At 66.9% G+C, this 57,671-nt stretch carries 41 protein-coding genes and 2 rRNA genes (2 of these 43 running past the window's edge); 25 read left to right on the forward strand and 18 right to left on the reverse strand.

Annotation, left to right across the window (positions count from 1 at the left end):
• Positions 1 to 2,622: ribosomal RNA gene (locus tag C4F17_RS02035) — 23S ribosomal RNA — on the forward strand; it begins 249 nt to the left of the window's first position.
• 131 nt (positions 2,623 to 2,753) lie between these two features.
• Positions 2,754 to 2,866: ribosomal RNA gene (rrf, locus tag C4F17_RS02040) — 5S ribosomal RNA — on the forward strand.
• A 304-nt stretch (positions 2,867 to 3,170) separates the two neighbouring features.
• Here rrf and C4F17_RS02045 read toward each other — a convergent pair.
• Positions 3,171 to 3,596 carry a DUF1801 domain-containing protein gene (locus tag C4F17_RS02045; protein WP_106934095.1) on the reverse strand — a complete coding sequence of 142 codons (426 nt, stop codon included), beginning with the start codon at positions 3,594 to 3,596 and terminating at the stop codon, positions 3,171 to 3,173.
• A 320-nt stretch (positions 3,597 to 3,916) separates the two neighbouring features.
• Between C4F17_RS02045 and hglS the strand changes: the two genes are divergently transcribed.
• Positions 3,917 to 5,296, forward strand: a complete 1,380-nt coding sequence (gene hglS, locus C4F17_RS02050; RefSeq protein WP_106934096.1) for a 2-oxoadipate dioxygenase/decarboxylase HglS — start codon at positions 3,917 to 3,919, stop codon at positions 5,294 to 5,296.
• On the forward strand, positions 5,293 to 6,711 hold the full coding sequence (locus tag C4F17_RS02055; protein ID WP_106934097.1) for an FAD-binding oxidoreductase: 1,419 nt from the start codon (positions 5,293 to 5,295) through the stop codon (positions 6,709 to 6,711). Before hglS ends, C4F17_RS02055 begins: the two co-directional genes overlap by 4 nt.
• A 136-nt stretch (positions 6,712 to 6,847) precedes the next feature.
• On the opposite strand, the gene C4F17_RS02060 is transcribed toward C4F17_RS02055, so the two are convergent.
• The 5 genes from C4F17_RS02060 to C4F17_RS02080 all read right to left on the reverse strand — a co-directional run bounded on the left by C4F17_RS02060 (position 6,848) and on the right by C4F17_RS02080 (position 11,724).
• Complete coding sequence (locus tag C4F17_RS02060; protein WP_106937412.1) at positions 6,848 to 7,543, reverse strand: substrate-binding domain-containing protein; 696 nt, start codon at positions 7,541 to 7,543, stop codon at positions 6,848 to 6,850.
• A 106-nt stretch (positions 7,544 to 7,649) separates the two neighbouring features.
• The gene (locus C4F17_RS02065) at positions 7,650 to 8,630 is read right to left on the reverse strand and encodes a Bug family tripartite tricarboxylate transporter substrate binding protein (RefSeq protein ID WP_106934098.1); all 981 of its coding nucleotides are present in this window, start codon (positions 8,628 to 8,630) and stop codon (positions 7,650 to 7,652) included.
• A gap of 35 nt (positions 8,631 to 8,665) precedes the next feature.
• A complete protein-coding gene (locus tag C4F17_RS02070) occupies positions 8,666 to 9,976 on the reverse strand; it encodes a gallate dioxygenase (RefSeq protein WP_106934099.1) in 1,311 nt (436 codons plus the stop codon).
• A 15-nt stretch (positions 9,977 to 9,991) separates the two neighbouring features.
• A complete protein-coding gene (ligK, locus tag C4F17_RS02075) occupies positions 9,992 to 10,693 on the reverse strand; it encodes a 4-carboxy-4-hydroxy-2-oxoadipate aldolase/oxaloacetate decarboxylase (RefSeq protein ID WP_199851908.1) in 702 nt (233 codons plus the stop codon).
• Between the two features lie 2 nt (positions 10,694 to 10,695).
• Entirely contained in the window at positions 10,696 to 11,724 is a 1,029-nt protein-coding gene (locus C4F17_RS02080) for an amidohydrolase family protein (RefSeq protein ID WP_106934100.1), read from the reverse strand.
• A 168-nt stretch (positions 11,725 to 11,892) separates the two neighbouring features.
• Here C4F17_RS02080 and C4F17_RS02085 point away from each other — a divergent pair, with 168 nt between their 5' ends.
• A complete protein-coding gene (locus C4F17_RS02085; protein WP_106934101.1) occupies positions 11,893 to 13,170 on the forward strand; it encodes a LysR family transcriptional regulator in 1,278 nt (425 codons plus the stop codon).
• Between the two features lie 6 nt (positions 13,171 to 13,176).
• Here the strand turns inward: C4F17_RS02085 and C4F17_RS02090 are convergent, their stop codons facing one another.
• From C4F17_RS02090 to C4F17_RS02100, 3 genes are all read right to left on the reverse strand, one after another.
• The gene (locus tag C4F17_RS02090; protein WP_106934102.1) at positions 13,177 to 13,626 is read right to left on the reverse strand and encodes a GNAT family N-acetyltransferase; all 450 of its coding nucleotides are present in this window, start codon (positions 13,624 to 13,626) and stop codon (positions 13,177 to 13,179) included.
• A 64-nt stretch (positions 13,627 to 13,690) separates the two neighbouring features.
• The gene (locus C4F17_RS02095; RefSeq protein ID WP_106934103.1) at positions 13,691 to 15,340 is read right to left on the reverse strand and encodes a methyl-accepting chemotaxis protein; all 1,650 of its coding nucleotides are present in this window, start codon (positions 15,338 to 15,340) and stop codon (positions 13,691 to 13,693) included.
• Positions 15,341 to 15,496: 156 nt separating this feature from the next.
• Complete coding sequence (locus C4F17_RS02100) at positions 15,497 to 16,330, reverse strand: alpha/beta hydrolase (protein WP_106934104.1); 834 nt, start codon at positions 16,328 to 16,330, stop codon at positions 15,497 to 15,499.
• 145 nt (positions 16,331 to 16,475) lie between these two features.
• Between C4F17_RS02100 and C4F17_RS02105 the strand changes: the two genes are divergently transcribed.
• On the forward strand, positions 16,476 to 18,377 hold the full coding sequence (locus C4F17_RS02105) for a GspE/PulE family protein (RefSeq protein ID WP_106934105.1): 1,902 nt from the start codon (positions 16,476 to 16,478) through the stop codon (positions 18,375 to 18,377).
• Between the two features lie 133 nt (positions 18,378 to 18,510).
• The gene (locus C4F17_RS02110) at positions 18,511 to 19,338 is read left to right on the forward strand and encodes an HDOD domain-containing protein (RefSeq protein ID WP_106934106.1); all 828 of its coding nucleotides are present in this window, start codon (positions 18,511 to 18,513) and stop codon (positions 19,336 to 19,338) included.
• A gap of 12 nt (positions 19,339 to 19,350) precedes the next feature.
• Here C4F17_RS02110 and kdsA read toward each other — a convergent pair whose 3' ends face one another.
• The 4 genes from kdsA to C4F17_RS02130 form a co-directional block, all read right to left on the reverse strand.
• A complete protein-coding gene (kdsA, locus tag C4F17_RS02115; protein WP_106934107.1) occupies positions 19,351 to 20,196 on the reverse strand; it encodes a 3-deoxy-8-phosphooctulonate synthase in 846 nt (281 codons plus the stop codon).
• Between the two features lie 73 nt (positions 20,197 to 20,269).
• Entirely contained in the window at positions 20,270 to 21,229 is a 960-nt protein-coding gene (locus C4F17_RS02120; RefSeq protein WP_106934108.1) for a S1C family serine protease, read from the reverse strand.
• Positions 21,230 to 21,326: 97 nt separating this feature from the next.
• Entirely contained in the window at positions 21,327 to 23,576 is a 2,250-nt protein-coding gene (locus C4F17_RS02125; RefSeq protein ID WP_234382493.1) for a hypothetical protein, read from the reverse strand.
• 283 nt (positions 23,577 to 23,859) lie between these two features.
• On the reverse strand, positions 23,860 to 25,560 hold the full coding sequence (locus C4F17_RS02130; RefSeq protein WP_106934109.1) for an alpha/beta hydrolase: 1,701 nt from the start codon (positions 25,558 to 25,560) through the stop codon (positions 23,860 to 23,862).
• Between the two features lie 207 nt (positions 25,561 to 25,767).
• On the opposite strand from C4F17_RS02130, the gene C4F17_RS02135 reads away from it, so the two are divergent.
• The 9 genes from C4F17_RS02135 (at position 25,768) to C4F17_RS02175 (ending at position 43,978) form a co-directional block, all read left to right on the forward strand.
• Entirely contained in the window at positions 25,768 to 26,034 is a 267-nt protein-coding gene (locus C4F17_RS02135; RefSeq protein WP_081269608.1) for a hypothetical protein, read from the forward strand.
• Positions 26,035 to 26,218: 184 nt separating this feature from the next.
• Positions 26,219 to 28,129 carry a 1,4-alpha-glucan branching protein GlgB gene (glgB, locus tag C4F17_RS02140; protein ID WP_106934110.1) on the forward strand — a complete coding sequence of 637 codons (1,911 nt, stop codon included), beginning with the start codon at positions 26,219 to 26,221 and terminating at the stop codon, positions 28,127 to 28,129.
• Positions 28,126 to 30,192, forward strand: a complete 2,067-nt coding sequence (locus C4F17_RS02145) for an alpha-1,4-glucan--maltose-1-phosphate maltosyltransferase (RefSeq protein ID WP_106934111.1) — start codon at positions 28,126 to 28,128, stop codon at positions 30,190 to 30,192. The genes glgB and C4F17_RS02145 overlap by 4 nt, the downstream gene beginning before the upstream one ends.
• Positions 30,193 to 30,206: 14 nt before the next feature.
• A complete protein-coding gene (gene treS / locus C4F17_RS02150) occupies positions 30,207 to 33,551 on the forward strand; it encodes a maltose alpha-D-glucosyltransferase (RefSeq protein WP_106934112.1) in 3,345 nt (1,114 codons plus the stop codon).
• A 33-nt stretch (positions 33,552 to 33,584) separates the two neighbouring features.
• A complete protein-coding gene (locus C4F17_RS02155) occupies positions 33,585 to 34,346 on the forward strand; it encodes a mechanosensitive ion channel family protein (RefSeq protein ID WP_081269604.1) in 762 nt (253 codons plus the stop codon).
• Positions 34,347 to 34,386: 40 nt separating this feature from the next.
• The gene (glgX, locus tag C4F17_RS02160; RefSeq protein ID WP_106934113.1) at positions 34,387 to 36,549 is read left to right on the forward strand and encodes a glycogen debranching protein GlgX; all 2,163 of its coding nucleotides are present in this window, start codon (positions 34,387 to 34,389) and stop codon (positions 36,547 to 36,549) included.
• A complete protein-coding gene (treZ, locus tag C4F17_RS02165) occupies positions 36,546 to 38,414 on the forward strand; it encodes a malto-oligosyltrehalose trehalohydrolase (RefSeq protein WP_106934114.1) in 1,869 nt (622 codons plus the stop codon). Before glgX ends, treZ begins: the two co-directional genes overlap by 4 nt.
• Complete coding sequence (locus C4F17_RS02170; protein WP_234382496.1) at positions 38,407 to 43,581, forward strand: malto-oligosyltrehalose synthase; 5,175 nt, start codon at positions 38,407 to 38,409, stop codon at positions 43,579 to 43,581. Before treZ ends, C4F17_RS02170 begins: the two co-directional genes overlap by 8 nt.
• A gap of 70 nt (positions 43,582 to 43,651) precedes the next feature.
• Positions 43,652 to 43,978 (forward strand): cell envelope biogenesis protein TolA, encoded by a 327-nt coding sequence (locus tag C4F17_RS02175; protein WP_106934116.1) that lies wholly within the window; start codon positions 43,652 to 43,654, stop codon positions 43,976 to 43,978.
• Position 43,979: 1 nt separating this feature from the next.
• On the opposite strand, the gene C4F17_RS02180 is transcribed toward C4F17_RS02175, so the two are convergent.
• Together C4F17_RS02180 and C4F17_RS02185 are read right to left on the reverse strand one after the other, a co-directional pair.
• A complete protein-coding gene (locus C4F17_RS02180) occupies positions 43,980 to 44,222 on the reverse strand; it encodes a hypothetical protein (protein ID WP_106934117.1) in 243 nt (80 codons plus the stop codon).
• A gap of 72 nt (positions 44,223 to 44,294) precedes the next feature.
• A complete protein-coding gene (locus C4F17_RS02185; RefSeq protein WP_106934118.1) occupies positions 44,295 to 44,528 on the reverse strand; it encodes a hypothetical protein in 234 nt (77 codons plus the stop codon).
• A 177-nt stretch (positions 44,529 to 44,705) separates the two neighbouring features.
• Here C4F17_RS02185 and C4F17_RS02190 point away from each other — a divergent pair, with 177 nt between their 5' ends.
• The 5 genes from C4F17_RS02190 to C4F17_RS02210 all read left to right on the forward strand — a co-directional run bounded on the left by C4F17_RS02190 (position 44,706) and on the right by C4F17_RS02210 (position 48,529).
• Positions 44,706 to 44,984 (forward strand): hypothetical protein, encoded by a 279-nt coding sequence (locus C4F17_RS02190; protein ID WP_106934119.1) that lies wholly within the window; start codon positions 44,706 to 44,708, stop codon positions 44,982 to 44,984.
• Between the two features lie 57 nt (positions 44,985 to 45,041).
• On the forward strand, positions 45,042 to 46,715 hold the full coding sequence (locus C4F17_RS33695; protein WP_275892585.1) for a methyl-accepting chemotaxis protein: 1,674 nt from the start codon (positions 45,042 to 45,044) through the stop codon (positions 46,713 to 46,715).
• A gap of 343 nt (positions 46,716 to 47,058) precedes the next feature.
• Positions 47,059 to 47,310 (forward strand): hypothetical protein, encoded by a 252-nt coding sequence (locus tag C4F17_RS02200; protein WP_159053592.1) that lies wholly within the window; start codon positions 47,059 to 47,061, stop codon positions 47,308 to 47,310.
• 92 nt (positions 47,311 to 47,402) lie between these two features.
• Complete coding sequence (locus C4F17_RS02205; protein WP_106934122.1) at positions 47,403 to 47,741, forward strand: hypothetical protein; 339 nt, start codon at positions 47,403 to 47,405, stop codon at positions 47,739 to 47,741.
• 65 nt (positions 47,742 to 47,806) lie between these two features.
• On the forward strand, positions 47,807 to 48,529 hold the full coding sequence (locus C4F17_RS02210; protein ID WP_234382499.1) for a hypothetical protein: 723 nt from the start codon (positions 47,807 to 47,809) through the stop codon (positions 48,527 to 48,529).
• A 92-nt stretch (positions 48,530 to 48,621) separates the two neighbouring features.
• On the opposite strand, the gene C4F17_RS02215 is transcribed toward C4F17_RS02210, so the two are convergent.
• Genes C4F17_RS02215 through metE form a run of 3 tightly spaced genes read right to left on the reverse strand, consistent with a single transcriptional unit; the run spans position 48,622 to position 53,476 of the window.
• Entirely contained in the window at positions 48,622 to 50,466 is a 1,845-nt protein-coding gene (locus C4F17_RS02215) for an ABC transporter ATP-binding protein (protein ID WP_106934124.1), read from the reverse strand.
• Between the two features lie 14 nt (positions 50,467 to 50,480).
• Positions 50,481 to 51,128, reverse strand: coding sequence for a DNA oxidative demethylase AlkB (gene alkB / locus C4F17_RS02220; protein ID WP_106934125.1), 648 nt, complete (start codon positions 51,126 to 51,128; stop codon positions 50,481 to 50,483).
• Positions 51,129 to 51,184: 56 nt separating this feature from the next.
• Positions 51,185 to 53,476, reverse strand: coding sequence for a 5-methyltetrahydropteroyltriglutamate--homocysteine S-methyltransferase (metE, locus tag C4F17_RS02225; protein WP_106934126.1), 2,292 nt, complete (start codon positions 53,474 to 53,476; stop codon positions 51,185 to 51,187).
• Positions 53,477 to 53,584: 108 nt separating this feature from the next.
• Between metE and C4F17_RS02230 the strand changes: the two genes are divergently transcribed.
• From C4F17_RS02230 to C4F17_RS02245, 4 genes are all read left to right on the forward strand, one after another.
• Positions 53,585 to 54,502, forward strand: a complete 918-nt coding sequence (locus C4F17_RS02230; RefSeq protein ID WP_081269591.1) for a LysR family transcriptional regulator — start codon at positions 53,585 to 53,587, stop codon at positions 54,500 to 54,502.
• Between the two features lie 79 nt (positions 54,503 to 54,581).
• Positions 54,582 to 54,812, forward strand: a complete 231-nt coding sequence (locus tag C4F17_RS02235) for a hypothetical protein (RefSeq protein WP_106934127.1) — start codon at positions 54,582 to 54,584, stop codon at positions 54,810 to 54,812.
• Between the two features lie 80 nt (positions 54,813 to 54,892).
• Positions 54,893 to 56,521 carry a phospholipase D family protein gene (locus C4F17_RS02240; protein WP_106934128.1) on the forward strand — a complete coding sequence of 543 codons (1,629 nt, stop codon included), beginning with the start codon at positions 54,893 to 54,895 and terminating at the stop codon, positions 56,519 to 56,521.
• Between the two features lie 118 nt (positions 56,522 to 56,639).
• On the forward strand, positions 56,640 to 57,671 hold the 5' portion of the coding sequence (locus C4F17_RS02245; RefSeq protein WP_159053593.1) for a hypothetical protein. 879 nt of this gene lie beyond the right edge of the window; 1,032 of the gene's 1,911 nt are visible here — the first part of the coding sequence; it begins with the start codon at positions 56,640 to 56,642; the stop codon falls past the right edge of the window.

Genomic DNA, 57,671 nt, shown 5'->3' on the forward strand with positions numbered 1-57,671 from the left:
TCGGAGAAGCCTGTTAGTGATAGCACAAGACATAACGGAACAGCTTGGAAAGGCTGGCCATAGCGGGTGATAGCCCCGTACGTGAAATGACCTGTGTGGTACTGAGCTAACGACAAGTAGGGCGGGACACGAGAAATCCTGTCTGAATATGGGGGGACCATCCTCCAAGGCTAAATACTCATCATTGACCGATAGTGAACTAGTACCGTGAGGGAAAGGCGAAAAGAACCCCGGGAGGGGAGTGAAATAGATCCTGAAACCGCGTGCTTACAAAAAGTAGGAGCCCGCAAGGGTGACTGCGTACCTTTTGTATAATGGGTCAGCGACTTACATTCAGTGGCAAGGTTAACCGAATAGGGAAGCCGTAGAGAAATCGAGTCCGAATAGGGCGATCAGTCGCTGGGTGTAGACCCGAAACCAAGTGATCTATCCATGGCCAGGATGAAGGTGCCGTAACAGGTACTGGAGGTCCGAACCGACTAGTGTTGCAAAACTAGCGGATGAGCTGTGGATAGGGGTGAAAGGCTAAACAAACTTGGAAATAGCTGGTTCTCTCCGAAAACTATTTAGGTAGTGCCTCAAGTATTACCATCGGGGGTAGAGCACTGTTTTGGCTAGGGGGTCATGGCGACTTACCAAACCAAGGCAAACTCCGAATACCGATGAGTACAGCTTGGGAGACAGAGCACCGGGTGCTAACGTCCGGACTCAAGAGGGAAACAACCCAGACCGCCAGCTAAGGTCCCTAAAATTGGCTAAGTGGGAAACGAAGTGGGAAGGCTAAAACAGTCAGGATGTTGGCTTAGAAGCAGCCATCATTTAAAGAAAGCGTAATAGCTCACTGATCGAGTCGTCCTGCGCGGAAGATGTAACGGGGCTAAGCCAGTTACCGAAGCTGCGGATTTGCAATTTATTGCAAGTGGTAGGAGAGCGTTCTGTAAGCCTGTGAAGGTGCGTTGTAAAGCGTGCTGGAGGTATCAGAAGTGCGAATGCTGACATGAGTAGCGTTAAAGGGGGTGAAAAGCCCCCTCGCCGTAAGCGCAAGGTTTTCTACGCAACGTTCATCGGCGTAGAGTGAGTCGGCCCCTAAGGCGAGGCAGAGATGCGTAGCTGATGGGAAACAGGTCAATATTCCTGTACCGATATATAGTGCGATGTGGGGACGGATCTTAATAGGTCATCCGGGTGTTGGATATCCCGGTTTAGTTGGATGTAGGCGTGCATTAGGCAAATCCGGTGCACATATACCGAGGCCAACGATCGAGCCAGCTTGCTGGTGAAGTGACTGAACGAGGTTCCAGGAAAAGCCACTAAGCTTCAGCTATATACGACCGTACCGCAAACCGACACTGGTGCGCGAGATGAGTATTCTAAGGCGCTTGAGAGAACTCAGGAGAAGGAACTCGGCAAATTGACACCGTAACTTCGGAAGAAGGTGTGCCCTATTAGTGTGAAGTGAACAACGGAGCATGAATGGGTTGCAAAAAATCGGTGGCTGCGACTGTTTATTAAAAACACAGCACTCTGCAAACACGAAAGTGGACGTATAGGGTGTGACGCCTGCCCGGTGCTGGAAGATTAAATGATGGGGTGCAAGCTCTTGATTGAAGTCCCAGTAAACGGCGGCCGTAACTATAACGGTCCTAAGGTAGCGAAATTCCTTGTCGGGTAAGTTCCGACCTGCACGAATGGCGTAACGATGGCCACACTGTCTCCTCCTGAGACTCAGCGAAGTTGAAATGTTTGTGATGATGCAATCTCCCCGCGGAAAGACGGAAAGACCCCATGAACCTTTACTGTAGCTTTGTATTGGACTTTGAACAGATCTGTGTAGGATAGGTGGGAGGCTTTGAAGCAGGGTCGCTAGATCTTGTGGAGCCAACGTTGAAATACCACCCTGGTGTGTTTGAGGTTCTAACCTAGGTCCATTATCTGGATCGGGGACAGTGCATGGTAGGCAGTTTGACTGGGGCGGTCTCCTCCCAAAGCGTAACGGAGGAGTTCGAAGGTACGCTAGTTACGGTCGGACATCGTGACGATAGTGCAATGGCATAAGCGTGCTTAACTGCGAGACTGACAAGTCGAGCAGATGCGAAAGCAGGACATAGTGATCCGGTGGTTCTGTATGGAAGGGCCATCGCTCAACGGATAAAAGGTACTCTGGGGATAACAGGCTGATACCGCCCAAGAGTTCATATCGACGGCGGTGTTTGGCACCTCGATGTCGGCTCATCTCATCCTGGGGCTGTAGCCGGTCCCAAGGGTATGGCTGTTCGCCATTTAAAGAGGTACGTGAGCTGGGTTTAAAACGTCGTGAGACAGTTTGGTCCCTATCTTCCGTGGGCGCTGCAGATTTGAGGAAGCCTGCTCCTAGTACGAGAGGACCGGAGTGGACACACCTCTGGTGTATCGGTTGTCACGCCAGTGGCATTGCCGAGTAGCTAAGTGTGGAAGAGATAACCGCTGAAAGCATCTAAGCGGGAAACTCGTTTCAAGATGAGATCTGCCGGGGCCTTGAGCCCCCTGAAGAGTCGTTCAAGACCAGGACGTTGATAGGTCAGGTGTGGAAGCGCAGTAATGCGTTAAGCTAACTGATACTAATTGCTCGTGCGGCTTGACCCTATAACTTTGATCAAAATACAGATCAAGGTGTTATGCCAAGTTGACGCATTCAAAACAATTCGCCAAAAGCTGATTCCAAACTCTATGAATTCGTCCGGTTGATCTCCCGATCAACCAGACAACCCTTTATGCCTGATGACCATAGCGAGTTGGTACCACTCCTTCCCATCCCGAACAGGACAGTGAAACGACTCAGCGCCGATGATAGTGCGGGTTCCCGTGTGAAAGTAGGTCATCGTCAGGCTCTTACAGCCCAGAAAACCCCAGTCAGTCATGACTGGGGTTTTTTGCTTTATGCGAGCGGCAGCCGCAAATTGGCCGTCATCCAAAATGGGTTTGCAATGCCCAAAGAACGCCGATAACCACTACGAATAGCACCGCGAACAGAATCCAAGCTTGTGTGAATGCTCGGGTCTCTGTAATTTCAACGGGAGTGACTGCGGCAGGCGGCGCAGATGTAGCAGGCGTATGTGAAGTCATTACCGACTGTACTCCCTGTGGCCCCAGTACTGTTCAGCTTTGCATTCAGCGATGGTAAACAAGCAAGCTCAGCTCTTCGCCTTCTTCGAAGACTTCGATTTGCCGGCTTTATTGAGTTCGATGGCCTCTCGAACGAGCGACTTGAAGGCGGGCCCGGCAACTTCCTCTCCTTCATGGATGTCAATAGCGCGGCGAGTGTTCCCGTCTAGGCTCGCGTTGAAGAGTCGAGCAGGGTCCTTCAGTGACGCACCCTTGGCAAACGTGAGCTTCACCGCGCTCTTGTAAGACTCGCCGGTGCAGATGATGCCGCCGTGCGACCAGACTGGCGTGCCCATCCACTTCCATTCTTCGATGACTTCAGGATCGGCTTCCTTGATGAGCTTGCGTATCCTGGCGAGCGTTTCACCGCGCCAGTCGCCAAGCTCGGCGATTTTGTTCGAAATGAGCTCCGAGGCCGATGGGCTCGGGTCCGCGTCGTCCGATGACTTTTTCATGTCTTCCTCCTGGAGGGTTGCCTCGACGGTGATGCGAATGGTAGCCGCCGAAGGCGGCGCGGATCCGCGCAGACCTGCCTGGCCCCCAATCAAGATCGCTGCCTCCCCTGCCCATGGCTTCACGCCTGCGTGGCTATCAATGTCAATGCCGAGTCAACAAGGACGCGACGGGAGCGGCAAGTTCATGCGCTGAAGGAATGACATCAGGCGAGAAGATCGTTTGACCCGACTGCCCGCGCTACCGAAAATTTTGGCTGCGCACTCGGCCGATGCGCTCCGGGAATGCCGGGCGCATCGCGACACTTCAAGATCACTCCCCAATGAACGACACCACCTTCCTCTCCAGCGACGAGATCCGTTCGCTGTTCTCCCGCCGCATGTCCGAGATGTACCGCGCCGAGGTGCCGCTGTACGGCGATCTGCTCGACGTCGTTGCCGACGTCAACGCGGACAGCATGCGCGAGCCGACGCTGCTGGCACAGCTGCGCAGGAACGGCGAGCTGGAGCGCATCGACGTCGAGCGCCACGGCGCCATCCGCTTGGGCAAGCCCGAAGAGCTGGCCACGATGCGGCGCCTGTTCAAGGTCATGGGCATGGCGCCGGTCGGTTACTACGACCTCTCCGTCGCCGGCGTGCCGGTGCACTCGACGGCCTTCCGCCCGGTGACCGATGCGTCGCTGTCGAACAACCCGTTCCGGGTCTTCACTTCGCTGCTGCGGCTCGAGCTGATCGAAAACCCCGCGCTGCGTGCGGAAGTGCAGGAGATCCTCGCCCGCCGGAACATCTTCACGCCGCGCGTGTTGGCGCTCATCGAGCAGGCCGAGACGGCCGGCGGCCTGACGGCGGCGCAGGCTGAAGAGTTCGTGGCGCAGGCCCTGGAGACCTTCCGCTGGCACAGCGAGGCCACGGTGAGCAAGGCCACTTACGACAAGCTGCTGGCGGCGCACCGCCTCATTGCCGACGTGGCCTGCTTCAAGGGCCCGCACATCAATCACCTCACGCCGCGCACGCTGAACATCGACGACGCGCAGGTCGAGATGACGCGCCGCGGCATGGCTGCCAAGGACGTCATCGAAGGCCCGCCGCGCCGCAAGGTGCCGATCCTGCTGCGCCAGACCAGTTTTCGCGCACTGCAGGAACGCGTGGCGTTCGTGGGGGAGAGCGAGGCCGAGGCCGGAACGCACACCGCACGGTTCGGCGAGATCGAGCAACGCGGCGTGGCCCTGACCCGCAAGGGCCGTGCGCTCTACGACGCGCTGCTCTCCCGCGTGCGTGACGCGAATGGTGCCGGCAACGCGGGCGCCGACTACCAGGCCCGCCTGGATGCCGCGTTCAGCGACTTCCCGGACGACCTGAAGACGATGCGCGAAGCGGGCCTCGGCTTCTTCCGTTATGCGCTGACCGACGAGGGCCGCGCCGCGAACCAGGACGCACTTGCCGCGAAGTCGCTGCAGGCGCTCGTCGACGAAGGCTGGCTGGATGCCGAGCCCATTACGTACGAAGACTTCCTGCCCGTGAGCGCCGCCGGCATCTTCCAGTCCAACCTCGGCTCGGACGAGCAGAAGAGCTACGCGGCCAACAGTGCGCAGGCCGTGTTCGAGGCCGCCTTGGGCGCGAAGGTGCAAGACGAGATCGCGCTGTATGAAGAAGCTCAGGCGCGTTCGTTGAAAGCGGCTGTTCCTTTCCTGTCCGCAGCGTGACCGCACTGATCGACCAATTGCGCGCCATCGTCGGCGCCCAGCACGTGCTCAACGAGGGCGACCTCACCGCCTACGAACAGGACTGGCGCAAGCGCGCGCGAGGCAAGTCGCTGGCCGTGGTGCGCCCAGCCAACACGCAACAGGTGGCCGACGTGGTCAAGGCCTGTTCCGCCGCCGGCACGGCCATCGTGCCGCAGGGCGGCAACACCGGCCTGGCGGTCGGCTCCATCCCCGACGACAGCGGCACCCAGGTGGTGCTGAGCCTGCAGCGCCTGAACGCCATCCGCACCATCGACGCCGCCAACCTCACCATGACGGTGGAGGCCGGCTGCATTCTTCAAACACTGCAGGAAACGGCCGAGAAGGCCGGCTTCCTGTTCCCGCTGAGCCTGGCCGCAGAAGGCAGCTGCACGATCGGCGGCAACCTGGCCACCAATGCCGGCGGCACCCAGGTGGTCCGCTACGGCAACACCCGCGAGCTGTGCCTGGGGCTGGAAGTGGTCACGCCACAAGGCGAGATCTGGGAAGGCACCAGCGGCCTGCGCAAGGACAACACCGGCTACGACCTGCGCGACCTGTTCGTGGGCAGCGAGGGCACGCTGGGCATCATCACCGCCGCCACCATGAAGCTGTATCCGCTGCCGGCGGCCCAGCTCACGGCCTGGGCGGCGGTGCCTTCGCTCGACCATGCGGTCACGCTGCTGGGCCTGGCGCACAAGCACCTGGGCCCGGGCCTCACCGGCTTCGAGGTGATGGGCAAGTTCGCGCTGAGCCTGGTCGACAAGCACATGCCGCAACTGCGCGTGCCCTTCATCAACGAAGAGGCGGTGCCGTACTGCGTGCTGCTGGAGAACTCCGACAGCGAATCCGAGGACCACGCCCGCGCCCGCTTCGAGGCCCTGCTGGAAACCGCGTTCGAAGACGGCTGCGTCACCGACGCGGTGGTGGCCGAGAACCTCGCGCAGGCGCACCAGCTGTGGCACATCCGCGAGAGCATTCCGCTGGCGCAGGCCGAGGAAGGGCTCAACATCAAGCACGACATCTCGATCCCGGTGTCGCGCATTCCGGCGTTCGTGGAAGAGACCGACGCCTTGCTCAAGCGGGAGATCGAGGGCGTGCGCCTCGTGAACTTCGGACACCTGGGCGACGGCAACCTGCACTACAACGTGCAGGCGCCGGAGAACATCGACACCAAGGCGTTCCTGAAGAACGAGGAAGAGCGCATCAACACGCTGGTGTACGACGCGGTGGAGAAGTTCGGCGGCTCGTTCTCGGCCGAGCACGGCGTGGGCTCGCTGAAGGTCGACAAGCTGGAGAAGCACAAGTCGCCGGTGGCGCTGGAGATGATGCGGGCGATCAAGCGCGGGCTCGATCCGAAGAACACGCTCAACCCGGGGCGGGTGGTGCGGGTCTAGTTTTCGGGTATTTCTCCCTCCCCTCCCGGGGGAGGGCCGGGGTGGGGGCATGACGGCCTCATCCCATTCACAACGCTCCTTGGGCACTGCCCCATCCCAGCCTTCACCCGGGAGGGGAAAGAGCAAAAGCCATCGCTCAAGTATCGGCAGGCTCCATGCCGAAGCGGCGCTTTGCCGCTTCGCTTTCTCTTGAGCGCATGTAGGCGAGCAGGTCAGTCACAGCGTCGTGTTGCGACGTACCCGTGCCGGGCGCGGCACAGAAAGTCGTCGTGATCTGAATCTCCGCCGGCAGCGGCCCCAGCAATGCGATGCCCTCGACCCCCATCAACTCGCTCAGCTGCTGGAACCCCAGCGCGGCCTCTCCTCGCGCGATGAGCGATCCCACCGGCACGCCGGCCGGTGCCTGCACCAATCGTTCCCTGACAGTGTCGGCAATGCCCCAGCGTTCGAACAGCGCCATCAGCGCCACGCCGCTCGGCCCGGTCGAGCAGGCGATGCGTTCGGCCTCCAGCACCGCCCGCCGCACCGCGTCTTCGCTGGAGATGTCGGGCCGCGCCGCATTCGCATGCACCGCCACGGCAACGCCGCAGCGGACCACATCGACCTTGCGCGACGCATCCACCTTGCCGTCGGCCGCAAGCTTGTCGATCGCATCCGATGCCAGCACCACCAGATCGAATGACTCGCCCGATGACACGCGACGCGCGGCCTCGACGCCGCCGACCGACTCGAAGGTAACCGCCACGCCGCTCGAGCGCGTGTACGCCGCCGTCAGTTCCAGCATCAGGCCACGCGTGGCCATCGAGCCGATTACCCGGATTGTCCTGCTCATGTGCATCTACCGGAAGGTCAGGCGGCACGGCTTGCCGGCAGAAGAGCGGCCGCTGCTGCCGCAAGGCAGGCCTGGCGACGGGTGATGCTGGTGGACATGGCGTTCGTCAATCGGGCTTGATGCCGGCTTCGCGGATCAGCTTGCCGTAGCGCGCCACGTCGGTTTTCAGCAGCTTGGTGAACTGCTCGGTCGGCCCCGGCAGCGGAATGCCGCCGGCCGCCGCGAGTTGCGCCCGCACCTCTGGCGAGTCGATGGCCTTCTGCACGGCGTCGTGTAGCTTGTCGACCACGGCCCTGGGCATGCCGGCCGGACCGACGAAGCCATACCAGACGCTGGCCTCGAAACCCGGGTAGCCCGACTCGGCCACCGTCGGTACGCCCGGCAGTACGGCGGAGCGCTCGGCGCTCATCACCGCGAGCACGCGCAACTTGCCCGACTTGGCGAGCGGCAGCGCCTCGAGCGCATTCACCGCGACCACGTCGACATGGCCGCCGAGCACGTCGGTGAGCGCCTGTGCGCCGCCCTTGTAGGGCACGTGCCGCAGTTGCAGGCCGGCAGTGTGCTGGAACAGCTCCATGGCCAGGTGCGGCGTCGATCCGTTGCCCGGCGTGGCGACGGTCAGGCCGCCAGGCTTCGCTTTTGCCGCCGCGACCAGCTCGGGCAGCGTCTTGATGGCCGACTCTTCTCGCACGGTGAAAACCACAGGCACGCGGCCGACCGATGCCACCGGTGTCAGTTCGCGCTCCAGGTCGTAGGGCGCGGGCTGGAACAGCGACGGGTTCACCGCCAGCGCATTGGCGGCCAGCAGCAGCGTGTAGCCGTCGGGCGGGCTGGTGATGACCGACTTGATCGCGATGTTGGTGCCCGCGCCGGGCTTGTTCTCGACGATCACCGGCTGCCCGAGGATGGCCGACATCTTCAGGCCCACCGAACGCGCGATGGCATCGACCGCGCCGCCGGCGCTGTAGCCCACGAGCACCTTGACTGGCTTGGACGGGAACGCGTCGGCCGCGCCGGCAGTGCCGAAGTGGCTGGACATGGCCAGCGCGGCCACGCCGAGGAAGAGGCGTCGGGAAAGTAATTTCATTGCTTGTTGTCTCCGGATTCGAAATCGGGCGGGGCTCAGCGCCCCGGGCGGTGCGCTGCGTCGTCGTTGTTCCAGGCTTGCGGGGGCGCGTCCTTGCCGGCCACCGAATAAAGCGCGCCGGGCGCGTTGCGGGTCTGCTGGAAATCTTCGAGCGACTGGCCGCGCATGGCGGCATAGATGTGCAGGTTCGACACGCCCACCACCGCGCCCAGCTTCTCCAGCATGAAGAAGATCACGCCGTACTGGATCAGGCTGCGCCAGTCGCGGTGGCGCACCATGTCGCGTTCCTCCGCGGTCAGCGCCGCGGCCTCGAAGGCGGCTTCCTCGTCGGCCAGGAAGGCGGCGCGATGCGCCGGGCGCGTCATGCCGTGCAGGAACTTGTTGAGGCGGTAGGCGCGCACGCTGGTCTCCAGCGTGAACGGATAGGTGCCGCGCAGCGCTTCCACGCCCGCGAGTTCCTCGTCGATGTGGCGGCGATGCCGCTCGACCTCGCCGGCAACCGGCGGGCTCGCCAGGTTCTCGTAGATGGCCGTGGCAATGCCTGTCATCGAGGGCAGGTAGTAGCTCTGGTGGGTCTTGCGCACGTTGGACGACAGCGCGCCGCGCATCACCAGCCACATGATGACTTCGGCGCCTTCCATGCCGCCGAGCGTGGCCAGTTCGGCCTGCGTCATCTCGGTCAGCCGTACCGGGTCGTTCTCGATCAGGTCCAGAAACTGCGCGTCCCATGCGGTGTTGTTGAAGCCCGCGCGTTCGCCGTGTACCTGGTGCGACAGGCCGCCGGTAGCGACGATCGCCACTTCGATGTCGTCCGGGTAGCTTTCGATCGCGCGGCGCAGCGCCTGGCCGAGCCTGTAGCAGCGGCGCGCCGACGGCACCGGCGACTGCAGCACGCCCACCTGAAGCGGCACCACCGGAATCGGCCATGCCGGCTCGTGCGGGCACAGCAGCGACATCGGCGAGAACACGCCGTGGTCCAGCGCCCGGTCCTGGAAGAAGGACATGTCGAACTCGTCCGCCACCAGCGAGCGTCCGATGTGCCGCGCCAGCGCCGGATGGCCTGCCAGAGCAGGAAGGTCGCGCGCGCCGCCGCCTTCGTCGGCCACCTCGTGCAGTTCGCCCACGCCGAGGGAAAAGGCCGAGTAGTGGTCGAAGAAGAAGGAGCTGACGTGGTCGTTGTAGATGAAGAACAGCACGTCGGGCTTCTTGTCGGCCAGCCATTGCTGCACCGGCGCGAAGGCCTCGAAGATGGGCGCCCAGACCGGGTCCTGCTGCTTGTTCTTGTCGAACGCGAAGCCGATGGTGGGCGTGTGCGAGCAGGCGACGGCGCCGATGATGCGAGCCATGGGTTGTTCCTTCGCTCAGTCGATGTAGCGCAGGCCGGCCTTGGCGAGCGGCTCGCGCATGGCGTACATGTCCAGCCCCAGTTCGCCCGCCGCGAAGCGCGCGCGCTTGCCGGCTTCATTGGCCTCGCGGGCCTGCGCGGCGTCTGCCACGCGCGCTGCAAGCGGCGCCGGCACCACCACCACGCCGTCGATGTCGGCCACCACCACGTCGCCGGGCTGCACCAGCGCGCCGGCGCAGACCACAGGCACGTTGACCGAACCCAGCGTGGCCTTGATCGTGCCTTTCGAGTGGATGGCGCGGCTGAACACGGGGAAGTCCATGGCGATGAGGTCGTGCACGTCGCGCACGCCGCCGTCGATCACCAGGCCCTTGCAGCCGCGTGCCTTGAGCGACGTGGCCAGCAGGTCGCCGAAGAAGCCGTCGGTGCAGTCGCTGGTGCAGGCGGCCACCACCACGTCGCCGGGCTGCACCTGCTCGGCCGCGACATGCAGCATCCAGTTGTCGCCGGGTTGCAGCAGCACGGTGACGGCGGTGCCGCACAGGCGCGCCTCGGGGTGGATGGGGCGGATGCGCGGCGCCATCAGGCCCAGCCGGCCCAGCGCCTCGTGCACGGTGGACACGCTGAAGCGCGACAGCTTCTCGACGGCGGCCGCATCGGCGCGCGCCACACGGCGATGCACCACGCCGAGTTCCTGCAGTACGGGAGCGGTCGTCATGTTCAGAGTCCTTTTTGCGAGAGGGCGCGGTCCAGGCGCGGATACACGCGGCGCGCGTTGCCTTCGTAGATCTGGCGGCGGGCCTTGTCGTCGAGCATGGGCGTGGCGTCGATGTAGCGGCGCGTGTCGTCGTAGTTGAAGCCGGTCTCGGGGTCGATGCCGCGCACCGCGCCGATCATTTCGCTCGCGAAGAGCACGTTGTCGACCGGGATCACGCGCGTGAGCAGGTCGATGCCCGGCTGGTGGTACACGCAGGTATCGAAGAAGATGTTGTTGAGCAGGTGGTCCTTCAGCAGCGGCTTCTTCATCTCCTGTGCCAGCCCGCGAAAACGGCCCCAGTGGTAGGGCACCGCGCCGCCGCCGTGCGGAATGACGAAGCGCAGCGCCGGGAAGTCCTTGAACAGGTCCGATGCAAGGCACTGCATGAAGGCCGTGGTGTCGGCGTTCAGGTAGTGCGCGCCGGTGGTGTGGAAGCAGGCGTTGCAGCTGGTGCTGACATGCACCATCGCGGGAATGTCGAGCTCCACCATTTTTTCGTAGATCGGATACCAGTGCCGGTCGGACAGCGGCGGGCTGGTCCAGTGGCCGCCCGACGGATCGGGGTTGAGGTTGATGCCCACGAAGCCGTATTCGTTCAAGCAGCGCTCCAGCTCGGGGATGCAGCTGGCCGGATCGACGCCCGGCGATTGCGGCAGCATGGCCGCGCCGATGAAATGGTCGGGGAACAACTCGCTCACGCGGAAGCACAGCTCGTTGCAGACGGCGGCCCAGGTCGATGAGACCTCGATGTCGCCGATGTGGTGCGCCATGAAGCTCGCGCGCGGGCTGAAGATCGTGAGGTCGCTGCCGCGCTCCTTCATGAGGCGCAGCTGGTTGCTCTCGATGGACTCGCGCAGTTCATCGTCGCTGATCTTCAGCTCGGACACCTTGGGCCTCTCCGATGGCGCCGTGATGCCGGCGATCTGCCGGTTGCGCCATGTCTCCAGGGCCTTGGGGGCGGTCGTGTAGTGGCCGTGACAGTCGATGATCATTCGCAGCGCTCCGGGCGGTGTGCAGTGGTGGCTTCAGGCATGAGAGAAGTCTGCGCGGACGCGGCGTCGCGTGGCGTGAGTAAGCGTTGCGCTGCCATCATTCTTTTTTATCGAAAAGGGTTAACCCTCGGAGTAAAAAAGGCATGATCCAAGCGAAAGAGGCAGTCCGTGGACACACCAGCCGCACATCACAAAGTTATCGGGCATGCCGACAGCGTGGCGCTCGGCATCAACCTGCGGCACCTGCGTGCGTTCTCCGCCGTGGCCGCGGCGGGGAGCGTGGCGGCCGCCGCGGAAGCGCTGTACCGGGTGGCGTCCGCGGTGACGCGATCGGTGCTGGACCTGGAAGCCGCGCTCGGCCGGCCGCTGTTCGACCGGCGCGCGCGGGGCATGGCGCTCAACGCCTACGGAGAACTGGTGCAGGTGCGCGCGCTGCGCATCGAGCGTGAGTTCGAGGAGGCGCGCACGCAGCTTGTGGCGCGCGGCGGAATGGACGGCGGCGCGGACGTCCATTCGCTCTTCACATCGATCCTGAACGGCCGCCGCCTCGCCGTGGTCGCCAGCCTTGCGCAGAAGCGCAACATGCCCGCCGTGGCGCGCGAGTTCGGCATCACGCAGCCGGCCATCAGCAGCGCGCTCAAGGACCTGGAGAGCGGACTGGGCGTGGCGCTCTTCACGCGAACGGCCAGGGGGCTGTCGCCGACGCCGGCCGGCGAAATCGTCGCCTTCTATTTCAAGCGCGTGCTGTCGGAGCTGCGGCACATCGGGCCGGACATCGCGGCCAGCGAAGGCAGCCTGCAGGGCAGCGTGACCGTGGGGGCGCTGCCGCTCGGGCGCACGCAGATCCTGCCGCTGTCGATCGCTTCCCTGCTGGCGCGGCACCCGCAGCTGCATGTTTCAACGGTCGAGAGCCCCTACGACGCGCTGGCGGCGTCGCTGCGCAGCGGTGACGTCGACTTCATCCTCGGCGCGCTGCGCCACAACTCCGGCGAGGTGAAAGACCTGCAGCAGCAGCCGCTGTTCGAAGACCGCATCTCCGTGATCGCCCGCGCCGGCCATCCGCTGGCCCGCGAAAAGCGCATCGATTTCAGGATGTTGCGCGAGGCGCGATGGACGCTCTCGCGGCAGGGCTCGCCGTCGCGCGAGTTGCTTGAGCGCTTCTTCTCGAATGCGCGGCAGGCGCCGCCGTTGCCGGCGGTAGAGACGGGCGACCTCGCGGTGCTGCGCGGGCTGCTGCTGGAGAGCGACATGCTGACCGCGATCTCGCCGCACCAGCTTCGCTACGAGATCCGCGACGGGAGCCTGGTGGTGCTGGATTTTCCACTCGAGGAGACGCGCCGCGAGATCGGGCTGACGCAGCGCCTGGGCGCATTTCCGTCACCGGGCGCGCGTGCCCTGATGGAGGAAATCGGCAAGGTGGTGGCGGGGTCCGCGGACTTTCGCTGAGCCCAGCTACTCGGCGTGCGGCTTGGCCACGAAGGCCTGCTTGCCGTGGCGGTCGAAGCCCGCGCCCTCATAGAACCTGAGCGTTGCCTCGTCCTTGCGGCCGGTCATGAGCATGACCTTGTAGCAGCGCTGCGCCCACGCGAAGGCGAGCGCCTCGTGCAGCACAGCCTTCGCATGGCCATTCTTCCGGTGGTCGGCATGCGTCACCACGTTCTCGATGAGGCCATAAGGCCTGCAGCCCCGCGTGAGATTCGGGATCACGGTGATGGTGCAGCTGCACACCAGTTGATCGCCGACGTAGCCGCCGAAGTAGCGGCAGCGTGGGTTGCCGAGCAGTTCTCGCCAGACGGCCGCCAAATGCGCTTCGTCGGGAATCGGGTCGTCGGCTTCGTGAAGATGGCGGTAGAGCGCCATCAACGCCGGGAGTTCGGATTCGGAGATCTGGCGTATCTGCATCCCGCCATTCTGACGGGGCTGGCCCGGGGCGCGGCTCGGTCTTCCTGAACTCCTGGGCAGGGCCTTACTGGAACCCCAGCTCCGGCATCGCCAGCCCACGCGATGCCTTCTTCTGCTCGCCGGCAATGGCGCGAAGGCCCTTGTCCGGCGCGGGCGCGCCTTGACCGCCTTCCAGCCTGAACCGGCCGACGATCTGCGCGAGGCTTCCCGCCTGCTCCTGCAGCGATTGCGCCGCCGCCGAGGCTTGCTCGACCAGCGCGGCGTTCTGCTGCGTGACCTGGTCCATCTGCGTGATGGCCTGGTTGATCTGTTCGATGCCCGAGGTTTGTTCCTGGCTCGCGGCGCTGATCTCGCCCATGATGTCCGTCACTCGCTTCACGCTGCCGACGATCTCGTCCATGGTGCGGCCGGCGTCGGCCACCTGGCGGCTGCCTTCCTCGACCTTCTCGACGGAGTTTCCGATGAGCGTCTTGATTTCCTTGGCCGCCGCCGCCGAGCGTTGCGCGAGGTTGCGGACCTCCGAAGCCACCACCGCGAAGCCGCGTCCCTGGTCGCCCGCGCGGGCTGCTTCGACCGCCGCGTTCAGCGCCAGGATGTTGGTCTGGAACGCGATGCCGTCGATCACGCTGATGATGTCGACGATCTTCTTCGACGACGCATTGATCGAGCCCATGGTCTCCACCACCTGGAACACGACGCTGCCGCCCCGCATGGCGACTTCCGATGCCGAGGTGGCCAGCTGGTTGGCCTGGCGGGCGTTGTCGGCGTTCTGCTTCACGGTCGAGGTGAGCTCCTCGATCGACGCTGCGGTTTCTTCCAGCGAGCTGGCCTGTTGCTCGGTGCGCGAAGACAGGTCCTGGTTGCCGCTGGCGATCTGCGTGCTGGCGGTCGACACGTTCATCACCACGCCATGCACCTGGGTCAGCGAGCCCTGCAGGGCGTCGCGCATCAGGTCGAGGGCGCGCAGCAGGTGGCCGGTTTCGTCGTTGGCGTAGCTCTGCTGGGGCTTGCCGGTGAGGTCCATGGCGGCGATCGATTGGGCGATGGTCTCTGCGTTGTGCAGCGGGCGGGTGATGCTGCGAGCCAGGAACCAGGCCAGCAGCGCACCCAGCACCAGGCTCACCGTGGAACACACGATGAGCAGCGTGCTGGTCTGCGCGCGCAGGTCGTTGGCGCGCGCCGCGGCGGCGTCGAGCTGCTCGCGCTGCTGGTTCACGACCTGTTGCACGCCTTCGATGTAGCTGACCGACGTGGGCTGGAACTGCGAGTCGAAAAGGCGGTTGGCGCCTTCGAGGTCGCCGCTGATCTTTGCCTTGCTCACCGCCTCGCGTGATGCGAGGTAGCTTTTGCGCAGGGCGGCGACCTTGTCGAGCAATTGCTTCTCCTCGGGCTTGACCAGCTTGCTCCCGACGAACTTCTGCAGCTCGTTGGTGTCCTTGATCGAGGCGGCCGTGGCCGGGGCGAAGTAGTCGATCAGGCTGGAGTCGCTGCTCTTGGCGATGGCGGCCGCGCGCTGGACGCCCGCCGTGGTGTGGCGCAGCCAGTCGGCCCCCGCGCGTTCGGTCCTGACGTTGTCCTCGATCATCGTGTCGATCTCGACGCTCAACTGGCGAAGCTTGAATATCGCGGCCACGCTGGTGGCGAGGAAGAGCGCCAGGATGAGGCCCAGCACGATGGCCAGGCGTTTGCCTATTGAGATGTTGCTCAGGAACATGGTCGGACTCCAATACTCGGGAAATGGCAAGGCCGCCCCGTTGGTCGTGGCGGGCAGCCTTGAAAGGGCAGAAGGGCGGCGGTCGCCGCGCTCCACTTCCGGTTATCGGCAGTCCAATTGCAAACTTTAGGTAAACGATGCGCCCGGCAATGCGATTCAGGCGGCTTCCGAGCTCGGGAGGATGGCCGTGAGGGCGAAATCGATCAGGTAGAGCCAGGTCGCCTCCAGGCCCATGATGTTGTGATGGTCGGAGTCGGGCACCGTCTGCACGCTGATCGGCGTGGGCCAGGCCGCAATGAGCTTCTGCGAGCGCTCGGGCAGCACCACGTCGTCTTTCGCGGCCAGCAGCACCTGGGTCTTGGCCGCCACTTCCTTGCAATGCTCGAGCGAATTGAACTGGTGGCGCAGCAGCAGCGACAGCGGCACCAGCGGAAAGCGGCGCTTGGCGACTTCCAGCATGGAGTCGTAGGGCGTGACCAGCTGCAGGCTCGCGAAGTCCTGCCGCGCCACGAGCTGGATGGCCACGCCGGTGCCCAGGCTGCGGCCGACCACGTGCAGGCGGGCCTGCGGGTAGGCGCGGCGCAGGTGCCTGGCGAACTGGCTCGCGTCTTCCACCGACGCGATTTCCGACGGATGCCCTTGCGAGTCGGCCACGCCGCGGTAGTTGAGCGCCGCGAAGCCGAAGCCTTCCGGCAGCCAGTGCAGCATCTGCGCGGTGGCGCGCACGTCTTCGCCCCGGCCGGCGAAATAAACGAACAGGTCCTGCAGCGCGGCTTCGCCCTGCGGGTGGTACACGTAGCCGCGGACCATGCCGCCGGGCACCGTGTGCGAGTAGGTGGAGAAGTCGTCCGAGAGATGGACGACCGGCAGCTTGCGGGCATTGAAGAGGATCTGGCCCTGGCGCGTTGCCAGCAGGGTCCAGTACGCCGCGATGCTGCCGATGGCCGCGGCAGAAGCCGAGAGCGCGATGCGGGAGACTTTGGATGGCAAGTGATGTGCTCCGAGAGAGGGTGCGAGGTCCGAGTTTCGCTGTTCTTCTAAAGTGTTAACTTGTGTGCTGAAAAATTGAACTGCTGGCCGGTACCCGCGTTGCGTTTTACGATGTGATGCAATTTAAAACAGCCAGGAGGTACCCATGTCATCCGCCGAAGTCATCTCGCCGGCGCAACTGCTGCGCGCGCTCGAATTACAGAGCCACGCGCCCGTCGCGCGAATCGGCGAGGCCTTGGTCTCGCTGGGCATGGTCAGCGATGAGCAACTGCGCGCCGGCCTGTCCCGACAGCGGCGCGAACCTCAGGTGCCGCTGGGCGAGATGCTGGTGCGCATGGGTGTAGTGAGCCGTGCCCAGCTTCAGATCGCGCTGGTGCGCAAGATGGGTTATCCGCTGGTGAACCTGCACCACTTTCCGGCGACGGCCGAAGCGCTGCGCAAGGTCGGCCACGGCGTGGCGCGGCGCCTGCAGGTCATGCCGCTCATGCTGCACGACGGCCGGTTGGTGGTCGCGATCGACGACCCGAGCAGCCGGCACTCGGCGCTCGACGAGATCGAGTTCATCGCGCAGATGAAGGTGACCCCGGTGGTGGGACAGTGCCTGGACCTCGACGGCGTGCTGAACGCCGCCTACGAAAAGATCGGCGACACCTCCGCCAACCCCTTCGCCACCAGCACGGACCCGGGGCGTCCGCTGGAGTTCGACCTGGCCGGCACCAGCGAGCTGCTTCAGACCCTCGAGAAGGAAGGCCCCGCCGCGTCTGCGCCCGCGCCCGAGGCTTCCAGCGAGCAGTCCGACAACTCGCTGGTGCGCATGATCAACAGCATGATCCAGGAGGCGCACCGCGAAGGCGCCTCCGACATCCACATCGAAAGCTACCCCGGCCAGGAAAAGACCCGCATCCGGTTTCGCCGCGACGGCCAGCTCTACACCCACCTGGAGCTGCCGCCGAGCTACCGCAACGCGATCGTCGCGCGCGTGAAGATCATGTGCGACCTCGACATCAGCGAGAAGCGCAACCCGCAGGACGGAAAGATCAACTTCGCCAAGTATTCACCGCAGCACCGCATCGAGCTGCGCGTGGCGACCATCCCGACCAACAACGGCCTGGAAGACGTGGTGATGCGCATCCTGGCGTCGTCCAATCCGATTCCCCTGAGCGAACTGGGCCTGTCGCCGAACAACCTCGCGCAGCTGACCAAGGCCGTCGAGCGGCCCTACGGCATGGTGCTGTGCGTCGGCCCCACGGGCTCGGGCAAGACCACCACGCTGCATTCGGCGCTGATGCACATCAACACGCCCGAGCGAAAGATCTGGACCGCGGAAGACCCGGTCGAAATCACCCAGCCCGGCCTGCGGCAGGTGCAGATCAATCCCCGCATCGACTGGACCTTTGCCAAGGCGCTGCGCGCGTTCGTGCGCGCGGACCCGGACGTCATCATGGTCGGCGAAATCCGAGACGGGGAAACCGCCAGGACCGCGATCGAGGCCTCCCTGACAGGCCACCTTGTGCTGTCGACCCTGCACACCAACAGCGCGCCCGAGACCGTGACGCGCCTGCTCGACATGGGCATGGACCCGTTCAATTTCGCGGACTCGCTGCTGGCCGTGCTGGCACAGCGGCTGGTGCGGCGCCTGTGCAGCCGCTGCACCAGCAGCAGCCCGGCAAGCCCCGAGACGGTCGAGGAACTGCTGGACGACTACCTGCATTCCTTCGGCACCCGCGAGGACGACGCCGGCCGGCAGCGCGACGCGGTGCGCGACGTCTGGCTGCGCCGCTACGGGCGCGAGGGCCAGCTGCACGCCTACGTCAGCGTCGGCTGCAAGCATTGCTCGGGTACGGGCTTCAAGGGGCGCGTGGGCATCCACGAGCTGATGGTGATGTCCAAGACGCTGCGCCGGCTGGTGCAGACCGGCGCGCGCGCCGAAGAACTCCAGCAGGCGGCACTGCAGGAGGGCATGCGCACGCTGCGCCAGGACGGCATCGAGAAAGTGCTTGCGGGGCATACCACCATCGAGGAGGTGCGCGCGACCAGCAACGTGTGATGGCGTCGCTTGGCCGGGCGGCCTACCGGAATCCGTAGAAATTACAGATTCGCACCGAATCGGCGTTGACCGGCCGGGGTACTGGAGCAAAATCTTTTGCATACATACAACGAGGCAACACCGCCCAAGCGCCATGACACTCGACGAACTGTTCGCCAATGACGAGTCGCTTCCTACCGTCCCCAGGGTGGTGTCCGACCTCATCGAGATGCTGCGCGACGACGACGTGCCCTTCGCGGCCATCGCGCATCGCATCGAGCTCGACCAGGTGCTTGCGGCCAGGGTGCTGCAGATGGTCAATTCGCCGTTCTTCGGGCTGCCGCGCAAGATTTCGTCCATCCAGGGCGCGATCCTGATGCTCGGGCTCTCGGCCATCCGGTCGTTGGTGGTGAGCTCGGGCCTGTCGGGCTCCTTCAGGAAGGTGGAAGGCGTCAATCTGCCGGAGTTCTGGGCCCACAGCCTGCGCGTGGCGTCGGTCTCCCGGTATCTCGCTTCAAAGACCCGCCGCGTCGATCCCAACCTGGCGTTCACCGCGGGCAGCATGCATGCCATCGGCCACCTCATCATGGCGCAGGCCATGCCCGGGCGCATGGCCGAACTGAACACCGTCCACCCTTTCGATGCACTGGGGCGCGCCCAGCTCGAACTCGTCGAATTCGGCTACCACTACGGCGACGTGAGCGCCTCGCTGGCGCGGCGCTGGGAGTTCGCGCCCGAGCTGGTCGGTGCGCTCTCCAGCTTCGTGACCCAGGCGAAGGCGGAGCGGCCCGATGCGCTCGGCGGCATTCTTCACATGGCCGTGTGGCGCGTGGCGCTGGAGCGCCAGGGCATGGACCTGGGCAACTTCGGCGCCTTCTGGCCGGCCCAGTCGGCGATGGCCGTGGGCATCACCGAGGACATCGTCCAGGGCATGCCGGCACCGCGCGTGCTGGCCGCCGACCTCGAATCGATGATCGCCTGAGCGGCCGCGTCCTCAGATATCCAGCGGCGCGAACGACTTGACCAGGTCGTCCAGCGCCTTGATCTGCGTCAGGAACGGCTCCAGCTTGTCGAGCGGCAAGGCGCTGGGGCCGTCGCACTTGGCTTGCGCCGGGTCCGGATGCGCTTCCAGGAAGAGCCCCGCCAGCCCCACCGCCATGCCGGCGCGCGCCAGGTCGGCCACCTGCTCGCGGCGGCCGCCCGAGGCCGCGGCGCCGGCTTCGCGCTGCTGCAGCGCATGGGTCACGTCGAAGATGATGGGCAGGTTCTGCGTGACCTTCTTCATGACGCCGAAGCCCAGCATGTCCACCACCAGGTTGTCGTAGCCGAAGCAGGTGCCGCGGTCGCACAGGATGAGCCTGTCGTTGCCGGCTTCCTTGAACTTCTCGACGATGTTGAGCATCTGCGGCGGGCTCAGGAACTGCGGCTTCTTGATGTTGATGGCCCGGCCGGTCTTGGCCAGCGCCACCACCAGGTCGGTCTGGCGCGCGAGGAACGCGGGCAGCTGCAGCACGTCGACCACCTCGGCCACCGGCGCGGCCTGCGCGACCTCGTGCACGTCGGTGATCACCGGTACGCCGAACGCGTCCTTCACCGCCTGGAGGATCTTCAGCCCCTCGTCGAGGCCCGGGCCGCGGTAGGAGTGGATCGACGAGCGGTTGGCCTTGTCGAAGCTGCCCTTGAAGACATAGGGAATGCCCAGCTTGCCGGTAACGCGCACGTACTCTTCTGCGCTGCGCAGGGCCAGGTCTCTGGACTCGAGGACGTTGACGCCGCCGAACAGGACGAAGGGGCCGTCGTTGCGGGCGTGGACGTTGGGGGTGATGGTGACAGTGGTCAAGTTTTTCTCCTGGCTAGGTGCCGATTGTCGGTCGGGCCGGGCTTTCGCCGTCTCGCCGATTTTCCGGCAGGCATCAACCGCCGGGCGTCACCGTCAGGTAAAGCGTCGTCAGGGTGCCCGCCACGGGCCGCAGCAGCTTCAGCAGCAGCGGCCGCCCGTAGCCTTCGCCGGCCAGCCGCTTCAGCAGGTCCGACAGCTGCGCCAGCGGCGTGCCGTCGCAGCCGATCAGGATGTCGCCGCTGCGCAATCCGTCGCGTGCCGCCGCCGAGCCTGCCACCACCTCGACCACACGCACGCCGGTGGCGACGGGCCATTCGTTCTCGCGCACCCAGCGCCGGGGCAGGGCCATCGCGGCGCACTGCACGCCCAGCTTTCCGCGCCGCACCGCGCCGTGGCGCATCAGCTCGCCGGCCACCCAGCGCGCGGTGTCGATGGCCACCGCGAAGCTCAGGCCCTGGGCCGACGGAATCACCGCGGTGTTCACGCCGATGACCTGCGCGGCGCTGTCGAGCAGCGGGCCGCCCGAATTGCCGGGGTTCAGCGCCACGTCGGTCTGGATCACGTCCTCGATCATCCGGCCGCCGCGCGAGGGCAGGCTGCGGCCCAGCGCGCTCACGATGCCTGCGGTCACGGTGAAGTCGAAACCCAGCGGGTTGCCGACCGCCACCGCCAGCTGGCCGGGCTGCAGCGCCGCCGAGCTGCCCAGCGGCAGGAAGGCGCTGGGGTGCGACTCGATGCGCAGCACCGCCACGTCGGTGGAAGCGTCGATGCCGACCAGGCGCGCCACGCTCTCGGTGCCGTCAGCGAAGGCCGCGCGCAGTTCGCTCGCGCCTTCGACCACGTGGGCGTTGGTGATGGTGAAGCCGTCCGGCGTGAAGAGAAAGCCCGAGCCGCTGCCCTGGCCGCCCGCGTTGCCGCGCTGCGGCTGCTTGCGCACCTTGATGTGCGCGACCGCCGCGCTGGCGGTATGTGCCACGCGGGTGACGGTGTTGGAGTAGGAATCGAGCAGGAATTCGTCTTCGCGCGCGCCCATGTGAGCACCTCTTTCAGTCGCCGGCATCTCCGGGAATCCAGCAGAAATGGCGGCGCGAAAGAGCTTTTCAAGCGCCCGGGCCGGGGCTCGGGCAGGCTCAGGCGGCCCCTGGGGGCACCGCGGCCTGCGCGGTCGGCGAATGCTGCAGCGCGGCCGGCAGGCGGTCGTCCAGCCAGTTCATGCGCCAGGCCAGCAGCGTCACCGCGAGCACCAGCACCGCCAGCGCGGCCACGCCCGTCGCGCCGTGGCGGTCGCGGTACGGGTCGCGCACGATGCGCCGTGCGCCCGGCGGCACCCGCGCGGTCTGCGAGAGCATGCCGCCCAGCCGCACATTCACCTTCATGCGCCCGTTGATGGCCCAGCCGCTCGCGTCCAGGATCGGCCCCAGGCTGCGCTGGCGCAGCTTGAGCCACGCGATCAGCATGCTCGGCCCCGAGATGGCGAGCACGATGCCCAGCAGGGCCACCGGTATCCATTGCCCGAGGTCGATGAATTTGCCGAAGATGGCCACCAGCACCGCGCTGATGCTCCCCAGCGCCACGCCGATGGCGGCCACCGTGCCCACGTCGACGCGGCCTGTGGGGCGGGGCGCCGTGGCCGCTGCCTTGGCTGCGTTCGCGGCCTGGTCGGCGGTGGTGAGCTTTGTCGCGAAGCTGGTCAGGCTGCCCTGGCCGGCGGCGTCCTGCGCGGCGGCGCGCTTGGCCACCTGTTCCTCGATCACGCGCACGAACTTCTTGTACGGCGCGAAGAAGGCCTGTGCCACGCTCGTCGGGTTCTCGATCAGCTTGGTGATGGTGGCGTCCCAGTCGCGGCCCTGGCGGTCGTAGAACACGCCGTTGCGACCCACGAAAAGGAAGTCGACGTCGCCGGCCGTGAAGGCGGCGGCAATGCTCATCTTCGCGCCCTGGCGCGTGCAGTCGCAGTAGGCCAGGCAGGTCTTGGCCAGGCCCGCGAGCACCGCGTGCCTGGCCGTGTCCTGCACCTGCACCGTCAGCTCGCAGCTGCGACCGTCGAGGTACAGCGTGCCCGCCTGGAAGATCGCGCCCTCGCGCCGGTAGAAGGCCTTGAACGACACGAAGTTGTCGAGCAGCACCATCAGGTCGCGCTGCAGCCGGATCAGTTTTTCCAGGTCGACCAGCAGTGCGTTGTGTTCCTCGGCGGCTTCGTCGTCGCGGATCAGCCCGAGCAGCGCATCGCGCGTCCGGAGCAGCGCGTCGAGCTTGTCGAGCGGGAGCGCGGCGGCCCAGTTGTCGGGCCGCCTGGCCATCAGGGCCTGCAGCGGCGCGAGCTTGCGGCGAATCGCGAGCCAGTCGGCCTCCGCGAGTTCTTCGCGCGCGCCGAGCAGCGGCGCCACGCTGCGTTCGGCAAAGGCGGCCACGGCATCGGCCCACGCGGGATTGAGCGAGGTGCCGCCCAGCGGCAGCACGCAGCGCGGCGTGACCGGGGCCAGCGGCAGTTCGGCGATGGGCTCCGCATGCAGGTCGAGGCTGTTCGCGGCGAGCGCGTCGTAGGCCTTGGCGGAAGGGTTGAGCGCGGTCACGGCCTGGGCGTCGAAAGCGGCCACGCGGCAGCGCGCGAAGAAATCGTCGAGCTTGGCCTGCACCTTGAGCGCCGCGTCGGCCGCCGCCAGCGTGGGCTCGCCCAGCGGCATCAACTCGGCATTGCCGGCGTCGGCCTGGGCATGCCAGTCGCGCGCTGTCTGCACTTCGGCGAAGAAGGCTTCCACGCGGGCGCGGTCCACGCCGGGCGTCTGCTTGTGGCGGTCGGGCACGCTGCCGTGCAGCCGGATGACTTCGGCGATGGTGGCGCGCACGGATTCGTCCTGCGCCGTGTCGGGCGTGACCACGCCGTCGCCGTTGAAGCGCATGGCGGCCAGCAGCTCGCCCCGGTCGGCGATGTCGGCGAGGGTGAGCGTGTCGGCATCGGGCCTGCCCTTGATCTGCAGCAGGCGGCGCGCTTCCTCCAGCAGCCGCGCGCCGGCGGGGTTGCGGTCGTCAAGGTCGCCCAGCGTCAGCACGTCGCTGCCTTGCAGCAGCACGTCGGGGTTGCGCAGGCGCGCGCAGACCCATTCGCACGCCGCGACCACTTCGGGCGGGCGCACGCGGCCGTCGCGGTCGGTGTCGATCAGGTCGAGGGTGCGGGTGTCGAAGTCGATGCCGCGCGTCGGGCACGCGAGCGCCACCCAGAGCTTCTGGTCGAGCTCCGCGATGCGGGCGATGTCCTCGCCGGTGCGAAAGATCACCTGGTCGGCGCCGCCCGTGCGGATGAACTGCCAGCGGTGCGGCGTGTGCGAGGGAAGGGCGTCGGGGCTCGAAGGATGGGGTCGATTGCTGGGGCTGTTGCGCATGGCAGCACCGTAAGGGACCACGCGCTGCGCGTTTGAGGACGCACGGCGCACAGCCATGTCGTCCGAGGCCGACATGGCTGTGCGCGCATGCGGCAGGCGCCGTAGGTCTTGTCTGTCCCGAGGAGGCGGCATTCCCTTTGAATCCGCCGCGCGCGCCCTCTATAACTTTGGGGTCGACGGTTGTGCCGTCCCTCGTATTCCTCCCTTTGCGAGGGCTTCGCTGCGTGACAGCAACGAGGCTTGGACCCGGCTCCTGCCGGGTTCTTTTTTGTGGGAAGCCCGCTCAGGGCGCCTTGGCGGCCTGCGCCGGTCCCTTCGGCCGCGACGACGGCTCCCACGAGTCAGGCGTGGTGGCCACCAGCGACTTGAAGTCCTTCCACGGCCGCGCGCCCGGCATGGTGCGTCCGCCGACGATCACCGTCTTCGCGAACAGCACCATGCGCTCGCGCAGGTAGTCGCGGTCGGACGCGGGCCAGGTCTCGATGGAGTGCGGCCCGCGAGCCAGCACGATCTCCTTCACGCCGCGAATGCGGTTGTAGGCGGCCACTGTTCCTTCGAGCGTTTCCGCGCGGTCCCACAGGCCCTTGCCGAAGAACGCGGCCGGCCACCGGTCCATGCCCGCCAGGGTGGACGAGTTCGGATAGAAGACGATGTGATGGTCCGCCGCCATGCCGCCCAGGAACAGGTTGCGGTCGGCCAGGTCGGGCGAGTCGCCCACGTAGCCCGCGCCGCTGGCAAACGACGACAGCAGGATGGCGCCGTGGATGTTCTTCAGCCCCTTGGGCGGCGTGCAGCTGGGCTGCGGCATGTCGAAGGTGCATTCGGCCACGTAGTTCTTGGTCATGGCCCAGGCGGTGGACATCGAGCCGCGCGAATAGCCGCCGAGCACCAGCGGGATCTCGTTGGCCTTCATGCCCGCCAGCAGCCGGCCGCGCGCGGTCTCGCCTTCGAACAGTTCGCCCGAGGGCGAGAGCAGCCGCAGGCCGCGTCCGCCTTCCAGCGCCGCCAGCGCGCGGAACACGTCCTCGCCCTGTTCCAGCGTGTTGGTGTCGCTGAAGCCGCCCGACAGGCCTTCGCCGCGCCGGTCGTAGGCCAGCACGTCGAAGCCGGCCTGGTTCAGCGCATGCAGGTTCTCGCGCCACCAGCGCTGGCCCATGGTTTCTGTGGTCGCGTTGGGAAAGCTGACCGGAACGGCCTTGCCGGTCTTCTCGTCGATGCGGTAGGCCGCTTCGTCCGGATGCTGGATGGCCGTGAGCTGGCCGCCGCCGCCCGGCGCCATGATGGCCAGCGCGCGCACCTTCTTGCCCTTGCCGTCGTCGATGCCGGCGCCCTCGATGTACCAGCCGCGCAGCTTGATGTCGCCGGTCATCTTCAGGTCGATGCGCTCGAAGGCGTCGCGCGGCGCGGTGAACTCCACGATCCAGGTGCGGGCGTCGGCCTCGGCGATGCCTTCTCGGTAGGGTGCCTTGGCAAAGAAGGCGGGCCGGCGGATCTGCTTCAGGTCGACGTTGCCGTCCGGATCGATCCTGCCCGACGGGTCGACCACGCCGGTCGAGCGCGTTGCGCGTTCCTTGTTGGGCGGCAGCCAGCGCTGCATCTGCGCGTCGATGCGCTTGAAGCACGCGGGGTCTTCCTTGCAGGCGCGCCAGCGGGCCTTGAGCTTTTCGTCGGTGAATTCGCTGACGTAGTAGTCGCCGCCCGCATAGTCGGGGGGCGGGTGGTTGGCCGTCATGAGCACCGGCACGCACTCCTTGGCGCCGGTTCCCTTGGGGCCTTGCCCCAGCAGGTAGCCGCCCATCATGGCGTTGCGGTCGGTGCCGACCCAGGCGGTGCAATCCGTGGGCGGCGGGGCGCTGGCGGTGGCCTGCCGCTGGGCCTCGGTGGGCCCGGTGCAGGCGCCCAGCAGCAGCGCGCCGGCGGCCAGGGTGAAGGCCGCGGCGCGGCGATGCAGGAGCAGGGTGCTCGGAATCTTCTGTGCAGTCATCGAGGCGGATGTTCCAGGGAAGGTGCGGGAGCGCAGCCCGATCTTCGCCGCATCCACGCCCGAAAGCCACGGCCCAAGCCGCGTCCGCCTGCAAGCGAAGGCCGCCCTTGCTGTAGGAGGTTTCCTGCATGCGCATGCGCGGAATTCCGCTCTTCTTCGGGCTGCGCCGCGCGCTCAATCTGCGCCGAATTCAAGGAGACAAGACAGATGAACTTCGAAGGCATCTACTGCTTCGACATGGCGAGCGTGCGCTTCGCCTTCTATCCCGAGGGCCCCGGCGGCCCACGCGTGCTCGCGCAGATCTCCGAGGAAACGCTGCACGACAAGTTCGGCGCGCGCGAAATCGGCGAGCGTTTGCTGGAAGCCTGCCGCAAGCACTTCCACGCCATCGAGCCTGCTGCCATCGCGCGCTACCGCAACGCGCCGCGCCGGCCGATCACGCTGACCACCGAAGACTTCGCGCTGCACGCCTGAGCTGGCGCGGCGCGCGAAGGGACACGGGCAACTCTCCGACAAGGCGAGGCGGCTCAGGCCGTAACCACGGCCACCGGCATCCCAGCAAATTGGCGTTCAAGCCAAGCGAGAACCGCAGTCGTTCCCCGCGTGGCCGTCGCCCCGACGGCCATGAACCACTGCCTCGCTGGCCTTCAATCAAGGAATGCCGGTGCCTTTGAACCATTCACTCCCAGGCGAGCGAGACGCCTATCTTTTCCACGAAGGAACGCACGCGCGGCTCTACGACTTGCTGGGATGCCACGTGCAGCCGGAAGGCGGCGCGCGCTTCGCCGTGTGGGCGCCCAATGCCGAGTCGGTCTCGGTGGTGGGCGACTGGAACTACTGGTCGGGCGATGCCGACCCGCTGGCGCCCAGCCCCGACCAGACCGGCATCTGGATCGGCCACGTGCCCAACGCGGTGCCCGGGCAGGCCTACAAGTACCGCATCCGTTCGCGCCAGGGCGGCTACACCGTCGACAAGGCCGACCCCGTGGCCTTCAGCGCGGAGCATCCGCCGGCCACCGGCTCGCGCATCTGCGAACTCGCCTACGAATGGGGCGATGACGAATGGATGGCCACGCGCGGCATGCACAACTCGCTCGAGGCGCCGATGTCGGTGTACGAGGTGCACCTGGGCTCCTGGCGCCGGCATGACGGACAGTTCCTCGGCTACCGCGAGATCGCGCGCGAACTGGCCGCATACGTCAGGAAGATGGGTTTCACGCACGTCGAGCTGATGCCCGTGACCGAGCATCCGTTCTACGGCTCCTGGGGCTACCAGACCACCGGCTACTTCGCGCCCACCGCGCGCTACGGTTCGCCGCAGGACTTCATGTACCTCGTCGACCACCTGCACCAGCAGGGCATCGGCGTGCTGCTGGACTGGGTGCCTTCGCACTTCCCGACCGACGAGCACGGCCTCTCTTTCTTCGACGGCACGCACCTCTTCGAACATGCCGACCCGCGCCAGGGCTTCCACCCGGAGTGGAACTCCAGCATCTTCAACTACGGCCGTCCCGAGGTGCGCAGCTTCCTGGTGTCGTCGGGCCTGTTCTGGCTCGACCTGTACCACCTGGACGGACTGCGCGTGGACGCCGTGGCATCCATGCTGTACCTCGACTACGCCCGCAAGCACGGCGAGTGGATCCCCAACCGCCACGGCGGCCGCGAGAACCTGGAGGCCATCGATTTCCTGCAGACGCTGAACCGCGCCGTCTACCGCGAGTTTCCGGACACGCTCACCGTGGCGGAGGAGTCCACCGCCTGGCCGCGCGTTTCGCGCCCCACCGACATGGACGGCCTGGGCTTCGGCGAGAAATGGAACATGGGCTGGATGCACGACACGCTGGCCTACATGAAGGAAGACCCGGTCAATCGCAAGTACCACCACCACAAGCTGACCTTCTCGCTGGTGTATGCCTTCAACGAGAACTTCGTGCTGCCTTACTCGCATGACGAGGTGGTGCACGGCAAGGGCTCGCTCATCAACAAGATGCCCGGCGACAGCTGGCAGCAGTTCGCCAACCTGAGGGCGCTGTTCGGCTTCATGTGGGCGCACCCGGGCAAGAAGCTGCTCTTCATGGGCGACGAGTTCGGCCAGCGCCGCGAATGGACGCACGACGGCGAGCTCGAATGGTGGGTCACCCAGCAGCAGGGCCATGGCGGCCTGCAGCGGCTGGTGGCGCAGCTCAACCGGGTTTACCGAGAGTCGCCCGCGCTGCACCAGCTCGACTTCTCGGCCGCCGGCTTCGAATGGATCGCGGCCGACGACGCCGAGCGCAGCGTTTTCGCCTTTCTGCGCAAGGCGCGCGACGGCAGCCCGCCGCTGCTGGTGGTCAGCAACATGACGCCCGTGCCGCGCACCAACTACCTGCTGGGCGTGCCCGGCGGCGTGGGCAGCGGCTTCTGGCGCGAACTGATCAACACCGACGCGACCGAGTTCGGCGGCGCCGGCTGGGGCAACTTCGGCGGCGTGGAAGCCGCGCCGGTGCGCTCGCACGGGCGCATGCAGTCGGTGTCCCTGACGCTGCCGCCGCTGTCGACCCTGATCCTGGAACAACGCCCGTCACCATGAAGAACATCTTCTCCACCCGCCACGCGGCCAGCGTGGCTCCCGACATTGCAACCGGCACCGACAACCCCGGCGGCGACGTGCGCGCCGTGATCGATGCCGTGCTGCCCGCCGTCGACAACGGCCGCTTCGCCGTGAAATGCGTGGCCGGCGAGCGGGTGTGCGTGCGCGCGCACTGCTTCACCGACGGGCACGACGTGCTTCGCGTGCAGCTGTGCTGGCGCGCGCACGACCAGGCCGAGTTCCGCGAAGTGCCGATGAAGCCGCTGGGCAACGACGTGTGGGAGGCCGGCTTCTCGCCGCCCGCGATAGGCCGCTACGTGTACACCGCCGTGGCCTGGGTCGACCCGTTCGAGTCGTGGCGCAGCGAAATGACGCGCCGCGTCGACCCCGACGACGTGCGCATCGCTTCGGAAGTCGGTGCGGCCGAAGTGGCTGCCGCCGCCGCGCGCGCCGAGGGTGCAGACCGCATCGCGCTGCAGCGCTGGGCCACCGAGCTCCAGGCCTCGGCCGCCGCGCCGGGCACCGATGCGGTGTCGCTCAAGGCATTGGCGCTCGACGAGGAACTGGCCGAACTCGCGCGCCGCCACCCCGACCGTCGCCACCAGGTGCGTCACCCGGTCGAGCTGCCGCTGGTGGCCGACCGCGAGCGCGCCCGCTTCAGCACCTGGTATGAGCTGTTCCCGCGCTCGGCCGGCACCGAGCCCGGCGTGCACGGCACTTTCAAGGACGTGGAAGCGCGCCTGCCGGCCATCGCCGAGATGGGTTTCGACGTGCTGTACTTTCCGCCGATCCACCCCATCGGCCGCGTGCAGCGCAAGGGCCCCAACAACAAGCTGGTGAGCGGCCCCGAGGATGTGGGCAGCCCCTGGGCCATCGGCGCCGCGGAAGGCGGCCACAAGGACATCCTGCCCGCGCTCGGCACCGCGCAGGACTTCCGCCGCCTGCTGGCGCGCGCGGCCGACCACGGGCTGGAGATCGCGCTGGACATCGCTTTTCAGTGCGCGCCCGACCACCCCTACGTGAAGGCGCACCCCGAATGGTTCCGCTGGCGCCCCGACGGCACCGTGCAGTACGCGGAGAACCCGCCCAAGAAGTACCAGGACATCTATCCCTTCAACTTCGAGAGCGAAGACTGGCGCGGCCTGTGGGCCGAACTCAAGAGCGTGATCGACCACTGGGTGGGCGAGGGCGTGCGCATCTTTCGCGTCGACAACCCGCACACCAAGGCCTTCCCGTTCTGGGAGTGGGCCATCGGCGAGGTCAAGCGCGAGCACCCCGACGTGATCTTCCTGGCCGAGGCCTTCACCCGGCCCAAGGTGATGCACCGGCTGGCCAAGCTGGGCTTTTCGCAGAGCTACACCTACTTCACCTGGCGCAACACCAAGGAAGAACTGGTCGAGTACTTCACCGAGCTGTCCACCGCGCCGGGCATCGACTACTTCCGCCCCAACGTGTGGCCCAACACGCCCGACATCCTGCACGAGCAGCTGCAGCACGGCGATGCCGCGACCTACATGGCGCGGCTGGTGCTGGCCGCCACGCTGTCGGCCAGCTACGGCATCTACGGCCCCGCCTACGAGCTGCGCGAGCACCTGCCGCGCGAGCCGGGCAGCGAGGAATACCTCGATTCCGAGAAATACCAGCTGCGCCACTGGAACCACGACAACCCCGAAAGCCTGGCGCCCTTCATCGCGCGGGTGAACCGCATCCGCCGCGAGAACCCCGCGCTGCACCAGGACCGCACGCTGCGCTTCCTGCACATCGACAACCCGCAGCTCCTGGCCTATGCCAAGGCTTCGCCCGACGGGGCCAACGTGATCGTGACCGTGGTCAATCTCGATCCGCACAACGCCCAGTGGGGCTGGCTGGGGCTCGAACCTGGCAGCGTGGGTGTGAACCCGCCCTCGCGCGTGTTCCAGATGCACGACCTGCTCAGCGGCCAGCGCTTCCAGTGGCAGGGCGACTGGCACTACGTGCGCCTGGATCCGCAAAGCTGCCCCGCGCACGTCTTCGTCGTTCGTCGGCGTCATGGCGACGAGCGCGACTTCGATTATTTCCTCTGAGAGGTCGCCCGCCCATGAATGCACCCGTTTCGCACATCGCACTGGAAACCGTAGAGATCGACAACAGCGACGACCCCCTGTGGTACCGCGACGCGGTCATCTACCAGCTCAACGTCAAGGCCTTCTTCGATTCGAACAACGACGGCATGGGCGACTTCCAGGGCGTGACCGCCAAGCTCGACTACGTGAAGGACCTGGGCGTCAACACGATCTGGCTGATGCCGTTCTATCCCTCGCCGCTGCGCGACGACGGCTACGACATCTCCGAATACGAAGACGTCCACCCGCAGTACGGCTCGCTCGCCGACTTCCGCCAGATGCTGGCCGAGGCGCACAAGCGCGGCCTGCGCGTCATCACCGAGCTGGTCATCAACCACACCTCGAGCGAGCACCCGTGGTTCAAGGCCGCGCGGCTGGCGCCGCCGGGCTCGCCCGAGCGCGACTTCTACGTGTGGAGCGACACCGACCAGCTCTACCAGGGCACGCGCATCATCTTCACCGACACCGAGACCTCCAACTGGACCTGGGACCCGGTGGCCAAGCAGTACTACTGGCACCGCTTCTTCAGCCACCAGCCCGACCTGAACTTCGACAACCCGGCGGTGCTGGAGGCCATCTTCAAGACCATGCGCTTCTGGCTGGACATGGGCGTGGACGGCTTCCGCCTCGACGCCATTCCCTACCTGGTGGAGCGCGACGGTACCAGCAACGAGAACCTGCCCGAGACGCACGCGGTGATCAAGCGGCTGCGCGCGGCCATCGACGCGCAGTACAAGAACCGCTTCCTGCTGGCCGAGGCCAACATGTGGCCGGAGGACGTGCGCGAGTACTTCGGCGACGGCGACGAATGCCACATGGCGTACCACTTCCCGCTGATGCCGCGCATGTACATGGCCATCGCGCAGGAAGACCGCCACCCCATCGTGGAAATCATGGCGCAGACGCCCGACATCCCCGAAGGCTGCCAGTGGGCCATCTTCCTGCGCAACCACGACGAGCTCACGCTCGAGATGGTGACCAGCAAGGAGCGTGACTACATGTACAACATGTACGCCGCCGACATGCGCGCGCGCATCAACCTGGGCATCCGCCGGCGCCTGGCGCCGCTGATGGAGAACGACCTGGACCGCGTGAAGCTCATGAACGGCATGCTGCTGTCGATGCCGGGCTCGCCCATCATCTACTACGGCGACGAGATCGGCATGGGCGACAACGTGTTCGTGGGCGACCGCAACGGCGTGCGCACGCCCATGCAGTGGAGCCCCGACCGCAATGCCGGGTTCTCGCGCGCCGACCCGCAGCGCCTGTACCTGCAGCCCATCATGGACCCGATGTACGGCTACGAGGCGCTCAACGTCGAGACGCAGGCGCGCGACGCCAGCTCGCTGCTCAACTGGACCAAGCGCATGCTGGCCGTGCGCAAGACCAGCCACGCCTTCGGACGCGGCAAGCGGCGCTTCCTGAAGCCGGGCAACCGCAAGATCCTGGCCTACCTGAGCGAGTACGAAGGCGACGTGATCCTCGCCGTGTTCAACCTCTCGCGCGCGGCCCAGCCGGTGGAGCTGGACCTGTCGGAGTTCCGCGGCTTCGTTCCCATCGAGATGCTGGGCCGCTCCCCGTTCCCGCCCATCGGAGAGCTGCCTTACCTGCTCACGCTGTCTTCGTACGGCTTCTATTGGTTCAAGCTCACCGCGGAGGCCGACGCGCCGAGCTGGCACGAACAGGGCGTCGCGCTGCAGGAGTGGCCCACGCTGGTGCTGTTCGACGGCTGGACCAGTTTCTTCCGCGACCGCGTGATGCCGTGGCGCATCGGCATGTCCGAGCGCATGCGCAACCAGTTCGAGCTGGAAACGCTGCCGCGCCACATCGAGATCCAGCGCTGGTACGCCTCGAAGGGCACCGCCATCGAGCGTGCGCGCATCGTCGACCACGCGGTGTGGGAAGTGAACGGCCTGAGCTGGATGCTGCCGCTGCTCGCGCTCGACGGCCCGCCCGGCGGCGCCACCTATTTCATGCCCCTCGCCCTGGCCTGGGAGGAGCGCGACGAAGAGCGCATGGCCGGCGTGGCGCAGGCCGCGCTTGCCAAGGTGCGCCAGCAGGCGCAGGTCGGCCTGATGGGCGACGCCTTCTATGACGAGGCCTTCTGCCGCGAACTGGTCCGCGCCATCGGAAAGGGCGCCGAACTGCCCACGGCCGGCGGCAAGCTGGTGTTCACGCCGACGGCGGCGTTCGCCCAGCTCGGCATCGATGTGGACGCGCTGCCGGTCGGGCGGCCCAGCGGCGTGAGCAGCAACACGGTGGTCACGCTCAACGAGACGCTGTTCCTCAAGGGCTACCGCAACGTGCGCGAAGGCATCAACCCCGAGCTCGAGATGGGCCGCTTCCTCACCGAAGTGGCGCACTACCCGCACTGCGTGCCGGTGCTCGGCGCACTCGAATACATGGGCGCCGACGGCCGCACCATGACGCTCGCCCTGGTGCAGAGCTACGTCGCCAACCAGGGCGACGGCTGGGACTACACCCTGGGCTATCTCGAACGCTTCCTGCGCGACGTGGCCACCACCGACGGTGCCGTCGACGCGCCCGACGTGCTGGCGGTGCACGGCGGCTTCCTCGCGCTGATCGGCACGCTGGGCCGCCGCACCGCCGAGCTGCACCGCGCGCTGGCCACCCGCACCGGCGCGGCGGCCTTCGACCCCGAACCGCTGTCGGCCGAAGACGTGGCGGGCTACCGCACCCATGCCGCCGGCGATGCCACGGCCACGCTGGCGCTGCTGCGCGAACGCCTCGGCGCGCTGCCTCCCGGCGCGCAGGCCGACGCCGAGAGCCTGCTGCGCGCCGCCGACACGCTGCAGGCCAGCATCGCCGAGCGCCGTTTCGTGGGCGAGGGCGGCAGCGGCGCCGCGCTCAAGAGCCGCTACCACGGCGACTACCACCTGGGCCAGGTGCTGGTGAAGGACAACGACTTCGTCATCATCGACTTCGAGGGCGAGCCCGCGCGCAGCTTCGAGGAGCGCCGCGCCAAGAGCTCGCCGCTGCGCGACGTGGCGGGCATGCTGCGCTCCTTCAACTATGCGCGCTGGTCGGCCTTGCGGCGCGTGGCGCAGAGCCCGGAAGAAGCCGAGAAGCTGGCCGCGCCCGCGGTCGCCTGGGAACAGGCCACGCGCAACGCCTTCATGGAGGGCTACGCCGGCACGCTCGCGCAGCCGGACGGCGCGCCCATCGACGCCGAACTGCTCGCGCTGTTCGAGCTGGAGAAGGCGCTCTACGAACTTCGCTACGAACTCAACAACCGCGCCGACTGGGTACAGGTGCCGCTGCACGGCGTGCTCGCGCTCATCCAGCCGAACGGGGCCTGAGGCCGCCGTCGTCATTCACTCGGGGAAATACACATGGAAAACTTCGGCATTCACCTGGAGCCACTGCGCGCCATCCTCTACCAGGTGGGGGCGTTCGTTCCGCGCCTGCTGGTGGCGCTGGTGGTGGTGTTCGTGGGCTGGCTCATCGCCAAGGCGGCGCGCTTCGCCGTGACCAAGGCCTTGCGCGCCATCAACTTCAACGTGCTGACCGAGCGCGCGGGGCTCGACAACTTCCTGCGCCAGGGCGGCCTGGCAGGCGACACCAGCAGCCTGTTCGGCATCCTGGCTTACTGGCTGGTGATACTGGCGTCGCTGCTCATCGCCTTCAACGGCATGGGGCTGAGCTACATCGCCGACCTGCTGGGGCGCATCGTCTGGTTCGTGCCCAACGTGTTCGTCGCCTTGCTGGTGCTGGCCTTCGGCTCGTACTTCGCCAAGTTCGTGGGCGACGCCGTGGGCAGCTATTTCCGCGGCGTGAAGATGCAGGACGCCACGCTTTTCGCCAAGGTGGCGCAGTACGCGGTGATGGCTTTCGTGATCCTGATCGCGCTGGACCAGATCAAGGTGGGCGGCGACATCGTGCGCGAAAGCTTCCTGGTGATCCTGGCGGGCGTGGTTTTTGCGTTGGCCCTGGCATTCGGGCTGGCCGGCAAGGACTGGGCGAAGGCGCAGATCGAGCGCTGGTGGCCCCGGCAGCAGCAACTGACGAAGACGGGCACCGGCAGGGAAGTGCCGGGCGTGCCCACGCCACCGCCGCCGCCAGCATCGCGTTTCGACGACCGCCCACCCCGCTGACCTGCATTTCTCCCAACGCAAGCAACCGCCCGACGCCTGAATGACAAGAAAAACCAACCCGACCATCACCGCCGTCTGGCCCGGACGCCCTTACCCGCGCGGCGCCACCTGGGACGGTGAAGGCGTCAACTTCGCGCTTTTCTCGCAGCATGCCGACAAGGTCGAGCTGTGCCTTTTCGACGAGCGCGGCCGCCACGAGCTGCAGCGCATCGTGCTGCGCGAGCGCACCGACGGTGTGTGGCACTGCTACCTGCCCGAGGCCCGGCCCGGCCAGGCCTACGGATTTCGGGTGCACGGCGCCTACAAGCCCGAGGAGGGGCACCGCTTCAACCCCAACAAGCTGCTGGTCGACCCCTACGCCAAGGACCTGGTGGGCCAGTTGCGCTGGGGCGACGCACTCTATGGCTACACGGTCGGCAGCAAGCGCGAAGACCTTTCCTTCGACCGCCGCGACAGCGCGCCGCTGATGCCCAAGGGCCGCGTGCTCGAAACCGCCTTCACCTGGGGCGACGACCGCCGCCCCTCGGTACCCTGGCAGGACATGGTCATCTACGAGATGCACGTGCGCGGCTTCACCATGAACCATCCCGACGTGCCGCCCGAGCTGCGCGGCACCTACGCCGGCCTGGCCAGCGCGCCGGTGGTCGACTACCTCAAGCGCCTGGGCGTGACCACCGTCGAGCTGCTGCCGGTGCACAGCTTCCTCAACGACCGGCACCTGGCCGAGAAGGGGCTGCAGAACTACTGGGGCTACAACACGCTGGCCTTCTTCGCCCCCGAGATGCGCTACAGCGCCTCGGGCAAGGTGAAGGAGTTCAAGACAATGGTCAAGACGCTGCACTCCGCGGGCATCGAGGTGATCCTGGACGTGGTCTACAACCACACCTGCGAGGGCAACCAGCTCGGCCCCACGCTGTCGATGCGCGGCGTGGACAACGCCTCCTACTACATCGTGAACTCCGACAACCGGCGCTACTACGACGACTTCACCGGCTGCGGCAACACCGTCAACCTCGAGCATCCGCATGCGCTGCAACTGGTGATGGATTCGCTGCGCTACTGGGCCGAGGAAATGCACGTCGACGGCTTCCGCTTCGACCTGGCATCGGCACTGGCGCGCGAGGCGGGCAAGGTGGAAAACCTCGGTGGCTTCTTCGACGCCATCCGGCAGGACCCGACGCTCAACCGCGTCAAGCTCATCGCCGAGCCCTGGGACCTGGGCCACGGCGGCTACCAGGTGGGCAACTTTCCGCTGGGCTGGGCCGAGTGGAACGACCAGTACCGCGACGGCATGCGTGGCTTCTGGAAGGGCGACGGCGGGCTCATTGGCGAAGTGGCCAAGCGCGTCACCGGCTCCGAAGACCTGTACGGCTGGTCGGGCAAGCAGCCCAGCGCGAGCATCAACTTCGTCACGGCGCACGACGGCTTCACGCTGCACGACCTGGTTTCCTACAACGACAAGCACAACGAGGCCAACGGCGAGGACAACCGCGACGGCAACAGCCACAACGTGTCGTGGAACTGCGGCGTCGAAGGCCCCACCGACGACCCCGAGGTGGTGAGCCTGCGCGAGCGCCAGAAGCGCAACCTGCTGGCCACGCTGCTGCTGTCGCAGGGCGTGCCGATGCTGCTGGCGGGCGACGAGCGCGGCCATACGCAGCAGGGCAACAACAACGTCTACTGCCAGGACAACGCGCTGGGCTGGCTCGACTGGACGCCCACGCCCGAGCGGCTGGCGCTGGTCACCTTCGTCGAACGCATGGTCGCGCTGCGCCGCGCGCATCCGTCGTTCCGCCGCCGCACCTTCTTCGCCGGCAAGCCGGCCGAGGGCGAGACCGTGACCGACGTCTATTGGCTCAAGCCCGACGGCGCCGAGATGCGCACGGAAGACTGGAACGACACCAACGCACGCTGCATCGCGATGTACATCCCCGGCGGCGGCATCGCCGACCGCGGGCCGCGCGGCGAGCACCAGCACGACGACGACTTCCTGATCCTGATGAACGCCCACCACGACGAAATTCCTTTCACGCTGCCGGCCATTCCGCACGGCGCCTGGCGCCTGCTGGTCGACACCGCGAGCACCACGCCGCCGCCCACCACCGAGGACGCCGCCGCGCTGGCGCCCGCATGGTCGGAGCCGGCCTATCCGCTGCAATGCCGCTCGCTGGTGGTGTTGAGCCGGCCGGACGTGCGGCCATGAACCGCGCGCACCGCATGCCCTTCGGTGCCACCGTCCTCGAGGACGGCGGCGTGGCCTTCGCACTGTGGGCGCCCTCGGGCGGAGCCGTGCGGCTGGAACACCGCCCGGTCGGTGGCGAGAACACCACGCACCCGATGGCCCGTGACGCACAGGGCTGGCACACGCTCACGCTGCCCGGGGCGGCCCACGGCGACGGCTACCGCTTCCACCTGCCCGACGGCACCGCCGTGCCCGATCCGGCCTCGCGCTTCAATCCCGAGGACGTGCACGGCCCCAGCGTGGTGATCGATCCGCGCCGCCATCAATGGCGCGACGACGCCTGGCGCGGCCGCCCGTGGGAAGAGGCCGTGGTGTACGAACTGCACATCGGCGCCTTCACCGCCGAAGGCACCTTCAACGCCGCGCGCGAGCGGCTCGGCGACCTGGCCGAGCTGGGCGTGACCGCCATCGAACTGATGCCGCTCGCCGACTTTCCGGGGCGCCGCAACTGGGGCTACGACGGCGTTCTGCAGTTCGCGCCCGACGCCTCCTACGGCACGCCCGACGAGCTGAAGGCGCTGGTCGACGCGGCGCACGGGCTGGGGCTGATGGTGCTGATCGACGTGGTCTACAACCACTTCGGGCCGGAAGGCAACTACCTGCACGCGTACTGCCCGGAGTTCTTCAATCCGGCGCATCGCACGCCCTGGGGCTCGGCCATCAACTTCGACGGGCCGGGCGCGCGCACGGTGCGCGACTTCTTCATTCACAACGCGCTGTACTGGGTGGAGGAATATCGCTTCGATGGGCTGCGCATGGACGCGATCCACGCCATTCGCGACGACTCGCATCCGCACATAGTGCAGGAGATCCGCGACGCGCTGCAGGCCGGCCCGGGCCGCGAGCGCCACATCCACATCGTGCTGGAGAACGACACCAACCAGGCCTCGATGCTCGCGCGCGACGGCCACGGCGTGCCGGTGGCGGGCACCGCGCAGTGGAACGACGACCTGCACCACGCGGTGCATGTGCTGGCGACCGGCGAGCGCGACGGCTACTACGCCGACTACGCGGACGACCCCGTGTGCAGCTTCGCGTGCGCGCTGGCCGAAGGCTTCGTGTACCAGGGGCAGCCCTCGGCATTCCGCAACGGCGAGCGGCGCGGCGAGCCCAGCACGCGGCTGCCGTCGCAGGCCTTTGTGTCTTTCCTGCAGACGCACGACCAGGTCGGCAACCGCGCCTTTGGCGAGCGCCTGCACGCGCTCGGCGACCCGGTGCTCACGCGCGCGGCCATGGCCTGCCTGCTGCTGTCGCCGCATGTGCCGATGCTGTTCATGGGCGATGAGTTCGCGGCCTCGACGCCATTTCTGTACTTCTGCGATTTCGGGCCCGAACTGGCGAAGGCGGTGTCGGACGGGCGGCGCTCGGAGTTCGGCGGCTTCGCGGCGTTCAAGGACGAGGCGGCGCGTGCGCGCATTCCCGATCCGAATGCCGAGTCGACCTTCCTGGCGTCCAAGCTGAACTGGCGCGAGCGGGGCTCGCGTGCCCACTTCGCGCGGTTCAGCGAGGTGCAGCAGTTGCTCGAACTACGCCACCGGCTGATCGTGCCGCACCTGGCCGGTTCGACCGGCGCGGGCGTGTTCCTCTGCGAGAACGGCACGCTGCGGGTGCACTGGGACTTGGGGCCGCCGCGCGAGGGGCAGGAAGGGCGCACCGCAACGCGCCTGCACCTGCTCGCGCACTTCGGCGACGGGCCCGATGCATCGGCGGTGTCGCCGCCCGGCACGCTGGTCTACAGCAGCGGCGCGCGGCAGGCCGAGCCCGGCGCCTTGCTGCTCGAACGCGGCGCGGTGCACGCGACGCTGGAGGACATGCGCGGTGGATGAGGTTTTTCATCACGACACGGCGGGCGTGCTGGCGGCGCTGTGCGAACACTACGGCATTGCCACCGCCTACCACGATGCCTTCGGCACGCGCCGGCAGGCCACGACGCAGAGCATGCTCGCGCTGCTGGCGGAATTCGGCGTGCGCATCGGCACCGCGCAGGATGCCCACCGCGCCCTCGAAGCCGCGCATGCCATGCGCTGGACGGAAGCCCTGCCTCATGTGCGGGTGGTCGATGCATCGGCCACCGAATGGAGCGTGCCCCTGCGCCTGCCGCTGGCCATGCGCTCGCTGCGCTGGCAGCTCACCGACGAAGCCGGCCGCACGCGGCACGGCGAGGCCGATGCCTCCACGCTGCACGAGACGGCGCGCAGCGAGCGCGACGGCATCTGGCTGAGCGAACGCGTGCTGCCGATGACGCTCGCGCTCGACGCGGGCTACCACCGGCTGCGCATCGACGGGCTGGCCGGCGAGACGCTGGTGCTTGCGTCGCCGGGCCGCTGCTACCGGCCGCCCGCGGTGCGGGACGGCGGCCGCGTCTGGGGGCCGGCGGTGCAGCTGTACAGCCTGCGCTCGCAGCACAACTGGGGCATCGGCGACTTCAGCGACCTGCAGGATCTGGCGGCCCGCATGGCCGCGCAGGGCGCCGACATCGTCGGCGTGAACCCGCTGCATGCGCTGTTCGCGGCCAATCCGGCGCATGCGAGCCCGTACAGCCCGTCGTCGCGCCAGCAGCTGAACGCGCTCTACATCGACGTCGAGGCGGTGGATGAATTCGCGCAGTGCGAGGCCGCGCGAAAGCTGGTCGATTCGCCCGCGTTCCAAGCGCGCCTGGCCGCACTGCGCGCCGAACCGCTGGTGGACCATGCGGGCGTTGCATCCGCCAAGTTCGAAGTGCTGGAGCTGCTGTTCGCGCACTTCCGCGAGCGCCATCTGCCGGAAGACGGCGCGCCGGACGAAGAGGGCCTGGCGTTCCTGTCATTCGTCGCGGAGCGCGGCGAGGGCTTGCGGCAGCACGCGCTGTTCGAGACGCTGCATGCGCACTTTCTGGCGGCAGATCCCGCGATGTGGGGCTGGCCCGTGTGGCCCGCCGCATATCGAGACCCCGATTCGGCCGAGGTCACCGCATTCGCCGTGCAGCATGCGCAACGCCTGCAGTTCCACCAGTACCTGCAATGGCAGGCTGCGCGGCAACTGGCGCGGGCTGGCGAACGCTGCGCCGCCCTGGGCATGGGCGTGGGTCTCTACGTGGACCTGGCGGTGTCGGTCGACCGTGCCGGTTCCGATGCCTGGACGGCGCAGTCCGTGTTCGCGGCCGGTGCCAGCATCGGCGCGCCGCCTGACGAGTTCAACCCCGCCGGCCAGAACTGGGGCCTGCCGCCGCTGCGTCCCGACCGGCTGCGCGCGGACGGCCACCGCTTCTTCATGCAGACGCTGCGCGCGAGCATGCACGGCGCGGGCGCCTTGCGCATCGATCACGTCATGGGGCTCATGCGCCTGTTCTGGATACCGCCGGGCCGCGGCGCGCATGACGGCGCGTATGTGTACTACCCGCTGGACGAGCTGCTCGCCATCGTCGCCATCGAGAGCCATCGCCACCGCTGCATGGTGATCGGCGAAGACCTGGGCACGGTGGAAGACGCGGTGCGAGAGGCGCTGGGCAAGGCCGACGTGCTGTCTTACCGCCTGCTGTACTTCGAGCGTCTCGACCGGCACCAGGGCAGCGGCTTCAAGCCGCCGGCCGCGTATCCGCCGGCCGCGCTGGTGGCCGTGAGCACGCACGACCTCGCGACATTCGCCGGCTGGTGGGCCGGCCACGACCTGCGCACCCGGCTGTCGCTGGGCCTGTTCCCCGACGAGCGCGTCTTCGACAAGCAACTGCTCGACCGCGCGCAGGAGCGCATCGAGCTGATGCTGGCCGTGCAGCAGGCCGGCCTGCTGTCGCGCGAGGAGATCGCCGAGGCCGCGGGCCTCGCACTGCCCACAGCGCGTGTGGTGGAGGCGGTGCATGCCTGGCTCGCGAGGACGCCGTCGGCATTGATGATGGTGCAGCTCGAAGACGTGGCGGGCGTGGTCGAGCAGGCCAACATGCCCGGCACGGTGAGCGAGCAGCCCAACTGGCGGCGCAAGCTGCCGGTGCCGCTGCACGCGCTGGCCACGGGCGAGCGCATGCAGGGGCTGGCCGCGCAACTGCGCGCCGCGCGCCCCGCGATCCGACCCGATGCGCCGCAGCACGCGCCGCAAGACCTGCGCGCCCGCGTGCCGCGCGCCACCTACCGGCTGCAGTTCCACAAGGACTTCGGCTTCGACGACGCGGTGCGCGTGCTGCCGTACCTCGCGCAACTGGGCGTGAGCCACGTCTACTGCTCGCCGATCCAGCGCGCGCGCGCCGGCAGCATGCACGGCTACGACGTGGTGGCGCACGACGAGATCAACCCCGAGCTGGGCGGCGAAGAAGGCTTTGCGCGCTTCGTCGCGGCGCTCAAGGCGCACGGCATGGGCCAGCTGCTGGACATGGTGCCCAACCACATGGGCGTGTTCGGCGCCGACAACGCATGGTGGATGGACGTGCTGGAGAACGGCCCGGCCTCGCTCTACGCGCAGCACTTCGACATCGACTGGCAGCCGCTGAACGTCGAGCTCACGGGCAAGGTGCTGCTGCCGGTGCTCGGCGGGCACTACGGCGAGGTGCTCGGCAGCGGCGAACTGGCGCTGCGCTTCGAGGCGGAAGAGGGCGCCTTCGCGATCGGCTATTTCGGCCATCGCTTTCCGCTCGCGCCCGAGAGCTATCCCACGGTGCTGGCGCGAGCCCTCGCGCAGCTCGACGAATCCGCCGACGACGCGGCGGCGCTCGCGAGCATCGCCACCGCTTTCGGCCACCTTCCGGGGCGGCAGGCTGCGCAGCCGCAGTTGCGCACCGAGCGCGCGCGCGACAAGGAACTGCTGAAGGCCCGCCTCGCACGCCTGGCGCAGCGCCATCCTTCGGTCGCGAAGGCGGTGGCGACGGCCGTGGCCGAGCTGAACCTGGCCACGCCCGAAGCGCGTGACGCCATGCATGCGCTGATCGAGGCCCAGGCCTACCGGCTGGCCTACTGGCGCGTGGCCTCGGACGAGATCAACTACCGCCGCTTCTTCGACATCAACGACCTCGCGGCCGTGCGCATGGAGCGCGACGACGTGTTCGAGGCCACGCAGTCCTTCGCGCTCGAGCTCGCGGCGGCGGGCACGGTGGACGGCTTGCGCATCGACCACCCCGACGGCCTCTACGACCCCGCGCGCTACTTCGAGAAGCTGCAGCAGGGCTACGCGCGGCGCGCGGGGCTTGCATTGCCCGCGCACGATGCGCAAGGCAGGCCGGCCCGGCCGCTCTACGTGGTGGCCGAGAAGATCGCGGCGGACAACGAAGAAGTGCCCGAGAGCTGGCACGTGCACGGCACCACCGGCTACCGCTTCGCGAACGTGGCCAACGGCGTGCTGGTCGATACCTCGGCCGCCGAGACCATCGGCCATGCGTGGCGCCGCTTCACCGGCGAGACCCAGGGCTTTCATGCGCTCTCGCAGGCCGGCCGGCGCGAGGTGATGCGCAATGCGCTGTCGTCGGAACTCAACGTGCTTTCAAGCGAGCTGCTGCGCATCGCTCGGGCCGACCGTGCCACGCGCGACTACACGCTCAATGCGCTGCGCCGCGCGCTGGCCGACGTGGCGGCCAACATGCCGGTGTACCGCACCTACATCGTCGAGAAGCCCTCGGCGCAGGACGAACGCTTCATCGACGAAGCCACGCAGGCGGCCGAACGGCAGAGCGGCGATGCCGACCGCTCGGTCTTCGCCTTCGTGCGCGGCGCGCTGCGCGGCGAAGCCGTGGCGGGTGCGCCGCGCGAGCTGGCCGAGCGGGTGCGTCGCTTTGCGGTGCGCTTCCAGCAGTTCAGCGCGCCAGTCACGGCCAAGGGCGTGGAAGACACGGCGTTCTATCGCTTCTTCCCGTTGAGTTCGCTCAACGAGGTGGGCGGCGAGCCCGACCACTTCGGCTTCGAGGTGGACGAGTTCCATGCGCTCAGCGCCGACCGCGCGCTGCGCTGGCCGCACACCATGCTCGCCACGTCGACGCACGACAACAAGCGCTCCGAAGACGTGCGCAACCGCATCGACGTGCTCTCCGAAATGCCCAACGACTGGGTGCTGGCGCTGACCCGCTGGCACGGCATGTGCCGCGACACGCGGCGCAAGCTGGAGACAGACGACGCACCGTCGCGCGCCGACGAATACCTTTTCTACCAGACGCTGCTGGGCACGCTGCCGGCAGGCGGCCTCGACGCCGCCGAAGCGCCGGCCTTCGCCGACCGGCTCTGCCAGTACATGCAGAAGGCCGCGCGCGAAGCCAAGCTGCGCACGCGCTGGACCCAGCCCGACGCGGCCTACGAGGCCGCGCTCGAAGGCTTCGTGCGGGGCGTGATCGGCAACATGGAAGAGGGCGGCTGCCTGGCCGACATCCAGCTCTTCGCGAAACGGCTTGCCTGGTTCGGCGCATGGAACGGGCTGACGCTTACGCTGCTGAAGTACGCATCGCCGGGCGTGCCCGACCTCTACCAAGGCAGCGAGCTGATCGAGCTGAGCCTCGTGGATCCGGACAACCGCCGGCCCGTGGACTACGCGGGGCGGCAGCAGCGGCTCCATGAACTGCAGGCCATGGCCGCCGATGCGCCGGGCCTCGCCGCGCGGGTGCGTGCGCTGGCTGCGTCGCCGCACGACGGGCGCGCCAAGCTGTGGTTCATCTGGCGTCTGCTGTCGCTGCGGCGCGAGCATGCGGAGCTGTTTCGCGATGGCGGGTACGAAGGGCTGGCTGTGGAAGGCGCGTTGTCGCGCCATGTCGTGGCCTTTGCGCGGCGCCATGGAGACGAGATGCTGGTGGTTGTGTCGGGGCGGCTGTTCGTCGGTTTGGCATCCGGCAACGGCGGCATGCCTTCGTTGCCTGAGGCCGGCATCTGGAGCGACACGGCGGTGCAACTGCCGGCAGAGCTGGCAGGCGCGCAGCTTCAGAACCTGCTGACCGGCGAAACGCTGCACGCGGGCCAGGATGCATCGCTGCCGCTGGCCCAGGCGTTCGGAAGCATCCCGTGGGCCGCTTACAAGGTGCGCACTCCTAAACATGCGAGCCGCATTCCTACATGAGCGGCGATCGGCAACCCCGAATCTCCTTCGCTGACCGCCCCTTCCGGGGTTTTTATCCAGGAGATCTCCAATGACGAAATCTGTGTCCGTGTTTTCCGTGCTGGTGGCAGGCTTGATTGCGACCGTGGCGCATGCACAGTCGAACCCGCCCGGCGCGGCCGTGCCACCCAACTCGCCCGGTTACGCCACGGGCAAGTCGGAAATGGCCGGCGAAGCACGCAAGGACCGCCGGCCGCAGAAGGGCGTCGCACCCGCTGCGGGTGACGAAGCCAAGACCCCGGAAGGCGGTGCCATTGGCACGGACCGCGCGGCCAGGGCTGGTGAACGCCGTGCGGAGACGCGCGACGCTCGCCGCCCCGGCAAGCCGGTGCCGGTGCCCGGCGGTACGCCGAAGTAAGTCAAGCTGCAGTGAAACGGCCTGAGGCCTCGAGCCTCAGTGCTGCCCCGGGGCTCGCGCGCTGGCGGATCTCGCTGCGCAGCGCGCGCTGGCCCGCTGAGAGGGCGGTCTCGTAGTTGTCTTCGGCATCGAATGCGCGCCGCAGCAGGCGAGGGCTCTCGCCCTTGTCGTCGGTTTCGAGCAGTTGCCAGACATAGGCGCCCGGCAGCGGCTCCACGATGGTGAGTTCGATCGGGTGGTTCATGCATTCACCATGGACCTGCCCGAGCGGCCTGTCTGTAGGCCGAATTCCACGGGTCGGATGGCGCATCCGAGGTCACGTTTCTTCCGTCTTGAAGAGACCGCGCACGTTGAGTGCCGCCAGGCACACCTGCAACGCGATCAGCGCCCACGCATCGGTGTGAATGCCCCACACCACCCACAGCACATTGCTCAGCAGGAAGATCCAGAAGCCGACATTGCGGCGGGATTTGTCGCGCGACGCGACCAGCCATGCGGCGGCCAGCGAAGCCGCGAAGGCGGGCCATTGGATGAGTGCGAGAAGGTCCATGTGGATGTGTGTGCAGGCAAGTGAAGTGATGAGACCGACCTTGGCACGCTGCGCATTGCCCGCACAGGTGCTGCCAGCCGACGCATGGCGTGGGCCGGTTCCCACGCGCAGGGCCGGTGCTGCACCGCAGGCTCGATATCAGCCAGGAATTTCAACGAACACACAGGAGCAACCAGCATGGATGCCAACACCCCAACACCCGCCGTCGAGGAACGCCTCGTCACCTTCACCTACCTCGGCCGGTTTTTCCTTTGCCGCGCCGAGCGGCTGGACAACCAGACCTACAGGCCCGTGGTGGTCTGCCGCAGCCGCGTCGCGGACCAGCCCGACGTCGAACTGCCCCCGGACACCGACAACGTTTCCTACGCCACCGAGGCCGAGGCGCTGCGCCACGCGGAGCAGCAGGCGATGCGCTGGGTGCACGACCGCACGGGGGACGGACAGGGCCGGCTCTGACGGAGAGCCCAGGCACGCTCACGATCAGATAGACAGCCCCATGCGTTGAAGCCCGCCATGGCACCTGACATATGTCAGGTGTCGCGCGGCTTAAAGGCGCCGATAGCCATAGGCCGGCGGGAGTCGGCGCCGTGGGCTGTTCTTATTCTGATTGTGGGTTCTATGAAATTTCCAGCGAAGCTTGGAATCGCCAAGCGTCTCTATTGCGTTCTTGCCATCCTGGTCGCCAGCCTGACCGGTCTTGCGAGTTTTTCGTGGAGCGACCTGTCGCGTGTGAGCGATCTTGCTGCCGCCACCGAAGACCTGCGCGTGCCGCAACTCCAACGCATTGCAGCCATAGAACTCAACGTGATCCGCGCGTCGCTGCAGATCAGGCACGCGATGCTCGTGAAGTCGCCCGAGGACCTTCAGGCCACGCTGGCCGACATCGGGCAGCGGCGCCAGCTCATCGAGAAAAGTGCGTCGGACTATCGCGCGGGCCTCACGGACACCGCGGACCTGAACGACTTCAAGGAGTTCGAAAAACTGGCGGCCGAATTCTGGCCGATTGCCGACACGAACGTCGCGCTGGCCAAGCGCGCGGACATCGATGCGGCTTTCAACCAGCTCGTGCGGGAAACCATTCCTGCCCGCAACCGGCTTCTGGTGTGGCTCGACCGCGCGAAGAAGCGGCAGGGCGACGAACTGAAAACCGAACTGGCGGCAATACGCACCAACGCGGATCAGACCCGGCTGCAGCTCGCGGCCCTGGTCGCTGCCGTGGCCACCGGCATGACGTTGTTCTTCCTGCACATCGTCAGGCTGGTGCGCCGGCGCATCGCCGCCGCGCAAGCCGTTGCCAACCGCGTGAGCCGGGGCGATCTCACGGTGGCCATTGCCGATCCCCATCGCGATGAGTTCACGCCGCTGGTCGATGCCCTCGCTGACATGCAGCACAGCCTGGTGCGCATCGTGAGCGGTGTGCGGCAGGGCACGGAAGCCATGCTGTCGGCGTCTTCCCAGATTGCAACCGGCAATCAGGATCTGTCGGCCCGCACCGAGCAGCAGGCAAGCTCTCTGCAGGAGACGGCCGCCTCGATGGTCCAGCTGACATCGACGGTGCGGCAGAACGCGACGAGCGCCATGCAGGCGAATCAGCTCGCGGTGTCGGCCTCCGACGTGGCGCGCCGCGGGGGCAGCGTCGTGAACCAGGTGGTCCACACCATGGGCTCGATCAACGAGGCCTCCGGCAAGATCGTCGAGATCGTCGGGGTCATTGAAGGCATCGCCTTCCAGACGAACATCCTGGCGCTCAATGCGGCCGTGGAGGCCGCGCGAGCGGGAGAGAAAGGGCGCGGGTTCGCCGTGGTGGCGTCGGAGGTGCGCAATCTCGCGCAGAGGTCTTCGGCCGCCGCGAAGGAGGTCAAGAGCCTCATCGACGATTCGGTCAGCCAGGTCAGGGCCGGCACGCGCCACGCGGCGGATGCCGGGGCAGCCATGAAGGAGATCGTGAGCGGCGTGCTCCGCGTGACCAGCATCATCGGAGAGATCACGAACGCCAGCCACGAGCAGACTACCGGCATCGAGCACATGAACCTCGCGCTCGCCCAGATCGAGGGGACCACCCAGCAGAATGCGTCGCTGGTGGAGCAGGCCGCCGCGGCTTCCAGTGCTCTGCAGGACCAGGCGGGCAGGTTGATGCAGGAGGTCGATGTGTTCAGGCTCATGGAGCGGCAAGTCCGGACAAGCTAGTGCTTGTTGGAGCGCTCCGAACGGGGCGGGCGGTGGTTCGAAGCCGGCAGCCATGCGAGGCCGTCGGCGACGTTGACTGCGCAAATCTTTGACGGACGTTAACTATCGAGCTTCTCAGTGACCCGCAGTTAATTCATACGTATCGACCGCGAAATAGGAATTCGGAGGAACAATCGGTGCCACCGCCAACGTAGGCGGCCAACTGTATGGCAATGGAGCAACCAAGCTTGTTGCCCGGAATAGGTGGCACCAGCGTTGGCAGCTTCCTGCAGGAACTCGGGAATGCCGGAGTCAATGGCCAAGGTGCTTCGCCCAGCACTGGCAATCCGAATAGAGGTGGTAGATGATTCAAGCAAAAAGTACAGGTTTGAGGATGTTGGGAGTCTTGTTCCTGACATTCCTCTTCATCATTGGCGTCGGGTTTTCCGTGGGGGCCTTACTTGCGATGCCCCTGATTCGCTGGGCGATTCACCGTGTACTTTATTTTCCTGTTGCGCCATCTGAGCTGCTCAGTTTGTTGGCAGTGATCCTAGGTGTGACTGTTGTTGCAACGCTCGTCATGTGGTCGGCTGGACGGTTCAAAGGGCAGTGGTGAAACGAGGCCATGCAATCTGCGCCATCGCGCTGGCATGCATCGCGTTGGCAGCCTGCCGAACCGCGCCGTTGTATGAACCGAGTCGCCGAGCATTGGTGGCTGCAGAGGAGGACGAAGAGCGCACTGTCGTCGGTCAGCCTGTGCCGGGCAGTGCGATCGCCCAGCTTCATGCCGGGATGACCTACGCGCAGGCCGTCAAGATCATGGGCAAGCCGGATGCTGAGACGGTGAACAACACTGGCAAGGCCTGGATCCCTACGTACAACGGGACGGACCGGTGGCGCCACTACCTCGCCTACAAGGGGCAGGGCGTATTGGTTTTCGTGGGCGCCGCAGGAGGGGAGATTGCCGAGATCTCCCGCACCAAGGCTTACACGCCTGATGTGCTGATTCAGATCGTCCACAACCCCAAAGACACCGGCCGGTTCTGACATTTCAATCGCAGCGTGCACGACGGATGTCCGTGCCAGCATTAGCCATCAATCAAAAATTTTCCATGCGCATTTATTTCCTCACCGCTCTTGTTGCATTCGGTCTGCTATCAGGTTGCGCCCGATCTCCGGTCGTCCCTCAGCAGCAGGCCCCAGTTAAACGCGTCATGGTGATCCCGGTGACGCCCATCGACAAGCTGCATACCGAAAACAAGGGCATCCCGCTGGGCGTGCTGTGGCAGTCAGTTGCAGACCGCATCAAGAGTTCGGACTTCAACGACCGCATGGAGGCGACTCGAAAAGACATGGGGCCGAAGCTCACTGCAGCGTTGGTTCGGCAGCTGGCAGCTCAGGGCTTTGAAGCGAAGGTCGTCGAAGGCGCTTCGAGCCGCTCGGCGGAATCTGCGATCGATGAAAGCAAGCTGCCTCCGACCGATGCGGTGCTGCGCATCTATCTCAACGAAGTCGGCATGTTCTCCGCCCGCTTCTCGAAAGACTATGTTCCGCGCGTCAATCTGAGTGCCTATCTGGTTCGAGGCGAAACGGAAGACAGCCTCTACAGCGAAACGCTTTACTACGGGGCTGATGCGACGAGCGAGAAGGCTTCGTGGAGCGTGCCGGCGAACCCTGAGCATCGTTGGTCGAGCTTCAGTGAATTGGTGGAGCGTCCGCAAGAGGTCGTCCAGAGCTATGACCATGCGGTCGATGCGCTGGCGACGAGGATTGCTCAGAACATTCGCGCACAGGTTGCGCCGAGCTCGGTCGCGGTGCGGCCGGCAATGCCTTGAGTCCAACGATTCGCGCGCCAGGTTGGCCGGCGCAGGCTGCGTACGGAATGACAACGATGGTCTTCGCCGTCTGAACTGCTACCCACCGACAGTCAGTGCCCGGCCCCACCGGCCGGCGCCACCATCCGCTGCAACAGCGGCTGCCGCGCCAGCACCGCATCCCGCGGCCCGTGGTCGACCACATGCCCGGCTTCCATCAGCACCACCGTATCGAAGCGCTCCAGCAGGCTCAGCCGGTGGATCGATGCCACCACGCAGGCATCGGGAAACGTACCGGCGATGCGCTCCAGCACGCGCGCCTCGGTCCCCGCATCCAGCGCGCTCGTCGGTTCGTCGAGCAGCAGCAGCGAGCTGCCCTGTGCGGCCAGCACGCCGCGCGCCAGGCACAGCCGCTGCCTTTGTCCACCTGAAAGATTGAAGCCCCGCTCCGACACGGCGGTGTCGAGGTCGCCGTGGTTCGCCTTCAGCACTTCGTCGAAGGTGCTGGTGTGCAGCGCGGCCAGCAGCAGCGCGTCGTCGCGCGGCTGGCCGAAGGCGAGGTTCTCGCGCACGCTGGCTTCGAACAGTTCGGTCTCCTGCGGGATCAGCGTGGCAAGGCGGCGCAGTTGCGTCCAGTCGACGGGCTTTCCGTCGAGCGACAGGTCGCCGCTGTCCGGTGGATACAGCCCGGCCAGCACGCGCAGCAGGGTGCTCTTGCCGCCGCCGCTCGGCCCGACCAGCGCGACCCGCTCGCCCCGGCGCAGGCTCAGTTTCACGTCGTGCAGGCCGCTGCTGCGCTTCACGGGTTCGGAGGGCTCCGCTTGCGGCTCCCCGCGCGCCGCATAGCGCCATTGCAGCCCGTCGACATCGAGCCGGCGCCACACCGCCGATGCGTCGATGCGCTCGCGCTCCGGCACCTGCTCGGGCACGCTCGCGGCCACATCGCCCGAGGGCGCCTGCCATATCGGCTCCGCGCTGCTGTAGTCGGTATGCATGCGCGCGAAGAAGCTGAAGTTGGCGGCCACCGAGGTGACGACGCCGGCGGCCTGCTGCGCGTACTGGTAGATCATGAACACGGCCCCCAGCATCACGGCCTGCCCGGGTGCGCGAGCCTGCCACACGTACACCACGACCAGGCCCCAGGTCAGCGCCAGCCCCATCAGGTCGACCGCGAACCACTTGCCCTCATTGAGCACCACGGTGCGCTTCAGCGGCAGCGATATCGCTGCCATGCGCCTGCGCAGCAGCAGGCGTGAAGCCCCCTGCAGCCGCAGGCCGATGACGGTCGATGCATTGCCCAGGAAGTCGAGCAGCGCGGCCACGTACCGGCGATCAGCGTCGTTCTCGGCGCGCGCCAGTTTCATCAGCGCGCGGTCGATGCGCACGATGACGAGGCCTATCAGCACATAGCCCGCGAGCGCGGTCATGCCGCTGGTGCGCGACAGCAGCGCCAGCGCGACCAGCGGCCCGACGAAGTTGACGGCGTTGGTGAGCCAGATGAACTGGTTCTGAGCAAAGTCCGACAGCGCGCGGCTGGCCTGGTGCACGCGGTGCTGCAGCTCGCCCGAGTGGTGGCCGTCGTGCCACGCGAGCGGCGCGGCGGCGATGCGCGCATAGAGCTCGTCGGCCAGCGTCTCGCGCACCCGCATGCCCACGTTGCGCTCCAGAATGCGCCCCGGCCCGTGCAGCGCCCATGCACCCACATACACGCCGGCCAGCGCGGCGATCCAGCGGCCGGCGCCGCTCAGCTCGCCGCGCTGCAGGGCATTGATGGCCTGCCCGGCAAGGTAGGGCAGCGCCAGGCGTATGAGCTGCGACATGGCGAGCAGCGCCGTGGCGCCCAGCAGCTGCGCACGCGCACCTGCTGCGAAGTGCCAGAGGGCCGCATAGAGCTCGCGGATCGCGTTGCCGGGGCTGTTGCTCTTCTTCGTGCCGGTGGTCGTGGTGGTCGCCTGCATGCGTTTTCAGTCAGTCAGCCCGCCTTGCGGAATGTGAGGTTGATGCGCTGCGCGCCCAGCAGCGGGTGCGGTTGTTCTTTCAGCGGCAGCACGCCGTGGTAGCGCAGCCGGTCTTCGCCGCCCCAGACGACGACGTCGCCATGCACGAGCGGCACGCGCACGGCCTTGTCGCCGCGCGCGAGGCCACCGAACAGGAACACGGCCGCCATGCCGAGCGACACCGACACGATGGGCGCGCCGTAGTCATGCTCGTCCTTGTCCTGGTGCAGCGAAAGCCGCGCGCCGGGCGCATAGCGGTTGACGAGGCAGGCGTCGGGCACGAAGCCGTCGAAGCCGGCGGACCCGGCCGCCTCGCGCGCGAGCCGCATGAAGGGCTCCGGCATCGCGGGCCACGGCAGCCCGCTGCCGGGGTCGGTGGGGCTGTAGCGGTAGCCGCGCCGGTCGCTGGTCCAGCCCAGCGCGCCGCAGTTGGTCAGCGCCACGGACATGGTGAAGCCGCCCGGGGTGACGAGATGGCGGAACGGCGCGCGCGCTTCCACGGCGCGGATCGCGGGCAGCAGTTCGTCGACGAAGGGCAGCGCGAAGCCGGGCAGCACGAAGGCGCCGGGGCCGAGCGGTTCGCGCGCTGGGCGGGGCGGGTCGTCGAACAGGGCGAGCGTCATGCACGCCATTGTCGCCATCGCCGCGCCCCGCGCCTTCGGGCGGCGATGGCCGGGCATCAGGCCGAGGCGCGCAGCGTCTTGGCGGCCGCCACCATGTTGGCCAGCGCGGGCAGCACTTCCGCCCACTGGCGCGTCTTCAGGCCGCAGTCCGGGTTGACCCACAGGCGCTCGGCGGGCACGCGCTCGGCGGCCTTCTTCATCAGTTGCACGATGTGCTCCTGGCTGGGAATGTTGGGCGAGTGGATGTCGTACACGCCCGGGCCGATCTCGTTGGGGTACTTGAAGTCGTCGAAGGCGTCGAGCAGCTCCATGTCGGAGCGCGAGGTCTCGATGGTGATCACGTCGGCGTCCATGTCCGCGATCGACGCGATGATGTCGTTGAATTCCGAATAGCACATGTGCGTGTGGATCTGGGTCTCGTCGCGCACGCCGTTGGCGGCGATGCGGAACGACTCCACCGCCCAGTCCAGGTACTCCTGCCATTGCGACTTGCGAAGCGGCAGGCCCTCGCGCAGCGCGGCTTCGTCGATCTGGATCACGCGCACGCCGCCTTTTTCCAGGTCGAGCACTTCCTGTCGGATGGCCAGCGCCAGCTGCTTGCACGAGGCCGAGCGCGGCTGGTCGTCGCGCACGAAGGACCAGTTCAGGATGGTGACGGGGCCGGTCAGCATGCCCTTCATGGGCCGCTGCGTGAGCGACTGCGCGTACCGGGTCCACTCGAGCGTCATCGCCTTCGGGCGGCTGATGTCGCCGAACAGGATCGGCGGCTTCACGCAGCGCGAACCGTACGACTGCACCCAGCCGAACCGGCTGAAGGCGTAGCCCTCGAGCTGCTCGCCGAAGTACTCGACCATGTCGTTGCGCTCGGCTTCGCCGTGCACCAGCACGTCCAGGTCGAGGGCTTCCTGCTCGCGCACGCTGCGGGCGATCTCGGCCTGCATCGCGGCCTTGTAGCCGGCGTCGTCCAGCCGGCCGGCCTTGTACTCGCTGCGCGCATGGCGGATTTCCGCGGTCTGCGGGAACGAGCCGATGGTGGTGGTGGGGAACTTAGGCAGCTTCAGGAATGCGGCCTGCTTCGCCGCTCGATGGGCATAGGCGCCTTCGCGCTGGCCCAGTTGGCTCGAGAGCCCGGCAACCGCAGCCTGCACTGCCGGGTTGTTGACGCGCGGCGACGCACGGCGCGCGGCGAGGGCGGCGCCGTTGGCGGCCAGGGCGTCCTTCACGGCGTCGCGGCCGTCGCGCAGGGCGGTGGCCAGCACGCGCAGTTCCTCGAGCTTCTGCAGCGCGAAGGCGAGCCACGACTTGACCTCTGCGTCCAGCTTCTGTTCGCTGGCCAGGTCCACCGGCACATGCAGCAGCGAGCACGACGGCGCGATCCACAGGCGGTCGCCCAGGCGCTCGGCCAGCGGTTCGAGCCAGTCGAGGATGGAGGCGAGGTCGCTCTTCCAGATGTTGCGGCCGTTGATGACGCCCAGCGACAGCACCTTGTGCGCGGGCAGCATGGTCAGCAGCGGAACGATGTCGTCGCGGCCGTTGACGGCGTCGACGTGCAGGCCAGCCACCGGCAGGTTGGCGGCCAGGTACTTGTTTTCCTGCAGCTGGCCGAAGTAGGTGGCGACGAGGATCTTGATGCGCGCGGCCTTGAGCTGGTGGTAGGCCGTGTTGAAGGCGTGCTGCCAGTCGGCGTCGAGTTCGGTGACCAGCAGGGGCTCGTCGATCTGCACCCATTCCACGCCCTGGGCGGCCAGCGTTTCGAGCAGCTCGGCATACACCTGCAGCAGGCGCGGCAGCAGCGCCAGCTTGTCGGAATCGTCCTTGGCCTTGCCGATGGACAGGTAGGTGACGGGGCCGACCAGCACCGGCTTGGCCTTCACGCCCTGGGCCCTGGCTTCGGCCAGTTGCTCCAGCAGGCGCGAGGCGTCGAGCCTGAACTCGGTCTGCGCGGAGAACTCGGGGACGATGTAGTGGTAGTTGGTGTCGAACCACTTGGTCATTTCGCCGGCGGCCACGCCGCCGCAGCAGCCGGCGTGGTCTTCCGCGCCCTGGGCCGAACGGCCGCGCGCCACGCGGAAGTAGTTGTCCAGCGCGTCGCCGTGGAAGCCGCGCACGCGCTCGGGCAGGTTGCCGAGCGTGAAGCTCATGTCCAGCACCTGGTCGTAGAAGGCGAAGTCGCCCACGGGCACCAGGTCGATGCCGGCCTGGTCGTTCCAGTGGCGTTGGCGCAGCTGGGCGCCGAGGGCCTTGAGCGCGTCGCGCGAAGACTCGCCCTTCCAGTAAGACTCCAGCGCGAACTTCAGTTCGCGCCTGGCGCCGATGCGGGGAAAGCCGAGGTTGTGGGTAGTGGTCATGGGGTAGCGGAAACGTCCGGCAGTCAGGAAAGGGCTGGATCGTAGGTTTGCCGAGCTGTGAAGTAAAATGGTCTTATTTCACGTATCGATGAATTTCACTCATTAGCCATGCTGGAACGCGCCCATCTGTCGATCGTCCAGGAAGTGGACAAGCAAGGCTCGCTCACGGCCGCCGCCGAGGTGCTGCACCTCACCCAATCGGCCCTGAGCCATTCGATCCGCAAGCTCGAAGCCCAGCTCGGCACCGAGATCTGGCAGCGCGAAGGGCGCAGCCTGCGGCTGACCCAGGCGGGGCAATACCTGCTGGCGGTCGCCAACCGGGTGCTGCCGCAACTGGACCTGGCCGAGGAGCGCCTGCGCCAGTTCGCCCAGGGCGAGCGCGGCTCGCTGCGCATCGGCATGGAATGCCATCCGTGCTACCAGTGGCTGCTGAAAGTGGCGTCGCCGTACCTGGCGAGCTGGCCCGACGTGGATGTCGACGTGAAGCAGAAATTCCAGTTCGGCGGCATCGGCGCGCTTTTCGGCTACGAGATCGACCTGCTGGTCACGCCAGACCCGCTCTACAAGCCGGGCCTGCACTACGAGCCGGTGTTCGACTACGAGCAGGTGCTGGTGGTCCCGCGCGGCCACGCCCTGGCAGGCGTGCCTTACGTGAAGCCCGAGCACCTGACGCAGGAGGTGCTGGTGACCTACCCCGTCGCCACCGACCGGCTGGACATCTACAACATGTTCCTCATGCCCGCCGGCGTGACGCCCAGGCGCCACAAGGCCATAGAGACCACCGACATCATGTTGCAGATGGTCGCCAGCGGCCGGGGCGTGGCGGCGCTGCCGCGCTGGCTGGTGCAGGAATACGCGGAAAAGATGGACATCGTGCCGGTGCGGCTCGGGCCTCGCGGCATCGCCAAGCAGATCTTCCTGGGCGCGCGCGAGGCCGACATCGAAGTCGACTACCTGAAGGCATTCGTCGAGCTGGCGAGGCAATCGCGCGAATTGCTCGAAAAAGGGAAAAACTCGCTGACTTGAGCCTGAAAGGACTTGAAAAGTAGTCCTTAGGGTTTCAATTCTTTGAACTGCGGAACAAAAGAGTTATGGTGTTTACATCATGGACACCGCCCGGCTCGACCTCCGTGTGCCAGCAGGCTGGAGCTGCTGGGTCGAGCTCATGCGCACGCCGCGCGGCACCTACGTCGGCTTCGCAGAGCTGAGCCAGAGCGGCATTCCGCGTTGCGCGCTGGTGATCACGCAGCAACTCTCATGGGACGCGGCCGTGGAGCGCGCCACGCTGCGGGCCGACCATTTCGTTCGGCAGTGGGGCGCGGCGCGGGAGCACTGAGCAGGCGTCGGCGACAGCGCCGCCGGGCGCGGGCGTGGTAGAAACCGCGAGCGTTTTCAACCCCCCACGTTCCGCTTCCGATGCCGCACTCGTTCCGCCGGGCTACCCCAATACCGCGCGCAAGGTGGCTGGCTTGGCTGCTGGCCGGCGTGGCCATGCTGTTCCTGGCCGGCTGCGCGGGACTGCCGGCCGACGTGCAGCGCAAGCCCTCCACGGCCATCACGGACGGCGCGGACACCACGCTCGGGCGCCTCGTGCAGGCGGCGGCACCGCCCGGCGAGCCGCTGAGTGGCTTCCGCCTGCTGCCGATGCCGCAGTTCTCGCTGCATGCGCGCGTCGAGCTCGCGCGCCGTGCCCAGCGCTCCATCGACGTGCAGTACTACCTGGTGCAGAACGACGAGACCGGGCGCTACCTGCTGCGCGCGCTGCGCGACGCGGCCGACCGGGGCGTGCGCGTGCGGCTGCTGGTGGACGACCTCTATACGGCCGGCGCCGATCCGCTCTTCACCAGCTTTGCCGCGCATCCGAATGTGGAGGTGCGGCTGTTCAACCCGTTCCCGGCGGGGCGGGACCGTCTGGGCACGCGCTGGGCCTGGTCGATCCTCGACTTCGACCGCGTGCATCGGCGCATGCACAACAAGCTCTACGTGGTGGACAACGTGGTCGGCGTCATGGGCGGGCGCAACATCGCCAACGAGTATTTCCTGCGCGACGGCGGCTCCAACTTCATCGACATCGACACGCTGGTGGCGGGCGCGGTGGTGCCCAGGCTGTCGTCGCTGTTCGACATGTACTGGAACAGCCCGTACGTGTACCCGATCGAATCGCTGGTGCCCGCCACCGGCGAAACCAGGGCGCAACTGCGCGAGCGCTTCGACAGGCTCACCACCGGCCCGGCCCAGCTGCACCCCGAGGAGCCCGGTTCCACCGACCTGCTCGGCAACAACCCGCTGGCCAAGGACCTCGACGCCGGCGCGCTGAAGCTGGTGTGGGCGCGCGCCGAGGCCTATGCCGACGCGCCCGCCAAGGCGCTCGCGCCGACCGAGGAGGCGCGCGGCCTGCCGGCGGACGAATCGAGGGACAGCGTGCTCTACAACGTGCGCCGCTACATTCGCGGCGCCGAGAACGAGGTCCTGCAGACCACGCCCTACCTGATACCCGGGCGCGGCGGCATGGAGAGCATCCGCATCGTGCGCGGCAACGGCGTGAGCTACAGCATCGTCACCAACTCGCTGGCGGCCACCGACGAGTCGCTGGTGCACATCGGCTACCGCCGCTACCGGCCCGAGATGCTGCGCCTGGGCGTGGAGCTGTACGAGCTGAGCCCCAAGCGGGTGGAGCAGACCAAGCGCTTCGGCATGTACGGCTCGGCCAGCGGGCGGCTGCACGGCAAGTCGGCGGTGATCGACCGCAGGATCGTGTTCATCGGCTCGATGAACTTCGACCCGCGCTCGATGCTGCACAACACCGAAGTCGGCATCTTCATCTTCAGCCCGCAGATCGCTCAGCAGCTCACCAGCCTGATCGGCTTCATCCGGCTGGACGGCGCCTACCAGTTGCAACTGGGGTCGACGGGTGCCATCGAGTGGGTGAGCCCGGCCTCGGGCGACGCGGCCGACACCATCCTGCACCAGGAGCCGGAGACGGACTTCTGGTCGCGCTGGAAGCTGGACCTGCTGGCGCCGCTGGTGCCGGAGAGCCTGCTCTAGCTGCCGCCGAGCCGCATCCTCAAAACAGAGGATGGTGGGTGGAAGGGGTCCACAGAAGAATCACACGGCTCGTAACGAGTTGATTCTTCTGTTTACTCCCTCTCACCTGAAACCATCCATGAAAACACCCTCCGTGGCCCCGGCCGCCTCCATCTCGTTCTTCAAGACGACGCGCTCCGCTTGCGCAGTGGCTTTCCTGATCTCGCTCGGTGCCTGCGGCGGGGGCGGGGGTGGTGGCGGCGGTAGTGGTTTTGTCGGCCTGCCCGTGGCCGGGGGCTCGAATCCCCCCGCCAGCAATCCGCCGCCGGCGTCCATGGCTTTCTCGGGCACGGCCGCGTCGGGCCTGCCGCTGTCGGGCACGGTCACCGTCAAGGACGCCAAGGGCGCCACCAAGACCGTGCAGTTGTCTTCCAACGGCGGCTACACGGTGGACGTGACCGACATGACCGCGCCTTTCGTGTTCCGCGCCGAGGGCACGGTGGGCGGCCAGCGCGTGGTGATCCACTCGGCCGCGACCGCCGCGGACGCCAACGGCACCATCAACATCACGCCGCTGACCGACCTGGTGGTGGCCAACATCGCCGGCAAGGTGGCCGACAAGTATTTCGACGGCGGCGATTTCGCCGCGCTGTCGGCCACGGAGCTCAAGGCCGAATCCGACGCGCTCAAGGCCAAGCTGCTGCCGGTGCTGCTGGCCATGGGCGTGGACTCGAGCATCGACCTGCTGCGCACCGCGTTCTCGCCGTTGTCGAGCGCGCTGGACAAGGCGCTGGACGTGCTGCGCGTGAGCGTGGACCCGGCCACCAACTTCGCGACCATCACCAACATCGTCACGCAGCAGCAGGTCGTGGACGACCTCGCGGTCAAGGCCGCCCAGGACGCCGGCACCACGCCGATGAGCGGCACCGGCATGGAGACCGCGGCCGACGACGTGGTGCTGATCCGCAAGGCGCTCTCCGACATCACGGCCAGGTTCGCGAACGGGCTGCCCGCGCCGGCCGATCTGCTGCCGCTGCTGACCAGCACCAGCAACAGCGCCTACAGCTTCCGGCTGGCCGATGCGAGCGCCAGCGACTTCGTGAGCGACCTGGCGGGCGACACCAACATGGTTGACGCGAGCTTTGCCGACGTGGTCATCAACCGCATCAAC

The sequence above is a fragment of the Variovorax sp. PMC12 genome, from assembly GCF_003019815.1.
Lineage (GTDB): Bacteria > Pseudomonadota > Gammaproteobacteria > Burkholderiales > Burkholderiaceae_C > Variovorax.

Bases quoted from the DNA above. Each gene is read 5' to 3' on its own strand.
- C4F17_RS02045 (WP_106934095.1), bottom strand. From the start codon at position 3,596: ATGAAAAAGTCATCGGACGACGCGGACCCGAGCCCATCGGCCTCGGAG.
- hglS (WP_106934096.1), top strand. From the start codon at position 3,917: ATGAACGACACCACCTTCCTCTCCAGCGACGAGATCCGTTCGCTGTTC.
- C4F17_RS02060 (WP_106937412.1), bottom strand. From the start codon at position 7,543: ATGAGCAGGACAATCCGGGTAATCGGCTCGATGGCCACGCGTGGCCTG.
- C4F17_RS02065 (WP_106934098.1), bottom strand. From the start codon at position 8,630: ATGAAATTACTTTCCCGACGCCTCTTCCTCGGCGTGGCCGCGCTGGCC.
- C4F17_RS02070 (WP_106934099.1), bottom strand. From the start codon at position 9,976: ATGGCTCGCATCATCGGCGCCGTCGCCTGCTCGCACACGCCCACCATC.
- ligK (WP_199851908.1), bottom strand. From the start codon at position 10,693: ATGACGACCGCTCCCGTACTGCAGGAACTCGGCGTGGTGCATCGCCGT.
- C4F17_RS02080 (WP_106934100.1), bottom strand. From the start codon at position 11,724: ATGATCATCGACTGTCACGGCCACTACACGACCGCCCCCAAGGCCCTG.
- C4F17_RS02090 (WP_106934102.1), bottom strand. From the start codon at position 13,626: ATGCAGATACGCCAGATCTCCGAATCCGAACTCCCGGCGTTGATGGCG.
- C4F17_RS02095 (WP_106934103.1), bottom strand. From the start codon at position 15,340: ATGTTCCTGAGCAACATCTCAATAGGCAAACGCCTGGCCATCGTGCTG.
- C4F17_RS02105 (WP_106934105.1), top strand. From the start codon at position 16,476: ATGTCATCCGCCGAAGTCATCTCGCCGGCGCAACTGCTGCGCGCGCTC.
- C4F17_RS02110 (WP_106934106.1), top strand. From the start codon at position 18,511: ATGACACTCGACGAACTGTTCGCCAATGACGAGTCGCTTCCTACCGTC.
- C4F17_RS02120 (WP_106934108.1), bottom strand. From the start codon at position 21,229: ATGGGCGCGCGCGAAGACGAATTCCTGCTCGATTCCTACTCCAACACC.
- C4F17_RS02125 (WP_234382493.1), bottom strand. From the start codon at position 23,576: ATGCGCAACAGCCCCAGCAATCGACCCCATCCTTCGAGCCCCGACGCC.
- C4F17_RS02130 (WP_106934109.1), bottom strand. From the start codon at position 25,560: ATGACTGCACAGAAGATTCCGAGCACCCTGCTCCTGCATCGCCGCGCC.
- C4F17_RS02135 (WP_081269608.1), top strand. From the start codon at position 25,768: ATGAACTTCGAAGGCATCTACTGCTTCGACATGGCGAGCGTGCGCTTC.
- glgB (WP_106934110.1), top strand. From the start codon at position 26,219: ATGCCGGTGCCTTTGAACCATTCACTCCCAGGCGAGCGAGACGCCTAT.
- C4F17_RS02145 (WP_106934111.1), top strand. From the start codon at position 28,126: ATGAAGAACATCTTCTCCACCCGCCACGCGGCCAGCGTGGCTCCCGAC.
- treS (WP_106934112.1), top strand. From the start codon at position 30,207: ATGAATGCACCCGTTTCGCACATCGCACTGGAAACCGTAGAGATCGAC.
- C4F17_RS02155 (WP_081269604.1), top strand. From the start codon at position 33,585: ATGGAAAACTTCGGCATTCACCTGGAGCCACTGCGCGCCATCCTCTAC.
- glgX (WP_106934113.1), top strand. From the start codon at position 34,387: ATGACAAGAAAAACCAACCCGACCATCACCGCCGTCTGGCCCGGACGC.
- treZ (WP_106934114.1), top strand. From the start codon at position 36,546: ATGAACCGCGCGCACCGCATGCCCTTCGGTGCCACCGTCCTCGAGGAC.
- C4F17_RS02175 (WP_106934116.1), top strand. From the start codon at position 43,652: ATGACGAAATCTGTGTCCGTGTTTTCCGTGCTGGTGGCAGGCTTGATT.
- C4F17_RS02180 (WP_106934117.1), bottom strand. From the start codon at position 44,222: ATGAACCACCCGATCGAACTCACCATCGTGGAGCCGCTGCCGGGCGCC.
- C4F17_RS02185 (WP_106934118.1), bottom strand. From the start codon at position 44,528: ATGGACCTTCTCGCACTCATCCAATGGCCCGCCTTCGCGGCTTCGCTG.
- C4F17_RS02190 (WP_106934119.1), top strand. From the start codon at position 44,706: ATGGATGCCAACACCCCAACACCCGCCGTCGAGGAACGCCTCGTCACC.
- C4F17_RS33695 (WP_275892585.1), top strand. From the start codon at position 45,042: ATGGCACCTGACATATGTCAGGTGTCGCGCGGCTTAAAGGCGCCGATA.
- C4F17_RS02200 (WP_159053592.1), top strand. From the start codon at position 47,059: ATGATTCAAGCAAAAAGTACAGGTTTGAGGATGTTGGGAGTCTTGTTC.
- C4F17_RS02210 (WP_234382499.1), top strand. From the start codon at position 47,807: ATGCGCATTTATTTCCTCACCGCTCTTGTTGCATTCGGTCTGCTATCA.
- C4F17_RS02215 (WP_106934124.1), bottom strand. From the start codon at position 50,466: ATGCAGGCGACCACCACGACCACCGGCACGAAGAAGAGCAACAGCCCC.
- alkB (WP_106934125.1), bottom strand. From the start codon at position 51,128: ATGACGCTCGCCCTGTTCGACGACCCGCCCCGCCCAGCGCGCGAACCG.
- metE (WP_106934126.1), bottom strand. From the start codon at position 53,476: ATGACCACTACCCACAACCTCGGCTTTCCCCGCATCGGCGCCAGGCGC.
- C4F17_RS02230 (WP_081269591.1), top strand. From the start codon at position 53,585: ATGCTGGAACGCGCCCATCTGTCGATCGTCCAGGAAGTGGACAAGCAA.
- C4F17_RS02235 (WP_106934127.1), top strand. From the start codon at position 54,582: ATGGACACCGCCCGGCTCGACCTCCGTGTGCCAGCAGGCTGGAGCTGC.
- C4F17_RS02240 (WP_106934128.1), top strand. From the start codon at position 54,893: ATGCCGCACTCGTTCCGCCGGGCTACCCCAATACCGCGCGCAAGGTGG.